A 56,819-nucleotide genomic window follows, 5' to 3' on the forward strand; every position below is an offset into this window, starting at 1 on the left:
CGAAGATTGAAACGAAGAGCACGGTCGGTTAACAAAAGGAAGTTGGAAATTGGAAAAGATGCGAGACGCCCAAGGTTACCCCAAGAGCCCATCCAGATGAAATAAAAATGCGCCCGCAAACCTCAGTTTTTCCCTCTCCCAATCCCTTACCTTTCCCAAACCGGAGAGAGATACCATATTGCTAGCACTGATTCCGCAAGGATTGATAAGTCGAAATGTAGAGAGATCATTCACCCCATTGAGAGCAAACCCAAAGCTTGTGAAATAAGACTTTGCGAACACACCGATCGAAACCATTTTCTTTTCCGGAGAATCTGCCAGATAAAGTCCGGGGGCATCTCTGTTTTCCACGAGCTCCAAGTTCCAAATCTCAAGCACTGCGTTTCGGATGGAATAAGTCATCTTTTGCAGATAATCCCCCAAACGGATTTCTCTTTTTTTCAAATCAATATGAGGATAACCTACGATTTGGCCAGGTTCATGTGCCGTAAAGTCCCCACCTCTTTGGATGCGAATGAGCTCCACACCCATCCCGGCCAAACTCTCTTCCGTAACCAGTAGATTTTCCGCTTTCGCGCTTACCCCTCCTGTCAAAGATGGACTGTGTTCCAGAAACAAGACGGATTCCTTTCTCTCGTTTCTAGCAACTTCTTGGTAACTTAGATACCGACGATAAGAAATGGGCTTGGATAAATAAAAGGACGGAAATTTGCTAGAATGGAGAAACTTTGTCATGCGATACTTTGGATCCTAGAAAAATCTCCGAACGGACGCAACCGTTTGGATTTGGCGAAACTTCTTTATTATTCCGATGGAGTTCATTTTCAAAAACATGCAACCATGATCACGACAGGGATCTATATCCATTTGGAAGATTCCCCTTACCCGGTCAAACTGAACGAAGCCCTTTTATTTCTTAAGGAAAAAGGCCATATTGACGCATCTCCCGTGATTTCCGCCAAAGGAATCCAGGGATTTTCCCTTCGTTTTTTGAAACCGATCGACGGTCTAATCTTAAGCAGAGAAGAAAAAAGGGTCATGATGAAGGTCGTGGAAGCATTTCGCGGCAAAGTCGTGGATGAAAGCCGTCATTATCCTAATTTATATGAAAATTACGTCGTCACACCATTATATGATTCCATCCCATTTGCAATAGAAAGGATCAATACCAAAATCCATGTGTTGGTTCAAAAAAGCCTTTTGCAGTTGTCGGGCAAAATGTTTAGGGTTTTATTTGAGAGGTCTCCGGAATGATGATCACAGTTTGCAAAGCAAAAATCCATAGGGCAATCGTCACTGAGGCGGAATTGCACTATGAGGGAAGCCTAACAGTAGACCAGGATTTGATGGATCTTGCCGGAATGCGCCCGTACGAGCAGGTTTCCGTTGTAAACGTGAACAACGGCGCCAGATTCGAAACCTACCTGATCGTCGGGGAAAGAGGGTCCGGGACGATTTGTTTGAACGGTGCTGCAGCCCGTTTGGGGATGAAAGGGGACAAAGTCATCATCATAACCTACGGTCAAATCGATGAAAAAGAGCTTTCCAAAGATTACAAACCGCAGATCGTTTTCGTAGATGAGAACAATCATCCGAAAAAAGCCTAATCTTTCCTAATCTTTTTAGCTTCTTTCTTCGATACTTAGTATATAATCCAATCGGTAGTCGGAACATGAAAAAACTTTTAATATTGATTTCCCTTTCTTTGGTCTTGGGCGCGATTTACGCTCAAGAAGCAGGCAATACTGGCAACCCAACCGGAACCGGTACACAAGTGGCCGGATCAAAAGACACTCCGGATCTTTACCCTCTATCCATTTATGACCCGCGTATCAGATTAAAAAACGTATCGTTTGTTAGACGACATGCCGATACGGGAAAGGGAGAATTTTTGGATGTGCAAGTTGATCTCGAATCCCGTGTGATGGAAGACCAAACTTACGCAATCTATGTTCTCGCGGCATACGAAGGACCTAAGGTAAATGAGTCGGAAAGAAAACTCATTCCTTATCCTAAGTGGAGAACGAACGACCCGCAAAAAGAAGACAAATTGCTCTATTTTACCAATGTAATGCCTACTCCCGTGACTGCGAAAGAAGTCTGGGGAGAGGAAGTTTATAATAAGAAAAAAGCCGACGTGGAAAGAATGCATTGGAAAGGTTTTGAAACAGAGATGCCGGAACCGACTTTCTCCGAAGTAGTGGACTATCTTTGCAAAAACAATTCAAAGGCTCTCCCCTTTACTCTGTTTGGTGAGACAGGACCTTCCACGGATAAAATCGTGATGTACAATTATATTGCACAAACTCCCGAAGAAAAAAAGAAACAAGTCCACGTAACACTTCCTAAACATACTTATACCATCTATAATAATAAGTATCAAGCTTCCATCTCAGCTCACCACTACACTCAATACAGACCGAATTTCCTATCTTTCAATAAGGTAGCGGTTTTGATTTTCGACACGAAAAAGCAGACAAATAGTCTTCTATTTCGTAAGTTTTACGATATTAGCGATCTAAAAATCACTTTCTAAAGATATTTCCGACTACGAATGGCAAAAACGAACCCAAAAAGGTTCGTTTTTTTTTGCTTTAACATCTCCGTCGTATTTCCATTCTAGCCCCGAGCTAATATGAAACCTTCCTATTCCGTAAGCGAACTCAAAAATCAAATTCCCGAATCAGCATTCCAACCTTCCCTGTTATTAAGTTTATTTTATTTCTTTTTCGATATAAGCGTTCTAGCTCTGCTTTATACGATAGCCTTCCACCTAAATAGTGTTTGGTTTCTCCCCTTCTTTTGGTTTGCTTCCGGTACGATGATGTGGGCCCTATTCGTAGTCGGACATGATTGCGGACACGGATCTTTCTCACATATCAGATGGTTGAATTTTTTAATCGGACATCTCGCGCATACGCCAATACTCGTTCCATTTCACGGATGGAAAGTAAGCCATCGCACTCATCATAACAATACGGGAAATATCGATAAAGACGAAAGCTGGCATCCCTTGACCGAAGATCAGTATAAAAAGGCAGATCCTCTTACCAGATTTGCCCGTTTCAAACTTTTTTTGTTTGTTTTCCCTCTTTATCTTTTTGTTCGTTCTACAGGAAGAGACGGATCTCATTTTCATCCGAATAGCCCTCTCTTTCCGAATGGAGAAAGAAAGAACGCTGCCATTAGTACTGCTTGGATTCTTCCTATGGTTTCCTTACTGGCTTGGGTCATTTGGCAGTACGGATTTTTATTTTTTATTACGTATTATTTCATTCCTTATACGATCTTTGTCGTTTGGCTTTCCCTAGTTACCTACCTCCACCATACAGATACTTCCCTTCCCTGGTACAGAGGAAACGATTGGAATTATGTGGATGGTGCCTTGTCTACCATGGACAGGTCCTACGGTATTTTCGAATCCATTCACCACAACATCGGCACACATGTAGTTCATCATCTGTTCCCCACCATCCCCCACTACCGCCTCAAGCTTGCCAAACAAGGTTTAAAGGCGTATTTGGGAGAGGACTACAGAGAAATCAAAGAATCCGTCTGGACCTCCCTATTCAGAAGCATGAAGGAATGTATCGTGGTTCCCGAGGAAGGGACCAAAGTGTTTTACAAAAGACCGGATTCTATTCAAAATTAATTTTTTCCAAGGGCAGGTTTACAATCTGCCCGGCCAACCGACAGTCCCTACGGTCTTCCGACAATTTTCCCTTTTCATAGAATGTGCATTTTGCGGACGATCCGTCCATGGCAGTGTCGTCGTATTGCCAGCCATCCAGAACGGATTCGTTTCCTATTAAAATCGTTTCCTCTTTCTTTAGAATTCCGCCGGCGTATCTGCTGAAAGAATAAGTCCTAAACCGTTTTTCTTTCTGATCTTCAATCTTTAAAAAGACCAAAACACTTTCCCATTTCCTTCTCATAATACTCCATTGCCAATGGCGGTCTACCGTATAACCAAGATTAGCGAATCTCATGGAAATGCGGGAAGGGTATTTATCAAACCAGTTGGTTTCCAAGTCCCAATCGGACGATCCGTTCGTTTTCATGGAAAATTGGATCAATTCTTTACGAAAATTCCATACACATTGTATATCTTTTCCTTTCTCCTTTACTTCATTCAGTAATTCGAATTGCGGATAACCCAAAAAAGTTTTTTGTTTCGATTTCATTACATCGCACATAACTCTAGTTATATCCAATAGTTTTAAACGATCGTCATCATTTATGTCACTAAATTTTGAAAGTTCTTTAGATAATTCCACTACTTCTTTTTGCAGTGCACCTAGGACAATAGGATGTGAATGTTGTTCTTTTATAACCGGAGAAACACATGAATGAAAAATTAAAACAAGTATCAGGAAATTTTTTTTCATAATTACATTTTGTACGATAAAAAATTTAGAATCAATCTATTGTTAAAAAATAAAAATTTTCTTCATTAGGAAATTTTTTTATTGTCAAAGTTTATTTTTGCAGTAATATCAATCTTCAAAATTCTAAGGAGAATTTGAATGAAAAAATATATTGCATTAACAGCAGTTTTCGCAGTGGCAATCGCTATCGCATGTTCAGGCGGTGGTTACAATGCTCCAAGTGGATCAATTCTACAAGACACAACACTTAACAAAGACATTTCTACTGCAGCAGCAGTTGGATCTAAGTCTGGTGAAGCTTGTACAGTTGGATACCTTGGAATCATTGCTTCTGGCGATGCTTCTGTAAAAGCAGCAGCTGCAGCTGGTGGAATCAATAAAGTAAATGCTGTTGACTACAAAAACGACAACTTACTTGGTTCTTTGATTGCAAAAACTTGCACAATCGCTCGCGGAGACTAATCAAAGCAGCAATTATGGCTCTGGAAACAGAGCCATAATCTTTTTCTTCTCTCATCTTTTTTATAATTCACATCTGAAAAAACAAAACTCCTAGCGAGCCCAAACTCATGTTTTATCGTTTTCTTTCTTTTTTTTTATTCCTACTTATGTCGTTTCCTTTTTCCCTTCCTGCCCAAAACAAAGAAGATTGGAAAATCAAAGCCGAATCCGGATTACTTCAATTACTTAAATCCGAAAAAGACAAGGATCTCTCTCCTGTCAGAATCCAATTATGGACTGTTTCTCCGGGAGTAACCGTCACTACTGCCTTTGGCCATGCTGCCCTTCGGATCTTTCAAGGAACCGAATTCGGAGATAAAGATTATTATCTGGACTTCGGCGTATATGACCCTTCTCCGGGATTCTTATGGCGTTTTCTCAAAGGAGATGCGGCATTTTTCGTAAATGTAATTCCAACGGGTTCCGCTTACGAAACCTGGGACCAATCGGGAAGAGGAATCACAGCAACAGAGCTGCAATTAAACAATGACCAAAAACACAAATTATTTGTAGAGATCCTCAAAACCTATGAGATCAACAGCAAAGGTTATACTTACGAAAATTTTACAAACAATTGTGTGACTTTTCTAAGAGAAATCATTTCGAACGGGCTCGGGACACCGCTTGAACTGAAAGAGATAGAAGAAGGAAAAGATACCTGGAGAGAACGAGTCTACCCTTATTCTAATACTCTAATTTGGTTGAACGTCAACGAGACTTTGTTATTTGACCATGATACGGATAAAAAAAGGGATCCCCATGAACTCATTTATCTTCCCGATGATCTTTTGAAATCCGTTCAGCAGACTTCCATACCGCAAGAAACAAAACAAATCCTAAAGGACAGATGGCAAAGAGAAGGAAAAAGTTCGGCCGTTTGGATGATATTTTATCTAAGTATTTTACTCTTTTCCTTTCCTGCAAAATTTTTACAGTTATTCGAAAGAATCTCTGAGATACTGTATGGGTTTGTGGCAGGATTTGGCGGCACTCTGGTCACTTTGGTGTATCTATTTACTTCCTTTAGTTTTATGAATGAAACGATTGCATGGCTTGCTATAAGCCCGATTGATTTTTTCGTTTGGAAAAAATACGAAAATTATAAAAACAAAAAACTGTATTTTTATCTTTTGGGTATCAGACTGCTGATGTTATTTGTTGCCTTGGTTCTTAAATTCACTTTTTACAAACAAACCCTGGGCAACCTTTTGTTTCTATCTTCCTTCTTTTACCTTTGCCTCCTCTACAAAAAACGCAATGAGTTCCAATCCCTATTTTTAAATCAAAAATGAAATATTTCAAAACAATATTAATCTTTTCCGCAGGTATATCCGTTTTCTTCTGTCATGTGGACCGCAAACTGGAACTACCTCCTGAAACAAACAAAGTAGTCCAATGTATAACAAATCTATACGGTATCAGCAACCTTTGCGATGATGAAAAAGAATATCTGGACTGGGCAAAAGCACAAAAACAATACAAGTCTCTAAAAGATCTTACCAAAGACGAGCTACAACGCCTAACAAGAGAGACACTGGACGTTGATAAAACTTCAGCGCTTTTCTATCTTAGATCTTTCGAAGAACCATTGAACAAAAAATTCATAGGTTATCTTGATAAAAAAGAAAAAGTAATAGAAAAGAAATTACCAAACTATACCAAAAAAAATATACTTTTGGCAATGGTTCCGGGGATGTTTTATAAAGACAATCCTACTGTCGGTGCCGATGGAAAAGCTCTCCGAGATATGGCGGCAGGTCTCGGACTCAAAGAAGATGTCATCCCGGTAGATCAAACCGGAACCGTAGATGAAAATGCAAAAGTTATTTGTGATTACGTTAAAAATAGAACCGATGTGAACGGTATTATATTTGCTTCCGTTTCCAAAGGAAGCGGCGATTTGAAAAAAGCGATCCAACTTTGCGGCGGGGAAGATTATTTCAAAAAAGCGAAAGGCTGGTACAATATCGGAGGCTTGAACAAGGGAACAATGTTAGTGGACGGCATTGAGGATAACTGGCGTTATAGATGGGAAGCCAGATCTTATTTTTTTTGGAAAGGATACAATTACGACGGGTTTCTTTCCATGGGCTCGGGAAAAGAAAGACCTCTTGACTTTGATTTAAAAGTTCCCAAACACCTTCTTCTCATCAATGTGATCGCAGTTCCCCAATTTCGACAAGTCACCAAACGCGCGAAACCTTTCTACGAATACCTGATCCAATACGGCCCCAATGACGGAATGACCTTACTCGCAGACAGTTATGTTGAAGGTGCCATCACATACCCATCCTTTAGAAACGACCATTATTTTCAATGGCCCATTTATGAGAACAGGCTAAGAGCTTTCTTTACTTATATCGTGGAGACACAGTTCCCTTAATGAATCTATCCAGAAAAGAATTATTTCTCAAAAGTTTAAAATACGGCGGAAGTGGTATCGGCTTATCCGTGCTTGGTGGACTGGGGTATTCGTTTTTTGCAAACGGAAAATACAAGATGGATTTTCCTGAAGTTCCCGGAAACAAAGTCAGTCTTTCTCCCAACGGAAAGACAGTTCTGATTTTGGGGGCTGGACTCGCAGGACTCCAAGCAGGTTGCGAATTGGCCGACCGGGGGTTCAAAGTCACGCTGCTTGAAAAGTCAGCATTCCCGGGTGGTAAGTTGAAATCTTGGAAAGACAAACATTTTGCAAAAAAAATATTTCAAAACCAGCCTTATACCCGCGAACACGGATTACATGGTATCTGGGGATTTTATAAAAACCTGAGAGAATTCATCGGTCGCCACGGTTTTCCCATCAACAAAATGCAAGACCATGATAGCTTTTATTACTTCGTATCTTCGCAAGGAACACAAAGCAAGATCCAAACTCCTACATGGCCGGTTCCCTTTGACAGACTTCAAATGCTTTCCAGCGGGATCTACATTCCATCCCTAGAAGACGTAAGAAAGCCGGCTCCTAACCAGATTTATGCGCTAAAAGCGGCATCCAAACTATGGGGATTCAATTATCTGAATCCGGATGAGAGAAACTATTTGGATAGTCTCAGTTTCTACGACTGGGCGAAAAAAGTCGGAGTGAACGAACAATATATAAAACATTATTTCGAAGGACTGGCCGAAATGGGTTTTTTTATGTCTACGAAAGAATGTTCGGCACTTGCCATTGCCAACTTTCTAAAGTTAGGTTGTTTACCGTCCGATTCGAGGGTGGATTATTACAAATGGCCGCCTGACGAAACTTTTATAAACCCGATGGTGGATTATATCCGAAGCAAAGGCGGAGAGGTTCATTTCGGAACGGAAGTTACCTCTGTCTTCGTCGAAAATAACCGGGTCACCAAAGTGGAAACAAACACTCAATATCCGAAAGGCAAAGTGAAACGATGCCGTGTATGCGGAAATATCATGGGCGCAGGCCATGTAGATCATTGTCCGTTCTGCGGAGCACACGCGTCCATGCTTGAAATTTTAACTCCAGTCAACTCCCCCATCAAATCCTATACTGCCGATCATATCATCACTGCGATGGATTTGCCCGGAGTCAAAAAATTTATTACGACGAATTCTCTCGACAAACATGCGTATTTCGGCAAAGTCAAAAAACTTTCCACTGCAACAATATTATGCGTCAATTTGATGTATGAAAATTCAGATGCCTGGGAAAAACGTTTTCCTGAGAAAAGTTTTTGGAATGCCCATGATTTTTTCCCAACCGGTTACAAGGTGCTTGGGTTTACATCCAATTGGTCTTCCCGCCAGATCCCCGAACTGAAAGAAAAACGTGTCGATCTGATTGAAGTACAGGTTGCAAAATGGCAACAGTTCAACGGAGTCTCTCACGCAGATATCGCAAAGAAAGTTCACGAAGAACTTAAACTCGTTGTGCCGGATCTTCCCGATTACTCCGAGTTCTATATCAACCGTTGGGATACGTACACAGGTTGCAGACCAGGTGATGAAAAAAATCGTCCTGAGATTCAATCTCCGGTAAACAATCTGTATTTTATAGGGGATTGGGTTTTTGTTCCTCACCATTGCGTGTTTATGGAAAAAACGAATGTAACTGCAAAGATGGTTACCAATTTGATTTTGGAAAAGGAAAAAATAACGGAAGGTCAGATTGAAATTTTAAAATCAGGAACACCTGATTGGCCGGTAGACGTTCTTTCCCTATTTACCACTGTAAAGGCATGATATGAACCTGATCACATTTCCCGCGTTAACCGACGCGGTCATTTACACCTACGGATTTTACATTTTTCTTTCCGTTTTTGTTTTTAAATTGGAATCCTCAGGGACATTCAACCTTCCTTATAGTAAATTTGCAAAGGGCCATGGAGTCTCGCCAAAGGTAGGCATGTTTATCATCTACTTTTTACCTATACTTGCCTACCTGTACACTTGGAATACATCCGACAATCCCAAACTTTTCTATCAATGGATCACTCTGATAGCATTTGTAATTCATTTCGGAAAAAGATGTTTGGAAGTATTATTTTTGCATAAATTTTCAGGCAAGATAGGAATGTTAGGAGTGTTTTTTATCACGATTGCATATAGCAATATCGGATTGATTACGGGATCTTTGCACAATCATACTTCCGAATCCCACGTGACTCAAATCCCTGTTTGGTGGACTGCTCTGGGAGCGACCTTTTTTTCAATCGGCCAGATAGGAAATCTTTATCATCATATTCTTCTAACCAAACTCAGATCGGGGAATGAAAAAGAATACAAAATCCCAAACCAAGGCCTATTTCAAAAACTTGTATGCCCTCATTATTTTTTTGAACTGGTTTCCTGGCTCGGATTTGCCATTCTATCTACTTATGCGGATAGTTTCTTTATACTGATGATTATGACGGCTTACCTTTCGGGAAGAAGCAACCGCACGCGGGAATGGTATATTGAAAAATTGCCCGGCTTTCCTTTGGAACGAAAAAGAATTCTACCGGGAATTTATTAAGGCAATTTTACTTCGGGTAGTCCGTATTTTTTCCATTTCCATGTGAAATAGAAAAATCCAATCGCACCGCTCGCAAGCACACCCAAAGAAATCACTTGTGCATATGTCAAATCCGCAAAAGCGATATTACGATCTCCCCGAAAAAATTCGATGATAAACCGATTGAATCCGTAATACATCCAAAACACAAAAAATAACTTACGTTTGGCGAACTCAACCGATTCCAATTTTACAATCAAAATATAACAAATAGCCATAAGAAACACTTCGTACAATTGCGCCGGATGCACGGGAGGAGCGATCACCGGAAAAGGGTACAATCCCTTGGCTGCGAGAACCGATTTATAATCTCCTGTAGCAACGGGAGGATAAAACGAAGAAAGCTGTGCCAGATTTACAAATCCTTCCGCACGAAGAGACTCCATGGACTTGGGAACGGGAATGTCGATCAGATTGACTTGTCCCAAAAACAGGTTTGAAATTACAGCAAGAGGGTTTTCCGAAGTAGCATATAATGCATGCAATCCATTCCATCTTTCCATCCAATCCACGCTATTTTCCGAAAAAACAACACCGAAGATCGAGTTTGTGGGATTTCCATAAGCATCGCCGTTCAAAAAACAGGAAAAACGACTGAGGCAAAGTCCGAGAGCGATCGGGGTCATAAGAGAATCACACCAATGCAGAAAGTTTTTTCCTGTTAGTTGGCAATACAACCATCCTCCGAATCCCGTTCCGATCGTTCCCCCGAGAATGGCAAACCCGCCCGAAGGCTGGAATAGAACCAAAGGATTGTTCAAAAATGCGGTGGTATCCCAGAAAAGATAATGAAAGAGGCGGGCAAAAACAAATCCCATCAGGATTGCCACGGAGTATGCATTTACAAACCACTCATTGGAGTAACCCGCTTGTAAAGATTTATAACGTTGATAAAAAAATCCCATAACAAGGATTCCCAAAACCCAATGGCCTTCGTAACCCCGAACCTGATAACCGAACAAATCAAAATTGATTGGAAACATCACTCACCTGAAACCTTTGTACAAACCATACCGAAATAATATATATATATAAAACTGTATTTTACAATCACACGATCAACTATTCCGAGTTTGGTGATCTGTCCTTTTTCGGCCGCTTTGTAAATGGACGAATTCCCGAATGCTGCAAGTCCCAAAAGATTATAAGAACAAGCTTCGCCTTTTTTATAATAAGTTTCTACATTCGGGGAAATGGATCCGACCGGTTCTATATAAGCAAACACTGCCGAAGTGGTTCCCAAAGAAGTTTGAGACCCGGTGGTGCCGCAGTTAAAAAGACAGAAAAAACTAAGAGCAAAAATCGGATACCGGAACATGATAAGTATCATTCCCCATAAACAATGGTACAAACTTGGCCGTAGACTAAAAATATATTGGTAACACTTCGATCGACGATTCCGACTTTGGAAATGCCGCCTTTGTGCATGGCATGAATCAATGAAGAATCTCCGCCCGCATAAAGTCCGAAAAGATTGATAGAACAGGCTTCGCCCTTTTTTGCAAAAGAAGGAGAAGGCCCCAAAGTCACCGGCTCTTGGTCCACTTTAAAAACCGCCGAACCCAATGGAGAGATAAATCCGGTTGTAACACATCCCGAGAATAATAGTCCGGACAGGAGGATTAAAAATTTCATAAGAATAGTGAGCTTAAAAGAGGTTCCCTGTAAAAAGAAATTAGGAAATTATTTTTTGGCACCTTCGGGAGATTGGGGAGGAAATTTCTCAGCGAGGCGGAATTTCCATTCGGATTCCGGGTGGTTCAGTTGAACCCAACCTTGCGCATGATCCCAGCGCCCGTCGAATTCCACGGATTCCCAAAAGTATGCTTGATTCATATATTTGTAGGTATCAAGAATATCTAATAAATCGCGTTCTTTGCGTGGAAATTCGTTCACTTTTTCTAGTCTGAGTAGGAAACTGGAACGGTCGATTTGTTTTTTTAAAGGAAAGGATCTTTTTTGAAAAAGAAAAGAGAACATCAACCGATTTACCGAGAATAAATAAGTAAGCCATGGCGATTACGAAAGAGAAAAAAGCAGATTTTAACGAGAAACTGGTAGATTTCAAAAACTATCTGGAAGAGCTCAAAAAAGAAGCGAATATGTACAAACTCCAGTCCAAAAAAAGCAAGGATATGGAACCTTATTTCAATATCGCACTGGCAACAAACTCACTTAAGTCAATTAACACCTGTCTTATGATCAACGAGCTATCGACGGCAATCCTTGAAATCAATAACAATAACTACCTGGAAACGGCCAGGAAAGAAATTTACAACTGTATCTCTTTTATTGAAAAAACAGTTAGCAATAACATAGACGGCTCCCTCACTGAGAACAAAGATTTGCTGGCTAAAATCGAAAGAATAACACCTACACAAAGATTGAACCTGATCAAAGGACTAAGAGAAGCGATAAAAAAAACAAATATCGCTTTCGGACCCAATTCGAAATGGAAATGGAGCTGGCCCGATATCCATTATCGATTGGCAGGCTGCGTGAAAAACCTGTTCGATTTTATCGCCTATGAAAAAGAACAAGATCTTGACAACCCTTATTATTATACGCGTAGGGAACATTTTAATTTAATTGTTGAACTCTCCAACTCCGCTGCCCAAGACTTTCGTTCCAAATTTGAAATGTCGACACAGGATTCCACGGATTTGAAACACTCTGTAGTCATGTTAGAGATGAATAGAAAGATATTTCAGATCACAGGAGAAACGGAAGACCTGGAAAAAACCAAAACTCTCATCGAATCCTTCCAACAAAAGATCGCCGACCTGGAATCCGATGACAAAAAGAAAAAAAAGAAACAATAATCGACGTTTTTCCCCCGTTCCCACAGTCTAGTACTTAGAACGGGCATTACCTTTCAAAGGAGAAACAGAAATATGGCATTAACAGAAGTCAATGACGCCAATTTCAAAGCAGAGACTGCAAGCGGCATGGTACTTGTAGATTGTTGGGCGGAATGGTGTGGTCCTTGTCGTATGGTTGCGCCGGTGTTAGATGAACTTTCCACTGAAATGTCTGAAATCAAAATCAAAAAGCTAAATGTTGATTTCAACCAAAAGACAGCACAAGAATTAGGAATTCAATCCATTCCAACTCTACTTCTTTACAAAGATGGGGTTTTAGTTGATAAAGCGATCGGAGCACTTCCGAAGCCGCAAATCAAAAAATTCATCGAAAACCACAAATAGGAAGTCGACGCTCCCCTCATGGTAAGTTCAGAACCAAACGGTTTCATAGCGCTCTCCAGAGGGGGGTACCTAGTAGATACTTCGGAAGGATACATCCAGTTCGGATCTCCTCCCGAAACAATCAAAGACACAATGGGTCTTGAAAAAAAGACTCCCCTCGTATTTGTATTACCCAATAAATTCTTTCATGTAGAAAAAGGAATCAGCGTAGCCGAACTCGAATTCCCTATCTATTTTAACTTTTTTTTCCGTGGAGGAAAAAAAACCTTTATCGTCTGCACCCAAGAACAGAAAGAACAGCTAACAATCGTTTTAGGCGAATCCCTGATGGGGCCTTCGGAGCTCAATCTTGCTTCAGAATTCATCGACGGTGAAGCCACATTCGGATTTCCGGATATCAAAGCGGAAATGGCATATTTCCGTAGTTATAAATCCATGGATGATGTTGTAGAATTTATATTATTTGATGAAAATCAAAGAGTTAAATTCGGCGGAATTACCATAGAGCACTTACCATCTAACGAATTTTTGGTGATAGACAAGGACAGGAAAACAAAAATCCCCGGAGAAGTGGATTTCCATGTTAAATTTGATATTGGAAAAAGATTACTGGAACCGTTTCAACCTCCACTGATCGGGATTACCTGCCTCGGCCCTTCCCACGGTTTCGATCCTGATGACAATACTTCGGGTTTTATCATTTGGTTGAACGGCCAAGGTATCATGGTGGATCCGCCTGTGAATTCCACAGAGTGGCTTCGCGAATCCAATGTTAATCCCAAACTCATCAACTCAATCATTCTGACCCATTGCCATGCAGACCATGATGCGGGAACATTTCAAAAAATCCTGGAAGAATCAAAAATCACTATTTATGCAACTGCAACGGTAATGGAATCTTTTCTCCGTAAATACTGTAGTTTGACAAAGATTCCCAGAAAAGAGATCACGGATCTATTCGATTTTATACCGGTAGTCATCGGTCGCCCCACCATTATCAACGGAGGGGAGTTTTACTTTCATTATGCGATCCATTCCATTCCATCCGTCGGCTTCGAATTTTTTTTCCAAGATCAATCTTTCTATTATACTTCAGATCACCTGAACGACCCCGAAGCATTCGAAGAAATGTATAAAAAGGGAGTTCTACCGGAAACCAGATTCCAATTTCTCAAGGACTTCCCTTGGGATCGCAAAATCATCTATCATGAAGCAGGAGTCCCTCCCCTTCATACAAGAATCAGTTACCTTGCAAAACTTCCCGAAGAAGTACAAAAAAGAATTACCGTTTATCATATCGCTTCCAAGGACATGCCTGCCGGCACACACCTAACCCTAGCTAAATTCGGGATTGAAAATACGCTTTATCCGGAAATCACTCCTCCGAAACATCAGGATGCATTCAAACTTTTGGAAATTTTATCCCAGATCGATATCTTCTCCGGTTTTCCCATCGAAAAAGCCAAAGAGTTTTTACAAATCGTAAAAGAAGAAAAATTCCGCCGCGGAGAACAGATCATTGTAAAAGGTATCAAAGGCGACCGTTTTTATATCATTGCCTCGGGGAATGTTCGGTTTGAAGGCTTATCCGGTGATCATTCCGCTGTAAAACGATATGGTACTTACGAATACTTCGGCGAAGCCTCGTTGATACTAGACACTGTCCGCCAAGCGGATGTTTATGCGGAAACGGATGTGGTTGCGTTAACGATTGATAAGACCAGATTCCACCAATTCATTCGTGGTTCAAAATTACACGAAAACCTGGTCAAATTGAACTCCATTCGGGAAACAAATACCTGGAAAACACTTACCGAATCGCAAACCTTCCGAGGACTTACCAGCTATCAGGTGACTCAGCTGGAACTGATTCTGAAATTTGAAACAATCAAATCGGAAGATCTTCTGATTGAAGAAGGACATTCCTTCGAAAAAGCATTTATTGTAAAATCAGGAACCGTTGTAGTTATGCAACACCACCGCACCATCCGTGAATTGGGACCTGGTGACTTTGTAGGTGAAATTTATCCACTTACCAAAAAACTACCTTCCAGTTATACATTCATTGCTTGGCCAGGCACAGAACTCTATGTTTTGGGACAAGAAGACGCGATCCAGTACATCAAGAAAAATCCCGGCGTCTATATGAAACTGAACACTGTTTATAATTGACCTATTTTCGCCATTCTTTTACCATAGGGATGCAAAGGAGTCAAACCGCATGGATCGAATCCTGCCTTTTACAGAAGAGCACCAACAATTCCGAGAAATGACTCGGAAATTTTTTGAAACAGAAGTCAAACCCCATCACGAAGAATGGGAAAAGAATCATATCGTCCCGAAAGAAGTTTGGAGAAAAGCAGGTGAATACGGTCTGCTTTGTCCCAATGTGGATCCTGCCTACGGTGGAGCAGGAGCTGATTTTCTTTATAATGTAATCATCATTGAAGAGTCCGCAAAAGTGGGAAACAGCGGCTTTTTTATATCTCTCCATAACGATGTAATTGCTCCTTATATTTCCACTTACGCAAACGATGAACAAAAGAAACGTTGGCTTCCCGGTTGTGTTTCCGGAGAAAGCATACTTGCCATCGCAATGACGGAACCCGGTGCGGGATCGGATCTGAAATCCCTCCGAACCAGTGCAGTCGATAAAGGGGATCATTACATTGTAAACGGTCAAAAAACTTTTATCTCCAACGGGCAATTGTCAGATCTCATTATAACGGCCGTTAAGCATGAAAACGGAACTATATCCCTCCTTATGGTTGAAGAAGGTATGGAAGGATTTGAAAGAGGAAGGAATCTGGACAAGATCGGTTTGAAAGCACAGGATACTTCCGAACTCTACTATAATGATGTAAAGGTGCCTAAAGCAAATTTAATAGGAAACCAAGGACAAGGGTTTCGTTATTTGATGCAAAAATTAGCACAGGAACGTTTGGTTCTGGCACTAGCTTCCGTAGAAGCAACAAGACTTGTACAAAAAATTACGTTACAATATATCAAAGAGCGCAAAGCCTTCGGTCAAAAAATCGGTTCTTTTCAAAACACAAAGTTCAAGATGGCTGAGATGGCAACCGAATTGGAAATGTCCCAAGTATTTTTAGACAAAGTGATCATTGAACACATGAAAGGTGAAAATACTACGGTAGAAGCATCCATGTGCAAATGGTATGCGACTGAAATGCAAAAAAGACATACCGACGAATGTTTGCAATTCTTCGGCGGTTACGGTTATATGATGGAGTATCCTATCGCACGCGCTTATTTGGATGCACGGATTCAAACTATCTATGCGGGAACGACGGAGATCATGAAAGAAATCATTGGGCGCGGACTAGGGTTATAAACAAGCGAACGAAAAAAGAAATATCGATTTTGCGAAAGGCCCCTCTCCCAAGGGCCTTTCTTTTTATTTAAGAAAAGTTTTTGATTGGCGATAGGACTCAAGACACTCGATCATTTTTTTTACCAATTCAGGAACGGGGACCAGTTTGGAAAATCTTTCCAAAACCCAATGATCAATTCCCTCTTTTTTTAAAAACTCCTTGTCTGAAAATAAAGGTGCACTGGAACTCATCATCAGTATGGGGAGATTCATACCCTCCGCCATGGCCGCCCATTCATGAACCAATTCTATCCCCCCGAGCACAGGCATTTCCACGTCCGTTAAAAGAAGATGAGGAGTAAATTGTTTCAAATGAGACAAAGCTTCCGAACCATTTGCAGATTCAATTACGAGCCAATTATACTTTCTAAATTCTTCTGCACATTCTTTCCGATACAGATCGGAATTTTCCACGATCAGTATGATCTTTTCCCCCACGGGAATTTGGATCAAAAATTCAGAACCTTGTTTACGGCCGGGAACGATCGATATACTTCCGTTATGTGCCTGTAAAATGGAACGGGATAAAGATAATCCGAAACCGGTTCCTACTTCTCCCAAAGTTCCCGCTTTCTTTTGCAAATCGGCACCTTCCGTATTAAAGATACGGATTTGATCTTCAGTCATTCCCATCCCGAAATCTATCACATAAAACTTATCTTTAAAATCCTCTCTCTTATGAATTAGATAAAGATCGGAATTTGCATTTGAAAACTTAATGGAATTGTTGATTAAATTGCAAATTACCTCACCTAGCAATGTCTTATCGGCAAAGATAAAACTTGGGTGATGATCTTCCAAAATGATGTTTATATTTTTGGAAGAAGAAGACAATGCCACTTCTTTGTTTACATATTCAAGTAAGTCATCCGAAGAAAAAAATTCATACCTAAGTCTGACCGAATCGGAATCAAAACGACTGATACTTAAGAGATGGCGAATCAGCTGTATTGAATTATCAACACCTCCAATCCCCATTTGAATCAGCTTATCTACGTCATCCTCCTTCTTCGGACTCACCTTGGACTGAATATTATGCAACAGAAATTTCAACCCGACCAAAGGTGATTGCAAGTCATGAGAAAGTAAAGAAATCAAATTTGTTTTCCAACGATTTGCATTTTCCAACTCACCTGTACGATCTTTTACCCTTAATTCCAGATCCTCCTTGGACTTAAGGAGTTCACGCATAGCGGACTCTTCCTTTCGGAAAGCATCCATTACCAAATAAAACATTAAAGATGTTAGTGGTAACAAAAAGAAACTAAGTCCCAAAAAGAACAGCCAATCCCTTTTATTGGCATAATTATAATAGAATAAAGATTCATGAACGATAATGATTCCTGCAAAAAAGAAACTGATCAGATAAATCCGAACTTCCGTATGTCCTTTAAATGCAAGAAACAACAAGTATAGAATACTACAAACGATCATGGAATTTGCACCTGTTTCAAAAGGTATAGAAACAAGAGTCAGATAATAATCGGGAAGAGCTAACATTAAAAATGCGTATATTCCCGTGATATAGGTAAAAACAATAAATGTTTTTTTGAAACGTTTATCTGCAACGACGGAGTAAAGCACAGTGCCGCCCAAATATAGATTCAACGGCAAACAAACAAATGACAGGCGAATGATAAGATAACAATATTCATCCGAGAACAGATTAAAAAGTATCCTGGTATCTCTCAACGTGACAATGGGAAGCATAACGGCAAAACAAAATAAGCCCAAATAAAGGGATCTTTTCAAATCTCTTCTCAAATAATAAAGGCATATGTTGAAAGCACCCAAAAATGCGAGCCAGGATACACCAAGCAAAGTCAATAATTCCTTTCTCTGATATTCCTTATTGATTTGCCGAAATGTTCCCAAATGAATAATCTCTTTCATTCCGCAAATCCTGTGGCTATAATTGGAAATATTCAGTTGTATTTGAAATCGGTTCGATTTGGGTTTGATACTGAGTATCTGAGTCTTATAAGAAGGTTTATGAATATTCGGATCGGGTGAAGCTTTTCCGTTTTCATGGACAAGTTCCCCATCAACGTACAACCGATAGGCGGTATGCAGCAAAGGAACTTGAAGAACCAAATCGTCGGCAGGACCGGAAAGTATTACGTTCAGCCGGTAGGTAGCAAAACCTTTACGGGAAAGCGGTTTTCCGTCCGCTTCCATTTGGTTCCAAGGACGGGGAAATACATACTTAAGATTGGAAGATTTTTGCGACGGATCTAAAAATTCATTCCAATAAAATTCCCATTCTCCGATCAAAGGCGTAGTTTTTGTATGAATATCGAAATCGGTTAGATCTAAAATCCCTTTTTTGGATTCGGATTGGTTGGCAGTCTCGGAGCAACCGAAAAAGAACAACAAAAGTAAAAAAGCAATTCCTGTTTTTATCTTCTGCATCGATGAAACAGGAAAAGATGTAATTTAGCGAATGTAAACCAGGATTTTCCTTTTCTCTATTTCCGACTAGCCTCTTCCTTACGTAATTCCTGAGTCAGATGCATGGAACAAAAATGAGGACCGCACATAGAACAAAAATGTGCCTTCTTCATTCCGTCTTGAGGTAAAGTTTCATCATGATAGGACTGGGCAAGTTCCGGATCGAGAGAAAGTGCAAATTGATCTTCCCAACGAAACTCAAATCTTGCTTTGGAAAGTAAATTGTCCCGCTCCTGTGCTCCTGGATGACCTTTTGCCAAATCAGCAGCATGTGCCGCAATTTTATAAGCAATCATTCCGTCTTTCACATCCTGTTTGTTCGGAAGTCCCAAATGTTCTTTCGGTGTCACATAACAAAGCATTGCTGTCCCGTGCCAGGCTATCATTGCTGCACCAATAGCGGACGTTATATGATCATAACCGGGCGCAATATCCGTCACCAAAGGCCCGAGAGTATAAAAAGGAGCTTCGTTACAAAGTTCGGACTGAAGGCGTACGTTTTCTTCAATCAAATGCAAAGGAACATGTCCCGGACCTTCCACCATCACCTGAACATCTTCTTCCCATGCTTTTTGGGTAAGTTCTCCAAGTGTCTTCAATTCGGCAAATTGCGCTTCATCGTTTGCATCTGCGATGCAACCCGGTCTGAGTCCGTCGCCCAAAGAATAGGAAACTCCGTATTTCTTCATAACCTCATTGATCCTGCCAAAATGTTCGTATAAAAAATTCTCTTTTTTATGATGCAAACACCAACGGGCCATAATGGAACCACCACGCGATACAATTCCTGTAACCCTTTTTTCAGTAAGGCGTACATAATCGCGCAAAACTCCCGCATGAATCGTAAAATAATCCACACCTTGTTCCGCCTGTTCGATGAGAGTTTCAAGATAAACATCTATGTTCAGATTTTCCGCCTTACCCTTTACCTTTTCCAAAGCTTGGTAAAGAGGAACCGTTCCAATAGGTGCCGGAGAATTTCGAATGATCCATTCCCTTGTTTCATGAATATTTTTACCTGTGGATAAATCCATAACGGTATCCGATCCCCAGCGGAGCGCCCAACGGAGTTTTTCCACTTCTTCTTCAATTGACGAAGAGATCGCGGAATTTCCTATGTTTGCGTTTACTTTAACAAGGAACTTTCTTCCGATAATCATCGGCTCCAGTTCCAAGTGGTTTTTGTTAGATGGTATAATGGCACGACCGATTTTAACTTCATTCATTACAAACTCAGGGCTAACATTTTCACGCAGTGCGACAAATCGCATCTCTTCCGTGATTTCTCCCCGTCTAGCGTAATACATCTGAGAAAAGTTTTTATCCCCTCTGGACTCTCTTTTTTCTATCCAAGGTTTTCTGATTTTTGCGATGCCTTGTTTGTAATCGAATTCCTCGTGATGCATACATAGACTTCCCTCTGTTCGATAGGAATGAAATGTTGTTCCATCTGTTAGGTGAATTTCGTTTTTTGGAATTATAAATTCCTCAGTTGTTTGTGAAGTTTGGTCCATATATTCTCCCAAACCGCTGGAACTGATTGAAAATGGGAAGGAGGGAAAACTATAAAAGCTGCATCAAACACACAAACGATATAGTTTTTTTCCGTTTCCCTTCGCTGGCATTATCCAGATCAGGTTCATGGGGACTCTCTCAGAGTTTCTTTACGAAACCCACCCCCAACGGTTATAAATCAGTTTGGGGTGGGCGACAGAATTTGACAACGATAAATTACGGGGTATTTTTGGTCCAGGTTTGTCAAAAAATGATTTGTTGGATTTATAGAAAAGTTGAGGCAATGAATACAATATAACTTTCGTTACTTGGCGACCCTCCCCTTTCTTTCCATTCTATGTATGTAGACTTGAAGATCCTGCTTTCCCTTGGGTCCTATTTCCGTAAACTGCACCCCGTAGATTCCCTCTTCCTTCGATTTTTTGCCGATCTGTTTGATCACTCCGCGCGCCAAAAAATCGGCAAGATCTCCGGGAAGTGCTACAAGGATTTCTATTTTTTCGTTTAGGTCCCATTCCTCAAAATGATTGGGCGCCAAAATTCCGATCCCTCCCAGACTTAAATCCCGAGCTTTCAAAACATCCAATAGGACGGTGCCCATAAGATGCACTTCCACAGGTTCGTTCTCTTCCGGGATCACACGGACAAATTTACGTTTATCTTGGCTTTGCGGCATTTAGGTAAATAAAGGCAATAAAATAGGAATGTAAACCAGGATTTATTATTTAATTCCTGTAATCCGAGCAGTTCAGACCAAATCAGGCGAACATTTGGCCTGAAAATTCCAGCAACGTTCAATGTTCCTCGCTCGTTTTCTCGGGACATCCTGTCCCGAAGAAAACACTCCGGCATCCCTAGCCATAGGGAGCACTGGGCGGTAAGCCGCATTCAGACACTCGTATCTTTTCTTTTTGTTTGAGGTAGTCTTTCCTTATAAGATGGGATTTTGGTATCCCACAAAAAAAAAGACCGAGCCTTTCAGCCCAGTCCTTTCTTTCCATACCGAATATGGTTCTAAAAATTAAGGAGCAATCGTCTTAACCAATGTTAAATCTTCTTTCTTGAAAATCTTAATCGTTGTTTTGTCCCCTTCTTTCGGCTTTCCTGTTACGTAAATTTTCTCACCGAAGAAAGTTAGTTCGGAGTTTTCTTCAATTGCTTCCGAAGAACGTGCTTCAAAAGTCAGATCCGATTTGAAGCGGGCTACATAGTATTTGTCTTGAAACTTTTCCACCACATAGACTTTGTCTTCTCTCGGAACAATAGGAGTTCTCCAAAAGATATCCGCATTTTCGCTGGATTTTTTAACACCTAGTTTGTCCGGATCTAGTAGAACCAATTTGTGTTTTCTTGTTTCGATTTTTTCTCCATCGTAACCCAAAACAAGAACTCCTTGGTTCGGAATCTCTTTAAATTCCTTAGAACAGATGTTATTGTAAGGACTTTTAAAAAGTGCATCGTCTTTCTTGGTATCAATCGCCCAAAGTTCGTTTGAATAATGACCATCCGCATCATACTTGATGAACTTCATGAAAAGGATCTTGTTATTGACGACGTTATCACTTTGTTCTTCTTTTTTCTTAAGCTCATCTTTGACTTGAGAAAGTTCTTTCTGAACTTCCTGCACTTTCTCTTCTGCTGCCTTCACGGCTTCAGTGGTTTTCGCAGGTTCCGTAGTTGCTGTTTCGGTTTTACCGTCTTCTTTTCTAGCTTCTTCCTTTGCGGCAACTTGCTCTTCTTTTTTAACAAGCTCTTCTTTCTTTTGTTCCAGAGCGGCTTCTTTGACTTCAGTCGCTTTTTGTTCTTGTTGGATTTGTTTTACTTCTTCGGTCTTTTTTTCGATCTCTGCTTTGTTTTTAACAGGATCTTTTTTCAATTCATTGAGGTTTGCAACGGTAGTAGCTTCTTTTTTTGCCAACTCTTCTTTTTTCTCGGCAACTTGTTTTTGTTCTTTGGCTACTTCCTGTTTTTTGTCTTGGACGATTTTCTTTTCTTCTTTGATTTTATCATCTTGAAGTTTGTCCATTTTTTTGGCTTCGTCCTGCATCTTTTGTTTTGTGGCAGGATCTTTCTCTTTGTCTTTTACGATTCGGTTAACGTCTTTTTCCAATTCATCTGCAGTAACATCCTTACCGCTGTCTTTCAGAATGTTTTTTTCAATCGGGATGATCAGTTGTGTTTTGCCGGACCAGTTTTTATAATTCGTATCAATCCCGATTTTGTCCGCTGTTACCGCTTTAACAACCTCTTCCGTATATTTGCCTGTAACAAATTTGAGGTCTTTTCTATGAGCAGCATTATAATATAACACATATTGTGCGAGGGTGTCGGCACCGCCTGCTTTGTATTGAAAGGAGCTTTCAAGATAAGCCGAGACAATTCGTACGATCGAATTTACGTGATCGAAAGATTGAGATTCGCTAATGGAAAAAATATCAGCACCCAGCTTTCCATCCCCGCCCGGTTGAATTCTTTGAACGGTAACTCCGCTTACGGAAGCACTGTCCGATTTGCTTAAGGAAGCAGCTAATTTTTTACCGGTTTCGGCATTTTCCAAAAGGATATCAGGGTTTGCTTTTTTTAAAGAGCGATTGATAAACTCAATCTTCTTTGCTCCTTTGATTTCCGATTCCCCAAGTGGTGCCTTGGATTGTGCGGAAACTCCTGTTACAACAACAAACAAAAAGATAGCGGTCGCGCGAAATAATCTCATTTCACCCTCTTAATTTTTTTTTAAAGAATAGCGCTATTTTAAAGGATCGAATGGAATCTGAAAAGCAAGTTTTCCCTCATTTAAAAAGATATTTACCCCTTATCTCATGGAACAAATCTGGAAGGGAATGGTAAAATTTACTTCAAGAATCCACAATTTCAACGCAGGGCCGGCCATGCTTCCGACGGAAGTAATGGAAAAAGCCCAAAGAGAATTCCTGAACTACCAAGGGACAGGAATGTCTGTAATGGAGATGAGTCACAGGGCAAAGCCCTTCCAAGACATTCTGGACCGATCGATTCACCATTTGCGTTCCCTTCTCTCCATTCCCGAACGTTACGGAGTCGTTTATTATCCTGGCGGAGCCACATTTCAATTCTCAGCGATTCCCCTCAATTATCTGAAAGAAGGAGAATCTGCCGACTTCGCACTTACCGGAGTCTGGGCTGTGAAAGCAAAAGAAGAAGCTAAAAAATTCTATCCGAATGTAAAAACCATCTTCGACGGAAAGGATTCCAAATATACGGAAATCCCAGAGCTTACCGATGATCTGGTTTCCGATGATGCAAAATATGTTTACATCACTTCCAATAATACGATTTACGGAACTCGTTACAAAACGTTACCTAAATTGAAAAAGGCTCCTCTCATTGCAGACATGACGAGTGAACTTTTAAGCCGCAAGTTGAATATAGAAGATTTCAGCGTTATATTTGCAGGTGCTCAGAAAAACATAGGCCCTTCCGGACTAACACTCGTTATTTACGACAAGGAAAAACTCCCGAAACAAAATCATCCGATTCCCAATCTCATGAATTTCGAGTTGATGGAAAAAAACGGATCCCTCTATAACACTCCACCGACTTACTCCATTTATATGGCCGGCCTAGTCTTCGAATGGCTGGTAGAAAAGGGCGGAGTGGAAGTGATGGAAAAAGAGAACGAAGCGAAAGCAAAACTTCTTTATGATACGATTGATTCCTCTTCACTTTATAACGCACCGGTTCCCGTAAACAACCGTTCCGTGATGAATGCGGTCTTCCGTTTGAAAGACGATTCTCTTGATGCTAAATTCTTAGAGGGTGCTGAGGCAGCAGGCCTTGCAGGACTCAAAGGATATAGAGACGTAGGCGGATTCAGAGCATCCATTTACAACGCAATGCCTAAGTCGGGTATAGAAACACTTGTCTCCTATATGAAAGAATTCGAAAGATCCAAAGGTTAATTTTTGAAAACCAGATCCTTATCCTTCTTATTTGTTTTATCCTTGGGTGCAAGCACCCTGGGTGCCGGTTCCATTTGGATTCCCGAGGAATTGGAACTGGGAAAAGAAGCAAAATCCTGTTACCAACCTATGAAAGATTGGGGAATAGGAATGCTCTCCAAAAACAGTTATGAATTGGAATCCAATACCTTTCAAAACTTTGCCAAAGAATCGGCAAACTTTCGTTTGTCGTCTTTGGCATGTTTGCGGGGTCTTATCAAAAAAGAATCGGACCGCAGTGCCATCCTATCCGGTTATGAAGCCGGTATCGCCCGGGAAGACCATCTCTTTCGTTTGGAGCTGAAAATCCTTACTTCTTCCGAAAGGGATTTTCCACTTACCCCGATTGAAATGAAATCCGTGAAAGATTGGACGGAAACGAGAGTCCAACTTGTAGAAGGAATCAGAAATCTTACGAAAGAAGGCCTCTTGTATTCCGACAAAGATTGGGAAAACAAAAAAGAAAACCTGGAAGAAGAAATCCGGGCTCGTTACGGGAGCCTCGTTCGGGAAAGAGAAAAATTCCTGTTTCGCCTTTCCATCGAATCCAGAGCATCTTATCTGAATTATTTAGCAAAATTTACGGAGAATTCATTATGAAACCCAAGTTAGGAATCGCATCCGACCATGGAGGATTTGCACTCAAAGAATTCCTTAGGAAAAGCCTGGAGGAAAGTTTTGAAGTGGTCGATTATGGTACAAAGAGCGAAGCTTCTGTTGATTACCCGACCATCATCGGGGATGCCTGCCGAAAAGTTTTGGCGGGGGAAGTACCTAGACTCATCGCCCTCTGCGGAACAGGAATCGGCGCCTCGATTGCGGCAAACCGAATTCCCGGGATCAGAGCGGCACTTTGCCATGACGAATTCACTGCTGAAATGTCCCGCAGACATAATAATGCAAATGTGATCGTTTTGGGAGGGAGAGTTCTGGGAACAGATCTGGCTCTTCGGATTGTACAAAAATGGATAGATACGGATTTCGAGGGTGGCCGTCACGAACGGAGATTGGGTTTGGTCGAAGAACAAAAACCCTAATCAGTTTATTATTTTTGACATTCCATTTGGATGCCAAGGAAATTGTCCACCTAACACAGACTCAATTATCAGACTGGAAACGAATTGATGCAATCATCGAAACAAAACCAGGCAAAAAAGAAATCATTCGTGCGGGAGAGAACACTCCCAAAAACAAAGAATTGTTTTTGGACTTTGAAGGAGAAGTAAGTTCTCCTGAACGGAAGGAAGAAGTATTTTCCAATTCCGGATTCAAATCTCCCAAATCGGTTTCAATCCTATCTTCTTCCTACATTATAGATGAAAAACATTCTTTCTTCGGAAAAAGATCCGCTTATTTTTCGGGAAAAAGAAATCAAATCCATGTTTCCGTATCCGGCTCACCTCTATTCGGCACCAACCCTGAATCTTTTTCCATCACTGTCCCTATTCTCATCAGCGAACAAGGCGCAAGCTCGGTCGTTCTGGACAGAACCGTTTTTATCAAAGGGAAAAAATACGGATTTAGTTTGGAAATAGAAGAAAACAAACCGGTGTTTTATGCGAACAATCTATTTCAAACCTCCAACGGATCCACCGGAAGCGCGGAAGTCAGATCCAATATCTCCATTCCCAGAAAAGAGTGGCATGTTATCTCCATTTACTTTGACGTAAATGAAATGAAGTTCGGTCTTTATCAGAACGGTTATGAAACTGCAAGTTTTGAAGGAAACACATCAAAAATAACAGGCATTAGCTTTCCGGAGCATGACTCCACAAATTTGGTCATCGGCAAATCTTTTTTCGGGAATATGGACGCAGTTCATATTCACAAAGGGGAACCGATGGGAAACAAAGACTATTCCCGATTTGCAAGAGTGAGCTATTCCGATGAAACCAAACTGGCAAGTCAAAATGGCAGTTGGATCATTTCACCGATTTATACTACGGAACATAGTTTTGCGAGCTTAATGCAATTTGAAGCTTCTTTCGAAAAACCGAAGGACACTCAAGTGGGTATATATTTTCGGGGAAGCAATCGCAAATTTTCCGAATCCCAAACCCACATCCCTTGGATTCGGATTGAAGATGGAAATAAAATTCCTTCTAGTTTGGAAAAATTCCGTTTCCACCAATGGAAAGTTTGGCTGCGATCCGATCCGGAAGGAATGGCTTCTCCTTCGTTCCATGCATTCCAGTACAAAGTGAAAGAAATCATTCCTCCGAATATTCCCACAGGATTCAGAATTGCCGAATTTTCACCTTTGGACAAAAATATCTGTTTTGCCTGGAACTCTAACCATGAAAGAGAAGTTCAAAACGGTGGAGGTTATATGATCCACTACGGAGTAGAACCGAATCGAATGATCGGAACTTTGTTTGTCAAAAACTCTCAAACGGAAGGTTTGAAATCCATTGATGGGAAAACTGAAAACAACGATTATAAAAATCTGAAATTCTGTGCGGATGAAAGCACTTTACTTGCCAATATTTATATCTCCGAATCGGATGCGCCGAATTTGAGTAAAACGTTGGAAGATTCTAAATTTACCGCCAACAGGGAAAGAAGAGGCGCTTTATTTCAATCGGGGATTTCTTATTATTTTAAAATATCAGCTTACAACCGTTATCACGACGAGTGGGAAGGGAGAGATCAGAAAAGCGATCTATCCGGTCCGATTTCAGTTCATTTTCCGAAAGAGGTTTCGCAAAGGTAGTTTGGATTCCGGGAAGAGATTTTCTTTCGCTGTCTCAAAATACAGAACCTCTTCCATTCCGGAAAGTAAAGCGGTAGAAGACTCGACGGAAAGCAAATGGAACAGTGAGGTTACATTTGCTGTATGCACATTCCCTGCCAAAATTTCCAAAGTTTCCTTATCGAAGGAAAGTATCTCTTCCACGATTTCGTTTACCAAATGGAGAAAACTTCTTTCCTTTTCTTTTTGATCTTTCGGAAATTCGGAAAATACATTTAACACGGAATATACGGAAGTATACAATTGATGGTGCTCGTGAATATAGGACTCGAGTATCGGCAGAATTTTCTTATTTTCCTCATTCCATAAAAGCGCTTTCCAAACGGATGAAGAGATGTAAATTTTCAATCCAATAACTCCGTAATCGTCCGAAGCGCTTTGATTCGGGTGAAGTCCGATTTTTGAGTGATTTCATTCCGAAGCGCAAGCCGAAGGAGTTCCCCTTGCGAAATTCCTCTTTTGTCCGCTTCATTTTTTAAAAGCAAAATCTCTTCTTCGGAAAAAAGAATTTGGAATCGTTTGTCGATCTTTGCCATTATTCCTCCTCCTCCAGTTCCTTTTCCGCCTTTTCGTATTTTCTCCAAAACAATTCGGCATCCTTCCATTGTCCGAGAGATTCATACAATGCCGCGATATTATAATAACATTCGGTGAGTCTGTAATCCAGCTTCACAGCTTTTTGAAACAATTTGATCGACTTCTCCTTGTTATCCGAAAACCATTCGCTGAAAGCCCAGAGATAATACCATCTGCCTAAATTGGGATCTCTAGGACGAACTTTTTCCAAATGCAATACATTCTCTTGAAATATCTTTGACGCCTTATTATAATTGCTTTGGATAGCTCTGGTTTTGTTGATTCTTGATTCTATATTTTCATCGTTTCCGGGAACTTCCAAGTCAGTTCGGTATAACAATGCTTTGGCATATACCAATTTAAAATACAATTCGTTCGGACTGATTGTCAGGTATTTTTCCAAATAAGGAATGGATTTTGTTTCCTCATCTGACCTATGATATTCGAATATTTGTTTTTTTAAAATGGTCGTTTCTTCCTTGCGTTTGGAAGGAGCGGCCAACGCAACCTCCGTAACGAAACAGAAACCTAAAAACAATTTAAAGATATAGGTAGTAATTTTCACCGTCATCTGGATATTTCATAAACTTACATTCGTAAGGAAACGGATACAAATGGAGTAATTTCTCCAAGGTATCTTTCATATTGGCTTCGCTGATGATCAAAAAAGAATTGGGGGAACTTTCGATGACTCGGTCATTGCTTTGCAAAACATCCGCAACTTTCGCCAAAAGCGAAGCTTTTTTGGTTTCATTCGAAACGGAGGGATGATAGTTTTCCCACATAACACGAGATACATGAGCAATTCTTTTTCCCCCCAAAGTTGCCTGTAGGAAAGAACGAACCATCCAAGACAAACTGTCTTCAAACAAATCGGGAGTCTTTTCTTCTTTTTCCAACAGAGTATTCAAAGCAGGGATCAGTTGTTTTAACTTTTCACCGATCATTCTTTTATGCGAATCCAAAAACTTTTCCTTTTCGGATTTATTCAAAAGAACGAGAAAAAGTCCGGGAAATCCGTAAGAATCCAACTTAAAGGAAACAATCGTTTCAATTTGAGCTAGTATTTCCCAGGAGAATTTTTTGGAGATGAACTTGTCCTGTCTTACCTTTTCATCAATGTCAACCCAGGAAAACCCTGTTTCATCATAATCGAAAAAGGAATCATTATGAAGAAATATCATATTGGATCTGGTATTGTAATCCAAACCGAAAGAAATCTGACTATGATAAGAACCGATGGTGTCGTTTAAAAACAAAAATGAAAATCGGGGGGATCCGAGTCTGCTTATAAAATTGCGGGTATATTCGACAATGCCGTCCAAAGAAATTCCGTCCCCACGATAGACCCGATCCAAAAGCGAATATTCGAATTTTTTTTCTTCCTGGATGGGCCAATTCAACGACTGTGCTTCGTTAGGTTGTTTGAAGACCTCTTCCGTGGTCTCTTGGGATATGACTTTCTTAACAAGATCCTTCAACTCGGGATTGAAAATGGATTCCCTTTTTTTCTGAATTTCCGGCGCGAAAGATTCCTTTCTATTTTTCCATAAAACCGGAGGAATGTATTGATGGATTTGTTTTTTCACAGTTTCTTTCCCAGGATAGAAAGAAGTCGGTAACTCTGCAATCGCTTCTTTTTTAGGGATCGTATTTTCCAAATTCGAAGCAACCGATTCCACTTTATTTTCCTTTCTTTCTTCTATTATAATATGATCTTTCGTCGGATCGATTTCCAAAGGAACAAATTCTTTCGATTCGTCAGTTTTCGTATTTAAACTTGCAGTCTGATAAACATTTTCATAATCCGCTTCTCCGACTTCAGGAAGAGAAAAGAGTTCTTCTTCCTCGGTCTCTTTTTTCGTAAACATTTGAAATTTAAAAAAACCGAAAACCAAAAGTAGCGGTATAAAAGTTATATAAGACCAAACGGTAACAAGAGATAAAACACCTTCCGTTTTAAATATAAAAAGCCCGTCCAAATGACCTTTGGTTTCGGCGGAAGCGGACACATAATAAGAACGAAATAAAACTTTTAAAATGGAAAAAGAACTGACTCCGGACTCAATATGTTTTGCACCTGAAACCAATTCCTCTTCCCAAAGTTTGGGATGAAGCAAAAATGATTCGTTGTTTCTGTCTTTTGAAATCCGCAAACTAACGTCAGGATAATAATATTCGTCTCTATCTTTTTCTTTTTTGGCGGAGAAGGAAATTCCGTTCAGAGCAAGCACGACCAAAACCGACTTTTTGTTTTCTTCATTGATAGGAATGATAAAAATATATTCCTTATCATTCTGCAATAAACGGGATGACTTTTCACGATAAACTTCCGTTAGATGACTAATAATCCCCAATCCGAACCGATCAGTAAGAAACCTCATATTTTCTCCGTCCGACCAGGTATAAACATCATTCACTACCGAATCATAATGAAAATTTCTGAAATCTTCCCGTTTGTTTTTACTCGAAGAGAATTGATCCAATACGTTTTTTTCAAGTATCGTCAGTTCGTTTTCCACCTGTTCCAAACGCATATTTGCCCAAGGAATATAATAACGAAAATCGGGAAAGATGGAAAAGGAAGTCTGGTAAAAAGTAATCAGCATCAGATATGATATGATTCCGATGAGTTTGGAGTTGGATAATTCCAAAGGTCTTCCTTTTAAAGACAGATAAATGATGCGTGCAATACAACAAAACGAAATACTTACGCTTACTATCAATAGAAATCGGGAGACAGTCCATTTTGAAAACAGATTTGCATCTTCGATAATATAGACCGAGTATTCTTTGAATTTATATTTATTAAGTAATCCTTCTTCACCGCCGATTTTCCAAGAAATCTTTTTTCCTTCTTTGCCTTGAAAGATACGGAGCAACTCTTCTTCCGTTCTGTCTCCGTTCAAAACGGAAACATCATTCGTATAGAAAATAGTTCCAACCACTTCGTCAAATACCCAAAAATTAAATCCGAACTCCAAATTGGGATTTGATAAATTCGGTTTTGCCATATATGGCAAAGGAAAGGTGATAAAAAATTTACCGTCTTTGGATCTGTAGGCGATCTCTCCGTTTGCCAGATTCCTAGCCATTCCCTTTTCCAGAGGATTCGAATCATGACGGAGTTCGTTTTGAAACACTTCTTTCGTTTCCTGATCGGAATAAACAAGTCTTAAGGACTGATCGTAGACTTTGATCGAACTTATATTCAATCTGTCTTTGATCTTCTTTCCCACCAAACTTCCGTAATATGGAAGTTCGCCTTCCCTCAGATTGAATTCCAGATGTTTTAAATATTCCTGTTTTGTGGCGGAATGATGGATGGCGAGTGCTTCTAAAAATTTTTCTTTTCGGGAGAATTCGTCGAAAAGACTCTCCCAAACCAAAAATACGAAACCTAAAAAAACGGAAAAAAATAGGATTCCCAAGAGAATAGAGGCTTGTCCGAATTTCCGAATCATCTTTACTATTATCGGTGGCATTTTTTGAAATTCGACTCTAGTCCAAGGTACAGATGATATTTTATACATTTTTAGATGGAATCGGCCTTGGGAAATACGATCCGGAGAGAAATCCGTTCTCTAAGTTCGCAGAAGGATTTCTATCTCCCCTCGGTGGCAAATCGCAGGCAGATGCCAAACTCCCCAAACTGGCAAATACTCTGCATTATGTAAAAACGGATGCGCATATGGGGGTTCCCGGACTCCCTCAATCCGCTACGGGGCAAACTGCGCTTTGGACCGGCGTGAACGGGCCGGGCACCCTCGGACGCCATGTCAGCGGGTTTCCTACGATTACTTTGCGGAAGATCATAGCAAAATATTCCATGATCAAGATTCTTTCGGAAAACAAGATCAAAGCGGATTTTTTAAATTGTTTCACGGATCATTACCTTAGGCATGTTCAGGAAAAACCGAAACTGGTTTCCGCTTCAACGCTCATCCAACTAGCAAGCGATAGACCGTTAAAAACGATGGATGATCTGCGAAACGGAAAAGGTCTGTATATGGATCTGACTCATGAAATTTTACGTGATTTTGCAGCTGACAGTCTGCCCAAGGATGATCCTCTTTTGCAGCTCAGAGATCCCAAAACTCTAGGCAACTCCGTATTTTCCATGTTTGGTGATTATGGGCTGACGATTTACGAATATTTTTTAACCGACAAAGTGGGACATGCCCAAGATTGGGAAAAAGCGGAAAAGATCATTCATACCCTGGAAGCGTTTTTTTACGGAGTATTGGAAACGATTGATCCTGAAAAAGATCTACTTATCGTTGTGAGTGATCATGGAAATATGGAAGACCTAGGTCAGAAAAACCACACTGAAAATTCGGTAGCGACTATCCTTTACGGAAAAGACGCGGAAGAATATTCCGAAAATATTCATTCCTTAAAAGATGTAGTACCTATCATTTACAAAAAATTCGGGTTGGATGAGGCTCTGGAAAATTTAGCTCATAATGAGTTTTTTCCGAATTAGACTCGGATTAAAAATCCAAGTCGTTTCCAAAACTATTTGAAGAGCCGGTTTCTTTTTTCTTTTCCATCAAAGGAGAAACGCTTCCTTTTCTTTCCTGATTCAAAGCATCAATGTCCAACCGGCCGGCTTTTTCTTCTTTGCCGGCATCATCCAAATCATCGTTGTCTTTGAACTGATCCAAAGATTCTTTTTTCCAGGCAAGTGCTTTGTCAGTGATGTGGTTCTTAGGATACTTGTCCACGATGGTTTGAAACACGGAAGCTGCCTCTTCAAACTTGCCTTGTCTGAAATAAATCGTTCCCTTTTTATACAAAGACGCCTGATCCAAAGAATAATTGCTATTATTCAAAGTTTTATTCAAATATTCCAAAGATTGGGTTTGTTTACCTAATGCATCATAGGCGGAAGCAATATAGTAGTAGGAATTTTCTTCCACTTGCGGACTGGGGTTCAGAGTTAATGCTTTTTGGAAAAGCTCAATGGATTTCCAATATGTTTTTTTCGTATAAAGGGATTTGGCTTCCGCAAATACGGAATCCTTGTATTCATCCACAACTTTTCCATTCGCACCACTGAGTTGGTTTTCGGTTTCGATGTATTCGTCAAACACATCGAAAGAAGCCCAGTCTTTTCCTTGTTTGCGGAGAGTTCTTCCCCAACCGATTCTTGCTTCCGTATTCGTATTGTCCTCTTGCAAAGCCAATACATAGTTTTTGCGTGCCGGTTCCAATTGTTTGTGGTTATAGCCATAATCAGCTAACGATTGTAAAACTTTTGATCTGAGCTTGGGATTGTTGGAAGAGCGAAGTACTGATTCCAAATGACCCTTTCCTTCCACTTCCTGATCCAATTTCAAAAGTAGATTTCCCAGAGAATAGGAAAGACTATCTCTTTCTTCCGATGTAAGGTTCGGTTTGTTTCTTAAACCTTTGTAAATATCCAAGGCAAGATAATGATCCCTGTTTTTTTCCAGGGCGCGTGCTTGGTTGTATTTGATTCTGAATTCGTAATTTTCCAGACCTTTTTTACCGGCAAGTTCAGAGAATATGGAAACAGCTTTCTCTTTGCTATTCTCGCTTGTCTGTTTTAAGTATTCTTCCCCTTCCGCAATTCTTTCCAAGACGACTTGATTTTGATCTTCTTTCGAGTAAATTGTAGTATGGTAAAATGCAGTGATGATTCCGGCACAAATAAATAAAAAGCCAGCCAATGCAACGATGGAACGATTCATGATTTACCTCTGCCCAGCTTTTCAAGAGTCTGGTTGGTCCAAAATTCTGTACGATCAGGAGAAAAGCTCTTAGCATCTCTCTTCATAAAATATCGGAGAGCTTTTTTATACTCCCCCGATTTTAGGTGACTAATCCCTAAATAAAAATACGCCTTACCCGCCAAATGTGTGTTTTTCTCCCGTTCCAGATATTTTTCCAAACGATCGATCGCCAGTTCAAATTTGCGTTTCATTACCGTCTCTTTCAAAATTCGATTGAGATCGGATTCGGAAAGGTCATAGTCCACTGTGGAAAGATTGTTTTCAAAGCCGGTATCATCTACGAGACCGTCATCTCTTCCTGAAAGAGGTTTGATCTCAGGAGGCACCACACTGTGCTGATTGACCGCAGTGTCAACCTTTGCGGGAGTCTGTTCCGACTGTACGGTCCCTTCGTTGGATGCGAGTTTTGTTTCTTCCGGCTTGTCCAGATCTTTGTTAAAATCATATCTGAAAAAAGAAACATTCTCTTTCAAACTGAAATCTTCGGAAATCACACCAGACTTGACAGTAACACCAAAATACAGCTCAGGAATCTCTTTCAATTCTTTGATATAGAAATTTGTTTTCGGATGATTTACCGATGCTACCTTCACCGCTACTCCCGCTCCGAAAGAAGTAAGCCCTTGATTGAACGGTTTAGTAGATGCATAAACGGAATAGACGGAAGAATCATCGACACCTTCGGGAGGAAGCCAACTCATCACAACGCCTTTCCCTACTCTTTCATAACCAACACCTCGAACATGCAAGGTGCCTTGCGGATCGGGAGGTGCAATGGATTGCGGTTTGCTTTTAGGAGATGCGGGAACGGAATCGTCGGCAATCACCTCTGCGGTATTTTTTCCATTATCCCTAACATAGAATATGCGAATGGAGGATTTTTTATCTTCCAACGGAAGACCTTCTTCCCCGCCCGGTTCTTTGACGGAAACTCCGTAATAGACTGTTTGGGATTTTTCCAAACCTTGGTCGAGAAAACTCACAGTCGGGTGACTTACCTCTGCCAGTTTTTGCGCTTTTTGCATCAACGGCAAACTGGTCATAGGATTGAAAGATCTGTATATGGTATAAATCGTTCTCCCCGATACGACTCCGGGAGGTGCTTGCCAATCAATTCGTACATTCTTCTTTTCTAATGCAGCATGGATATTGGAAACATGGCTTGGTAGTTTTCCGATTCCGGGATCATCGGGAAAACTCGGGAAACCCGGATTGGACACTGTTCCGTCGGGATCTTCGATAGTAACCGGAATAACGGTATAATTTTGATTCGGAAATAATTTAACTTCTCTTTTGCGAATGTCCCCTACCAATACGACTGCGTAATAATAAGTTCCAGGTTTTAAATTATAATCATAAAAAGTTTTGATGGAGTTCGAACCGCCGGTCTTATAACGGCCGAGAGAGTCAGCAACATACAGTTTGTCAGGCGAATCAATCACAACATTGGCACGGGCAACAATTACTTCTCCTTCTTCTCTAGGAGGTTCCCAGGCAAGAAAAGTTGATTTTTTATCAGAAAGAATATTGGCTCTAATTACTCGTGCCGACGATGGATAACGCCCCTCTTCAAAAATAGCCTGGGTTGCCAAAGGAAAAAAAGAGAGAAATAGCAAAGCTCCCGAAATCCATTTTTTAAATGAGACCACCATAGTTTCATTTTCGGTCTCCCGGCCGATGGAATTGAATTTTTCTATTGTACTCCCAAATAGATTCTTTGAAAATTGGAATTATGTCGGAAACGGAATACTACAGATCTTTGGAATATCATGAATATTTGCTTTCCAGCCATAGAAGAGAAGTATGCTCTCCGGATGACGTCTTTGCTTTTTTCAATTGGAAGGGTTTGCAAAATCTCGTGGATTTCGGTTCCGGGCTAGGATTTTACTTCAACGAATTTCGAAAATGGTTTCCCGATGTCTGGGTTTGGGCGGGGGAATGCCAGCAAGAGATCATCGATATGATTTTGCGAAGAAAGCTTCTGGAAGGGTTGGAAAAACTCACACCTTTCTACATAGACCAATCCGACCACCCTCTCTTACCCACTTGGATTCCCGTTCCTGAAATCATATTTGCTTCTCTTTCCCTCTCAACATTCCCGAATCCAGGTCTTGCAATGGATGGATTGATTCGTTCCATGAAACAAGGAGGAAGGTTGTTTATTGTGGATTGGGCAAAAACGGAATCCGGATTCGGTCCGAAAATCAACGAAAAGATATCTCTGGATAAAATGAAATTTCTCGCCGAAGAATACAAACTGGACGTTATCAAATCGGGAAGGATATCCGAATTTTTTTACGGAATGGAAGTGAAGGCAAGTCCTTCCTTTATTTACGGTTATTACGATTTGAAAGAGGAAGAGGACGATTCGGATATATTTAAGATGTAATTGTCGTAGTCTCCGCGATCTTTTTAATGATCTCCAAACAATGGTTCCAACTATCTTCGGAATGTTTCAGCTTTTCTTCCGAGGTAAATCCGGATTGAGTCAAACTAAGCGTAACTGTTTCACCTGCTGCCGTTAGTTTATTTTCTATGATTGCATAGTTTTCAGGTGAATAGGGAAGCCCGAAGAATGCAGTGAAATAAGTATATTTGAATAAGCTCGGTTTTTGAAATTCCAAAATCACACCTTTCTCTTCGTAAGCTTTTCCTTCCCACTCTCCTTTAAAAACAAGAGGACTTCCTTTTTTCCAATCAGAAATCGCATCCGTTCCGTAAAGATATTCCTTTATGTATTTTGGGCTCGTGAGAATTTCCCACACCGTCTCCCGGCTTGCTTTGATTTGTTTTTCCATACTAAGTTTTAAATTATGATTTAAGCTGTCGATTTGGTTCATGTTTGGCTCCAAGATAAAGATATACCAGTTTAACGGATTTGGATTGTAAAAACACGACAAAATGGAAAATTATCTATGTGGTGAAGAAAAAAGGAAAACCGACCAGAGGAGTATTGCGCCAAAACAAAGCGGAATTGAAGGCGGAACACGCCAGGTATTTTGCAAGTGAAGACTTGGATTTTTTTATAGAACACTATTGGACCGTTAGGTGGGACTTGAGAAACAAAGATCCGTATCTGGCGGAAACACTTCCCTACCCGAGCATTCATATCGTATTTGACAAAGGAGATTCCAAAATATACGGAATCACCAAGGGAAGGTTTTCTTATCTATTGGAAGGCAAAGGTTCAGTATTCGGAATTAAATTCCGTCCGGGAGCCTTTTATCCTTTTTTTAAAAAGCACGTATCCTTACTGACTGGTAAAACCCTGGGCATTGATCAGGTTTTCAATGTAAACGTATCCCAGTTGGAAATCGAAATTTTCGAAACGGAAGAAGACGATGATCGGATTCCGATTGTAGAGTCCTGGTTGAAAAATCATATCCCGGAAAAAGACCCTAACATACCTTATATCAATTCCATTATAGATAAAATAAAAGAAGATCGGGAAGTCCGGTCGGTAGACCAAATTGTAAAACTTTTCTCCATAGGAAAAAGAAGTTTGCAAAGATTATTCCAGGAATATGTGGGAGTCAGTCCCAAATGGGTAATTCAAAGATATAGACTACATGAGGTAGCGGAGAAAATAGAAAAATCGGAGAAAGTGAATTTTGCAGAACTCGCTTTGGATTTGGGTTATTATGATCAGGCCCATTTTATCAAAGACTTTAAAAATACGATTGGACTTGGTCCCTTGGAATATCTAAAAACTACAAAATGAGCATTCGATTTGTCTTTATTTTTCTAACATCCTGTCTTTGCCTTTACCCTTTTCCAAACTTAGTAAAAGAAATACCCGTTCCCGAAGGTTTTCAAAGAACCAATTTCCCTAAAAACTCGTTTTCCGGTTATTTGCAAAACCTTCCTTTAAAAAAAGAAACAACCGTCCTTTCCTATCAAAAAAAAAATCTGAACGATTGGTATGATATGATTGCCGTGATCGATAAACCGTTGTTATTTCAAGATGACTTGGAACAATGTGCGGATTTTTCCATGCGACTTTGGGCGGATTACCACAAAGAATCGGGAAAACTGGACAAATTGTATCTGTTCAGTTACCCGGGAAAAAAACAGTATTACAAAGATTCGAAAAAAGAATACAATCGTTTTTTAAGAAATGCATTCGCTTCTTCCAATTCCTATTCCTTAAAAAAGGGAGCAAATACGATTGCAAAAGAAAATCTGCAACCGGGCGATTTGTTCGTACAAAATGAAACAGGAGGGATCGGCCATGTTTCCATCATTCTGGACGAAGCAAAAAACAAAGATAAAAAACTCTATCTTATCGGTTTTAGCTTTATGCCCGCCCAGGAAATGCATATAGAAAAATCACCAGCTGACAAAGGTAAGGAGGGATGGTTCAGTTACGAAGGATTTGTGCAACACCTGCAAACTAAATATCCTTACGGAAATCCGGTGTTAAGAAGATTTTAGGCTTTTAAAGACAATCCAGAAAAGTATCTGTTTGTTCCTGATGCGTCGAATGTACGCGCACCGAAATGTTTGCATTCGAAGAAAAAGGAAGAGTCCGCATTCCATTCGAATCATGATATCAGCGCCCTGTCGCCTAAACTGAAATTCGTACTTCTCCCAAGGAAGGACAAAGATCTGGCGCCTCCACGATTTTGAGAACTTCCGGTCCCCGCTTCTACTAGTCACGATTTTTCTCGTGAATACGTGCGTTCTATCGTTTTGATCGGCAAGATCCAAAACAATTGCAGATAATCAAGTATCACAATTGTATATCCGTCGTTTGAACGAATCCGGTATCATATTGATAATCCGTAAAATTTAATAGGAAAATATCATTTTAGATTGTCTCTATTTCCGGAATCTATAGGGTTCATCGAAATGGATTTAAATTGGTTAGCCTTGTCGTATCATTCCGTTGGAGTTTTCGCCGCAAATTTAATCAGTGTGATACTCACTATTTTTCTATTGAGCAAAAAAAATAAAACACCTACAACCTGGTGGCTCGCAATGATGTTCTTAGGTTATAGCTTTATGTTGTTCGGTTATGTAATGGCATATTCCGTTAATGCAAGCTGGGGGGCATACCATCGTTTTTTTACGAGCTGTGCAATGTTTGGAAATGCAGGAATGATCGGATTTGCTTACACGTTTCCAAGACTTGATCAGCCGAAAGAGGCAAAAATTGCAATACCTCTATCATTCACCTTATTATTAGTTACATTCACCGATTTTGTATATACCGGCTCCCGATTAGAGATCATCTACAATTTTACAGCGCATTTTTATACTTTTGACTATGGTGCGCAGCATGCGATTGCTTTACTTTTAACTCAAATATTTCCCTTAACCATACTGATTCGCAAAACAATCCGGTATTCCGCTTACGATGGCTTTTTTTCAAAATGGATTTCCAAACCGGTGTCGCCTTCGGGGTACCCTATGTTTTTACTTTCCAGGTTTTGCGTTGGTTGGATCAAGTTCATCAATCCGAAAGGGGAAGATGCAAAGGCTTGCAAAAGTTTCGTAAAAGCGATCATCATCTTCCTCTTTATTGCGGCATTAAATGTATTAAATAAATCAGGAATTGTCACATATGATTTATATGCATTCGGATTTTCAAACGTAACATTAGTTATCTGCTTCTACTTTGTAATCACCTACTTGAATAATTCACCCGAACCTACTACATTTATGGTAAAATTGGTCGGCGTAAGTCTCGTGACCGTTCTTCTTGTGCTTGGATTTGTAGGCAATATAACACTTTCCTTGAGCGAAGAGGAATACGATAACCAAAAGAGAACGGAAATTTTAGGTTCCAAACCTTTCTTATTAAACAAACAATACGATCAAGTCGCCGAAGATATCGAATATATCATTCGAAAGCCGGTAGATTCGGATTCTTTTAGCAAAAATTTAAAAATTGAATACAATCGTCACCCGGATCAACTGAACATCGAAAGAGTATTATCGGAACAAAAGAAAGTACAGGATTTTGCTCTTAAAGAATTACTTACGGAGATACTGAAAAAGAACGGCCGCAGCTTAAAAACAAACACTCCAACGCAAGGAGAAGAAGACGAGGCGCTGTCTCGCTTCAGCAAAACGAAAGCTTACGGAAATCTGAACAGTTCTTCTCAGAATGATTTGAATCGTCTCTACAGAACAGCTGACAAACGTTACACGCATTTCGATTTTATAATGAAAAATGTAAAATATGAAGTAGGATTTTCATATGATGAATATCGAAAGCATACGCATAGAAATACGATCAAACTGATTTACATTATATTTTCAACATCACTTCTGATTCTGATTATTTTTCCGAGATTTTTCCATTCCAGTCTTGTCAAACCGCTCAACGATTTACTTTCCGGTGTCACTAAAGTGAACGAAGGTAACCTAGAGATCCAAGTTCCTATCAAAGTTCAGGATGAAATCGGTTATCTTGCCGGCTCATTCAATTCGATGGTTTATTCCATTAAAGAAGCGCGAAAGGAACTGGAAGACTACGCTGTTAATCTCGAAAAAAAAGTGAAAGAACGCACGCGAGAAGTTCAGGAGAAAATGGACGAAGTGCAAAAGTTGAAAATTCAACAAGACGGCGATTATTTTCTCACCTCCTTACTTGCCAAACCTCTATTCTTCAATGCCAATAAATCAAAGTTAGTTCCTACTGAATTTGTGATTCATCAAAAAAAGAAATTCGAATTCAAAAGCAAAACCGCCGATTTGGGCGGGGATATTTGCATCACAGGAACATTAAAATTCGGTAAACCGGAGGATTACAAAACCTACATTATGACCTTGAACGGGGATGCAATGGGCAAATCCATGCAAGGAGCGGGGGGAGCGCTGGTTATGGGTGTTGTAATCAATGCAATCATGTCCCGCTCTGCATCCAATAAAAAAGTTTTAGACATGAAGCCGGAAGAATGGCTCACGGATATTTATTATGAAGTAAATTCCGTATTCAAATCGTTTAACGGAACTATGGTGATTTCTGCTACCGTTTTACTCATCGAAGAAAAATCAGGGGAGATGTTTTATTTCAACGCAGAACATCCGGCTACCATTCTTTACCGGGACGGAAAGGCAAGCTTCATAGAACAAGAATTATTATTGAGAAAATTAGGTCAGGAGTCCGAGTTCGCTTTTCAAGTATATAAATACCAACTGGAGCCTGGAGATATAATTATTCTCGGTTCCGATGGACGTGATGATATAAATTTAACGCCAAATTCGAAAACGAGAACCATCAATGAAGATGAGTTTGCAATTCTCAGAACGATCGAAAAAACGAAGGGAAATATTTTCAAGATGGAAGAGGCTCTGAAAGAAATCGGAGAGATCACAGATGATTTGTCTTTCCTTCGAGTTGATTTTCATAGACAGGAAATCCGCGAAGAAATTCAAAACATTCAGGAAGAACCGATCTCTTCAAAATTCGAACACGAAGAACTTGAGATGCGTGATGATGAAGATTCACTTCTGGATATTACCGAAGTATATCGGCAAAGCAAACAACTGTACCAGGAAGGTCAGGTGAATGAAGCTCTCGCAGTTCTTACAAAAGCTCATTCCGTTGAACCGACCAATCAAAAGTTGAACAAATTATTCGGACTTATGAGCTTCAAAGGAAAGGATTATGCAACCGCTGTTGAAGTGATCAATCACTATTTGCAAATGGATCCTGATACCGAAGAGATGTGGTACTATTTATCATTGTCTCAAAAGAAAATGGGAAGGTATTTATCTTCTTTGGAAGCTTCCAAACGTGTTTATCAATTGCATCCTGACAATATAAATAATTTAGTCAACTTATCCGACCTTAACCGTCTAACAGGAAATTACGATGAAGCGAAGGTCCTTTCGGAAAAAGCCTTGGAACTCGATCCGGAGAATCAAAACGCCAGGAAAATACTCAAGTATTTAGAGAAAGCCTAGTCCGGTATTTTTCATATTAAGAATGGATAGAGAGCGGATTTCGGGAAAATTCACTCTCTATCGGGTTTTTTTAAACGATCTTGGGAAAACACGAAGAAATCATGCTTTCGTATCATACTTCGGTTTTCAATGTTCTCCGGTTAGTTTCAATCCCATAACACCGATTACGATTAAACTTGCGGACAATACCCTCCAAAGAGTGGAGGATTCACCGAATACAATGATGCCTAACAAAAATGCACCGGTCGCACCGATTCCTGTCCATACAGCATAGGCCGTTCCCATAGGAATTGTTTTTTGGGCATGCCAAAGCAGAAACACGCTGATGGTCATGGAAAGTATGGAAAATCCGATCCAAGGGATTTTGTATTCACTCGATTCCGAAAGTTTGATTCCCAAAGGCCAACCGATTTCAAAGACGCCCGCCAGAATTAACACGATCCAATTCATTATTTTTTCTCCAATGACCATTTTTTCAGGAGCCAATCCAAGGTCAAACCGACCTTTCTTTTCCATGTGGAACGAAGAACAGTTGGCAATCATTGAATCCAAAGCAAATAGAAAGCAGGTGATCGCTGCGGCAGGCTCAGGCAAGACATCCACAATGATCGGGCTTTTAGAAGAACAAGAAAGAAGAAAGACGATTCCGCCCGAAAGAACTTTGATCGTTACATTTACAAACAAAGCAACTGACGAATTCAGAGATCGCACAATCGCAAAACAATTGTCAAATGAATATAGGATTTCCACTTTTCACGCATTTTGTTTTCAGTCACTTCGAAAGCTTCATCCCCATTTCAAGGAAAGAGGAATCAGGATTTTAACCAATCCGGAGAAGGAAAAACTCTCCAGAGACATCCTCACCAAACATAGATTTCAGGTCGGGGGGATACCGTTTTCCATTTTATTCGGTCGAGGCGGAAAGTTATTCAAAAAGGAATTTCCGGAAGTCTATGATAACTATCAAAACGAATTACTGAAATACAAAAGGAAAGAACAAAAATTCGAATTTGACGATTTGATTTCCATGGTTCTGTCGGAATTGGAAGCGGGAGAAAGCTGGACCAAAGAATTAACAAATGAGTTCGATTCCGTAATCGTTGACGAGTTCCAAGACACGGATTGGTCTCAACTAGGAATATTAAAAAAAATGAATATAGAAAACATGACGATCGTAGGAGATGATTGGCAGGCAATTTACGGATTCAGAGGAGCAACACCGGAACCATTCCTGTCCTTTCCCAAGTATTTTCCCGATACGAAAGTATTTCAGTTATGCAAAAACTACCGTTCTTTAAAAGGAATCATCGACCTCTCTGTTTTACCTATCGGAAAAAATAAAAACAAAATCGAAAAAGAAGTAAAGGCACATAGACAAGGAGAGATGTTTTATTTATCTTTGGTGATGGAACATCCCAAAAGAGACAGACAAGTCATCAGGGAAAAATTAAGAACCTTTTTTGAAACCGATCCGGAAACGATTCTACTAGTCAGATCCAATTTCAGAAAAAGAGAATGGATCGAATCCGGAATTTCTCAAGACAAGGTAATGACAATCCATGCATCAAAAGGACTTGAATTCGGAACAGTCATCACCGACATCAGCTCCGGCTGGAACCTAACAGGAGAATCCGATGAAAACGATACCGAGGAGGAAAGAAGAATCCTATACGTCGCGCTTTCCCGTGCAAAAAACAAACTCATTCTCCTAGGCAAAGAAAAATCCAAATCCAAAAAAGGGTTGGAAGACGAATTATTCGGTTATTTTCCAAAAGCGGATACAAGAACAAAAGGCGCTTTACGCCTCCCTTTCCCATGGGGAAATGGTAAAACATTCGGGGGATTAGCTCAGCTGGTTAGAGCGCTACCTTGACATGGTAGAGGTCGCTGGTTCGATCCCAGTATCTCCCAAGATTGTATGAAGCCCCCTGCAGCTCATCCAGTTGTTTCCCCAACTGTAATTTTTTATCCTAATGCAAATTTAACAATCAGTAGTCGGCTGCAGCTTCCGACAACAAAATCTTGGTTCGGAGCCATGTTGGAACAAGTCGTCCTATACGCACAGCAAGAGCAGTGCTAAAAGGAAATCGATTTTCGTGAACTTCCCGACGTAGACCATTCAATATGTATTTCACTGCCTCTTTCTCGCTAATTTCATTCGGTGCCGGAATGCCGTCGTCTTTAACGGCTTCTGTGGCAACAAAGCCGGGATGGATTGTTTGGATGCGCACATGTTTGAAACCGAAATGTTTTAGTTCCATTCTCGCAGTATCCAAGAAAATTCTCCCCGCTGCTTTCGCCGCAGTATAATCACCTTGCATAGGTATTCCGAAGTAAGTCGCAAGAGAATTGAGATGAGCAATCATACAAGGTGTCGTTTGTGATTTCATTTGGGCTATTACCGGAACGAAAAAGTTTATCAGGGTATCGTAATTGGTTCGCATCTTACCAAGAATCACTTCTCTCGAATCTTTGATTGTGTTGGAGGCCGGGCCAACCCCCACGTTTAGAATTGCAATGTCGATCTTTCCGAATGTCTTAGTCGTTTCACGAACAACCAAATCCGCATGTTTGGGATCTGTGGCATCACCTGCAAAAAAAAGACATTTACTACCCTTGTCTTCGATTTCTCGTTTTAGGTCTTGGAGAAGATTCTCCCGTCTTGCGGTAACTACGATATTATTTCCAAAATCGGCGAGAACGATTGCAAGTTCTCTTCCGATGCCGGACGATGCGCCGGTTATTAAAATCGTTTTGTTTTTATAGTCCATATTCCCCCCAACCTTGTCCGAAATCAGTATGCTGTAAAACCTGTTGGAGCTTTACCAAGTGCGTATGCCGCTGCGGCCTTACGTTCATCTTTTATAAGTCGATTTTTTGCAATCCAACGGACGAACCATGGGATGCGGCGTATTTTGCCGCCGGTTGCGTGGGCCAAAAGATACGCTTTAGAGCATTTTTCAATCAATTCGCAATTGTATATGGCCTTCTCTCGGGTAACGCTTGTTATCACCACTCCGTTTGTATCGAGAAACGCGTTGGCACCATTGAGTAAGACCGAGTCGGCAATAGCTGAGCCATCCTCGGATTTATGAATGGGAACCACAGGTGCACCAAGTTGCCGGCACTGTTCATCAAAAACAAGAGGAAGCGGATCTTTTAATGTTTTTAATAGAGAGCCCCAAATAGGCTGGAAACAGGCAATGGCTCCAATGTCGGGTCTCGCTTTATACATGCTTGCGTGAAAGTGAATCACGGCTAATCTTTCCGAGTCAAGAATCGTCGTCTGACCGTGGATGTCGAATTGGTCTGTCTGCACTTTAGCACCTTTTCCTGAGCCTCTATTAATCAGCAGGAAAGCTTCTGGTTTCCTTCCGGGGAGCCGGAAGGAAAGGCTTGCTGCTTTTTTCTGTAAGAGACCTTTTGCCTCCAACCTTTCCCATAAATTCATCAAGTCTTTGAGATCGGTAGATCCATGTTCCTTTGTTGGTTTTTTTTTCGTTTTTACGTAGTTCATGTTATTCCCTGATTTTATATTATTAGGCAAGTCGAGGTTGCACTTTGCCTATAGGATCGAAAGTGCTTGTTGCATAACAAGAGGAGAAATTTCCGAGAAGTTCGGATTGTTTTTTATACGGGAACGAAGGAAGTATGCTGATTGTTCCTCAGCTAACAGAACATTTGCAATTGCCTCATCTATAGATTTAGCCCCACAAACTATTCCATGGTTTCGTAATAGGTATCCATTTGTGTCCTTTCGTAACTTCTTCTTAAAAGCGCTAACCAAGAATGATGTTCCGGATGGTGCATAGGAAACGATGCGTAAGGCTGACCCAAGACTTGCGCGGGACTCAGCACCTTCGACAGGCATGTCAATTCCGAGTAGAGTTACCGCACTCGCCAGGGGTTGGTGTGTATGTAAGCTGACTTGCAAATCAGGTCTACAAGTCAAAAAGGCTGCATGCATCCCGCTTTCGGTGGTAGGCTGCTTAGTGCCTTCTACTAGTTTCAAGTCCCTCATCCTGACAATACAGATATCCTCATTTTTCATGCTGTAATAGTCGGAAGCTGACGGCGTAACAGCCATAAGTTCTGTGTCTATCCGCACAGCCAAGTTTCCGCCGATGCCGGCAAAAAAACCAAGGTCAGCAAGCCTTACGGAAGCTGCTACTATAGATGCACGCACCGCTTCAAACCTTAAACCTGTCATATTATTAACTCCTCAGCAGACACAAAAACTCGGCAAACGCTGAGCCAAAAGTAGAGATAAATCGACTAATGTCGAGTAAATTTCTTTTTAAATTACTAAAAATGGACTTGAATCGTTTCTAAAGTCGATTTTTGTCGGTAATAGTGTCGAAATCGTCAAAACAAATATCCTCGAAATCACCAGCAAGTGGATTGAAATCCGAAGGTCCCTTGGGCGTCGGCAGAAGGGCCGTTTTGATTCAGGCATTGAGAGAATTATTGAGAGAGGAAGCTCCTGAGTCTCTCACGTTTGCAAAAATTTGTGAGCGTGCTGACATTCCCAGGGCGTCGGCCTATCATTTCTTTCCAAATATGGGAGCGCTTTATTTGGGCCTCCGACTCCTTCATGCTGAACTTGTAGCGGCGAGATTGTCCCGGGTGGATACCTCTCAATTCGAGAGCTGGCAAGACTATGTGTATTTCCTTGCCGGAGAAGCAATTGCCGTCCTCCGAGAGGATTCTGCGATGATGCGTGTCGTTTATGGAGTTCGCAATGAAGAGACAATGCTCATTGGTAAAGAACTCGATTCCAAAATTGCAAGCATCGCTCTCAAGCAGGTGATGGATCGTTTCGCACTTCCTTTCTGGCCAGACGCTCCGAGGAAAGTGGGTATTGCTGTTGCGCTCATTGACTCCGTCTTCCGCTTCTCCTTTCGCGAGCAAGGCACGATCACGGACGAAATCGTTCGGGAAGCGGGCCGAGCTGCCGTTGCGTATCTTCGCTGCTATTTGCCCGAGTACGTGGATAGCAAGCCTTAAGCCCAACCCCCAGGAATGCTACAAAAACTCAGCATTTGTCCACCGGTTTAGCGGAACACCAGAACTTCTCACCTAACCTTGACTACAACCTTTCCTTTTGCACGCCCGCTTTCCACATAACTCATAGCTTCATTCGTTGCTGCGAAAGGAAATACCTTATCTATAACCGGACGTATAATCCCGGAATCAATGAGAGAAGTGATCTCGCTCAATTGATTTCCGTCTGCCCTCATAAAAAGAAAGGAAAAGTCTACGTTGAATCTTTTTGCCTTTTTCCTCATACTAAAACTCAAGAGTCGCATAATCAATTTCACTAACCACGGCGCTTGGATTTCTTCCGCAAAATCGGGGTCAGGTGGCCCAGAGATAGAGATGAGTTTTCCTCCGGACTTCAGGACTCTTAGAGATTTTTCAAGAGCCTTTCCGTCTTGACTATTCAAAACGACATCATAATGACTCAGAACTTTTTCGAAATCCTCCTTCTTGTAGTCAATCACAACGTCCGCTCCGAGGCTCTTCACCAAATCCATATTGCCGGTACTTGTCGTTGTCGCTACCATTGCGCCCAAATGTTTCGCCAACTGAATCGCAAATGTTCCTACACCTCCGGAACCTGCCTGAATGAAAACTTTTTGTCCTTTCTGCAAATTTGCTTTTTCAACTAGCGCTTGCCAGGCGGTTAAGCCCACCAGAGGAATGGACGCTGCTTCTTCCATAGTAAGCTCTTTAGGTTTAATCGCGAGGTCCTGCTCCTTCACAGCAATTAGTTCCGCAAAAGCACCGATCCTATGATCAGCCGGCCGTGCATAAATTTCGTCTCCGACTTTAAACCGTGTTACACTGGATCCTACTTTAAGCACAACGCCCGCTACGTCATGACCTAATACAAACGGTGTTTTATAAGGCAAAATGAGTTTGAACTCTCCGTTTCGGATTTTGGAGTCCAAAAGATTGACTCCTGCGGCTGCAACCTGAACCAATACTTCGTCTTCTTGTATCTCCGGATCCGGCATTTCAATCGACTTTAATCGTGTCTTCTTCCCGTAATGACTGACAATCTGTGCTTTCATGTTGTTTTCCTTAATATTAAAATATGTATGCTGTTACTGATTTTTTTAGTTCGGATTCTTGGGACTAAATTTTGATTGTAAAATGCAAGCAATACTGCATTAATAGACTTGCAAAATGCAAGTAATAAAGAAGTTTTTTTATGACTACAATTAAAAAAAGGTCGGATTGCCCGATTAGTTGTTCCCTCGATACATGGGGAGACAAGTGGTCCCTACTCATCGTCAGAGACCTGATGTTTGCAAAAGAATGCACCTATGGCGATTTTCTAAAATCGCAGGAAGGAATAGCCACCAACATTTTAGCGTCAAGATTACTGACGTTGGAAGAAAATAAGATCATAGAAAAACATGATCACCCCGATAGCAAAGCGAAGGTGTTATATAAGCTAACCCGAAAAGGAATAGATTTGCTTCCTATACTGATTGAAATAAATTTATGGGCTGAAAAATATTCATCCATACCCGCAGATAGAAAGGCTATGTTGAAAGAGGTAAAAAAAGATAAGCTCGGGTTCATCAAAGCAATGACCAAAGAATTGGAGCGGACCTGACATTTAGGAAAATCATGCTATCTGCTCACTCACCAAACACCGAGGGGGTCGACTGATTAACGAGTAGATAGATCATCATAGTTTTATTTATGTTTGATTCACTCTCTTCAAAACTGCGCCTTCAAAAGTATTATAGGCATACTGCTGTAGCGCCAGAAAAATCGATGCACCTTTCCCTACAGGATAGCTGAATTTAGGAACTCTTTCGTCCACAATCTTCACTACCTTATCTACGACAGGTTCCGGCCCCGGCGCTTTATCAAATTCCTTTTTCATGTATGTTGAGATCTTGTGTCGGTATAAATCGTAATCATTTATATTCCCGGTAGCTCTAGTTGCATTTTCGCCGATATTGGTTTTGAAACCCATCGGTTCAACCATACACACCTTGATGTTGAATTGATTCAATTCAAACCGCAGTGTTTTAAAATATCCTTCCAAAGCATGTTTAGAAGCCGAGTAGAAAGCCACATTAGGAAGCCCGATCAAACCCAAGAAAGAACCTACTGTGATTATTTTTCCCTGTCTTTGTTTTCTAAAATGAGGCAACAACTCATTTGTGAATTTGACGGTTCCCCAAAAGTTTGTTTCGAATTGCTGTTTTCCCAATGCAACCGAGGTCTCTTCGGCAAGTCCCGTCACCAGATATCCTGCATTATTGATGAGCACATCCAATCTATCGATTTGGCTGAAGAGTTGCTTACCGAAAGATTCAATCGAGTTATCATCGGAAATATCCAATGACAATAATTTGAAAGGCAGCTGGGATTGGTATTTTTTCGGATCACGACTCGTGCCGATTACATGATGACCCTTTTTATGCAGTCTGTTTGCGATAAGGAGTCCGATGCCGGAAGAAGCTCCGGTTACTAAAATTGTTTGTTTCATTTTTCTGGTGTCCACAATATTACTTGTATTTCACAAGTATAGTCACGCAAATCCACTTGCATAATGCAATTCATTTTTTTGATTATTTTATCGTTTAAGTTCGAAATAGTTCGGATTATCAAATTTCTACAGCCCTAGATATGGGCTCGGGCATATAAAAAAATCCTTACTCCCATAAGGATAAAGATTGCATTCTAAAAATCATAAATTAGATTATAGCGGATCATATGAAGAACAGACTGCCGCAAGAAGAATCCTTACTGGTCCTATATTTTATTATTTATTCCATCATTGCAGGCTCAGTTCTGAGCTTCACAGACTTAAGCCCAGGTTGGAAGTTGTTCTCCCTCACTCTTTTCTTTCATATCAGTTTCCTTTCTTTGACAAAACCGTTACGTTGGCACATTCCTTTTCAAATTTGGAAGTTTCTATTGCCTCTTTCCATTCTGATGATTTTGCCAGACTGGTTCTTATCGGAAGTATTAGGCGTTTTGGTATTTCCTGAGGACGGGTTTTTCAAAATAGGAACTGTTGCAGGTTATATGGCAGGACTCTGGGAGATTCCTCTTTTCATACTGGTCTATATAGGGATCAAATTGGAAGAGAAGTCCGTTTCCATACTCGGTACCTGCTTATGGGTGGCTTTTTTATCTCTGGCTATTTTCGGAGCGGCGGAAGCAACAATGTGGATTCTTACTTCCTGGTATGCTCAAAATGTAAAAATGATTGGTCATGTAGCCTTGTATGTTCTTGTTCCCGAAATGATTCTAGGAGTGACAACTTATCTGGCATACCAGGGATTTTCCGGAGGACCGTATATCATTCAAATAGGAATGGCCGCTTTGATTATGATTCAGTATACCGGTAGTCTTGCTATTTCCTATTTGGTGATAGAAAAAATCTTTTGAAAAAGATATTTCTCAAAACAAGAACATTCTAAGCACGGGAAACAACTTTAGAAATGCTTGCTTCCAGAGCTTAAAATTGAACTCTAGAGGGATGAATTTGTTTTTTCGTCGTGCTGCGGCATTTTTTCTAGTTTCCGCCGCAAGCCTTCTCATTGTTGAATTTGCACTTCGATTTTTCAACCCCCCTGCCCTACAGTATTATAGAGATGTAAAATTATTACATGCCTACCATCCGGATTACGGAGTGAGTTTGCAGCCGAATGAAAGCAGATTTGTCCGACATTATTCCGGCGCCTGGGAAGGCAGGTTCACTACAAACTCTCTGGGACAAAGGGGAAAAAAAGAACCCGACCCCGATGTTTCGAAACTTCTTTGTTTGGGAGACAGCATGGTCATGGGATTCGGAGTCTCTGACGAAGATACATTTTGTTCCCAGTTGGACGGATTGGAACTCTCAGGAGAAAAATACCAAACGCTCAATATAGGTGTGGATGCTTACGGCTCGCTAGGAGCGGCAAAACGTTTGGAAGACATGACAAACCAATTAACAAAAGTTAAAGAAGTTTTGTTCTTTATTTCGCCGAACGATTTCACAATGCCGGAAGTATTACGCAACCAGGGAATCCTTCCCGATGATGAAACGGATGCACTTCATGAAAACGATTTGGTCTGGAAAAGAAACTTCCACATTCAATTTGAAGCTACTCGAATCTCATTTTTTCTCCAAGCATTGAAGTTGGGATACGAACAAACCAAAGTCCAGATCACTATCTCCCAAGCTTCCGCCCGAACGGAAATCCAATCCTTGTTTACAAATCCCCTCCGATACATAAAAGAATCCTTTTCCAGAACTCCCAAAAAACCGATTTGCAACCTGACAAAATCGGAAACCGAAAATCAAATCTGCCCGGAGCCGAGCCTTGCAAGTGAATTTCCATGCACGGACAAACCCTCTTCTCCTGAATCATTGCCCCCTCTACCGGATGTCACTATAGCAGCTTACGAAAGAATGATTGCACTCAGTAAAACAAAGAATTTTAAACTAACACCTGTTTTTTTACCAATGCAAATGGAAGAAATCTTTTGTTATGCCAAAGGCAAATATAGTCCCTTGGGAAATTATTCCATCCAAGCGGAATTCTTTTGGGAAAAAAAGAAAATCGATACGATCAAGCTCATACCTTATGTAAAAAAAATGTGCGGGGCACCGTTCCAAACGAAGACGGGAAAGATCAGAAAAGCGGGGATCAAAGATTATTTTATTCCGGGAGATGGTCACCTAACCAAGATTGGAAACCGATGGGTTTCAGATGCGCTTAAGCAAGAATTAAGAAAAGGTATTCGTTAATGTTATTCAATTCCGCACATTATTTTATTTTTGCACCGATTGTAATTTTACTCTATTTTATTTTTCCAAAAAAGTTTCAGATGCCATGGTTGTTCATAGTCAGTTTGTACTTTTATGCGATATTCAGGGTTCCTTTTTTGCTTCTGCTTATCTTTTCCTTCATTGTCACCAAACTGGCAGTAGATGCAATGGAACGAACGGATAAAAAAATAGCTAAAATATTCTGGTTGAATGTATCCATCTGGAGTAACCTGGGCTTACTTTTTGTTTTTAAATATCTGGATTTTACCATTTCCGCCTGGAATAGTTTGTTTGGATTGAAGCCTTGTGATCCTAGTTTTGTTTCTTCTTTGGGAATCATTCTTCCCATGGGAATCAGCTTTTTTACCCTTCAAGCGGTGTCTTACGCGGTTGATGTGTTCCGAGGAGTGGTTCAACCTGCAAAATCCATATTTCACTTCGGACTATTCATTTCCTTTTTTCCCCAACTGGTCGCAGGCCCGATCCTCAGAGCAAGCGACGTTTTGACTCAATTTCTGGAACCGAAAGAATTTCAAAAAGAAAATCTGACCAAAGGACTCAAACAACTGTTTTGGGGTGTTTTCAAAAAAACATTTATCGCAGACCCGGTATCTTATGTGATTGATCCCGTTTTCGGAGATCCGACTCAATATAGCGGAGTTGCGATCTGGGCTTCAGGTATTTTATTCGGAGTACAAGTGTATTGCGATTTTTCCGGTTATTCGGATATTGCAATCGGAACTGCCAGAATTTTAGGATTTCATATTCCCAAAAACTTTGACAGACCATTCCTTTCGGGAACCCTCGGCGAACTTTGGAGAAGATGGCATATTTCCTTTTCCACTTGGTTGCGGGAATATGTTTATATCTTCCTAGGCGGAAGCAAACGCGGAGAAGTCATCACTTATATCAATCTATTTATTACTACTTTTGTATCGGGGATATGGCATGGAGCCGATTGGACTTATATCATCTGGGGTGCAGCTCACGCAGGAGCAATGGTTATAGAAAGATTTGCGTTCAAGTTCAAAGCCGTAAAAAATGCCTGGGACTCAGTGCCTCGTGCAATCCAACCGATCTATCCGATTTTTGTTTTCGTAGTGGCGATATTTTTTTTCCGAGCAAGACCTACAGAAGCTTTTCCGAATGCATTGGATATCTCTTTTTTAATGTTAGGTCGTGCCTTCGGCTTCGCAGAAGGACAAATGTTCGATGTGCCCGTATCGCTTATTTCGGTAATTGCTTTTTTGCTTTTTGTTGATATAGTTCAAAATAACAAAGAAGATTATTTCGACTTTATCACGGATCGTCCCGTATTTTTATACACGATCTGTTCGGTCATGTATATCACTGCCTTTCTCATTTATAGTGTAACAGTATCCAGTCCGTTCCTATACTTTCAGTTTTAGGTTTTTCCTTTAATCGGAGAACGAAACCATCCCTAGTACATAAAAAAACCCGGGCGGAACCAAATCGGAACCCGGGTTTTCTTTTCGTTTAAATGAAATTAGAATTGAACTTTAGGTGCGTTTTCAACTGCTTTTACATCTTCAACCGTGAATGTAGGTTTGCCTTCATAGCCGAATGCTTTGGCAGTGAGAACAGCAGGGAACTGACGAATATAAATATTATACTCTTTCGTAGCTTTGATAAAGCGGTTACGAGCAACTGTTACACGGTTTTCCGTACCTTCCAATTGAGCCATCAAATCTCCGAATCTTTCGTTTGATTTCAATTCAGGATAATTTTCCTGAACAACTAACAGCCTGGAAATAGCAGAACCCAACTGGCCTTGTGCTTGGTTGAATTTTGCAAAAGCCTCCGGATCGTTAATCAATTCAGGAGTTGCTTGAATGGAACCTAATTTGGAACGAGCATCTGCAATCCCTTGTATAATTTCTTTTTCTTGTTTGGCGAAACCTTTTACAGCGGCTTCCAAATTGGGAATTAGATCGGAACGTCTTTTGTATTGGTTGAGAACTTCAGCCCAAGCCGCAGTCACTTCTTCATCCAATTCCTGGATTTTATTATAACCGCAGTTAGTAAGAAGGGATACAAAGAGAAGAACAATCGAAAATCGTCGAATCTGTTTAATCATAGAATGTGTTTACCTGATAGTTAGAGTAGGTGCAAGTGAAATTCGGGAAAAAAATTAATATCGGAATCGTTTCGTAGCCAAAAACCAGTTTTTTTCCTCATTTTCCAAATAGGAAACCAACTCCGAATCGGGAATTCCCCCATCCAAATATCGGAGCAGCATCCTATCCCCGACAAGGAGTTCAATCGCGGGCTTGTCGGAACGAAATTCATACACACCTCTCAAATATTGAAATTCATTCGGAAAAAGTTCTTTCAGATTCTTTAAAAAAAACAGAGTGAAATAGAGGGAATGAAATTTTTTAGGATTCTTTATCAGTAGCTGATAACCTTCACATATTTGGTCTTTGAATTTATGGAATGTTGGTAAAAATCTAAGAGGTCTCATTAGAATTGCATTCGTTTGGTGGGCTTTCAAACGTTTGTCCAATTCTTCTTTTGCTTTCCCTATCAAATAAGGCGCTCCGAAAATTTCAAACGGTTTGGTAGTTCCTCTCCCTTCGGAAAGATTGGTTCCTTCCAAAAGACATTGTCCCGAATACACATAACAAGTATTTTGTGTTGGTATATTTGGAGAAGGCGGCACCCACAACAAAGTCTGATATGATTTCGGATGATAAACTCCGATGGGAATCACTGCAATATCTACATTCAATTCAAATGTTTCGTTATAATAGTTCAGAAGTCCGGCAGGGCTTAACCCATGCCTGTGCAGGACGGAACGTACTCCCACAAATGATTCGAACTCCGCTGCAAGAGGGCTTCCTTCCACTTTGTCTCCGATCGGATTAGGAGAATCAACTACGATAAAAAGAGGTGCTTTTCCCGTTTCTTTTTTGAGTTTGGAAATCCCTTCTAAAATATAATATGCAGTCGTTAAAAAAGTATAATACCTTGAACCGACATCCCTGATATCAATGACGATGATATCCAATCTTTGCAATACATCGCGAGAAGGAACAAGGCTATCTTCCTTGTCACCGTAAAGATTCACTATATTACAATCACCGAACAAGTAACCAAGTTCAGAGCCGCTCACTTGATCCTGCAGTTCCGCAAAAAGACCGTGTTCAGGTAAAAACAAAGTATCGATTTTAATATCTTCACTGAAAGAAATAAAATGATAATTTTTATTCCAACCAAACGCACTTTGGTTTGTTAAGATACCCGCACTGCAACCGGTGAGTTTTTTAAGATTTTTTATAAACTTCATTTATGTTTTTGAATGATTTCCTTTGCAAAAAGGGATTTTTCCCAAACAGATCTGATCTTTTCCAAATCCGAATTACGGTTAGGATTAAAAATTTCAATTATCTCTTCCAAAGCTATTTTATAATCATTCAGTGAATTAAAAATATTAGATCTGTTTTCTTCAAAGATAGACAACCACATCTCAGGATTGGAACCGGCAATTCTCGACATATCGCGGAATCCACCACCTGTGATTGGTTTGGTGCTTTTTTCTATTTGTTTTTTTGTAACCGGATTGGCAATGGCCGTGTTCACGAGTAAAGTCGATAAGATATGAGGAAGATGAGATAGATACGATAATGTTTCGTCATGTTCCTTTTCGCCCATCTCCAAAGTCCAGGAGCCGATAGCTTCCCAAAAGCTTCGAACCAAATCCACAGTTTCCGGTTTTGCTTTTTCGGGCTTAGTTACGATACACAATTTATCCTGGTAGAGATCTTCTTTTGCCGCTTCCGGTCCGGAATGTTCCGAACCGCACATGGGATGCGAAGAAATATAATGATGAACCGTATCAAAATGGGAGTTCACTGCAGTAAGTATGGTTTCCTTGGTAGAACCCAAATCAGTATAAACGGTAGTTCCGCTTTTCGGAAGTTTCGGAATGGTTTCAATCACAGACCGAACGGGTGTTGAAAACACAACAAAGTCGAAATCGGAAAACGTTCGAGTTTGATAAAACTCAGATTCGGTTAAAACGTCATGAGAAATATTTTTTTTTTGAATCGTCTGTTTTGAACTTTCCGAGCGTACAACACCGGTAATACGGATATTCGGAAACTTTTTCTTAATAGCAAGAGAGAGAGAACCTCCCATCAAACCCATCCCGAAGATCAGGACGTTTTTCCAACCGTTCATAAATTCTGTTCCGCAAGCGGGTATGAGCCGAGAATTTTAAACGAAGAACATTCTTTTTCAGTCTCTTTTAACAATTCTTTGATTTTTGGATCGTCTTTATGACCGAGAAAGTCTATGAAAAAATTATACTCCCAAAGGTTGCGTTTCAACGGTCTTGATTCAATCTTCGACATGTTAACGGATAGTTCATGGAACTTCTGTAAGATGGTATACAAGGCTCCGGTTTTATTCGGAACGGAAAAAACGAGTGAAGTTTTATCTTTTCCGGTTCTAGGACATTCCGTTTTTCCGATCACAAGAAAACGAGTAGTATTTCCGGAAAAGTCTTCGATACCGTCATGTATCACCTGCAGACCGTAGATTTCCGCCGCAACATTCGATGCAATTGCCGCTCCGTCTTTTTTTTCAGATACCAGTTTTGCCGCCATCGCAGTGGAAGAAGTTTCTATGATTTCCGCATGAGATAAGTTTGCTGAGATCCAATTGCGGCATTGTTCGTTGCCAATTCGAATTCCGTAGATTTTTTTGATCTTTGTAAGATCGGTCTCAAAGCCCAAAAGAGAAAAGCGGATTCTTTGGTATAACTCGGAGTAGATGGTTACATCCGAATCCAAGAGCATATCCAAAGTGGAACTCACCTGCCCTTCCGTGGAATTTTCAACAGGCACGACTCCGTAATCTATTTTGCCGGAAGCTGTGGAACGAAATACATCGGGAATGGTGGGCATACCGACGCTAGTCAATGTGGTTCCGAATTTGGATCGTAATGCTTCGTGGGAAAAAGAACCTTCCGGGCCCAAATAACCAATTTCTAACGGATGTTCTAAGGCAATTGTCCCGGACATGATCTCACGGTATATTGCCCGAATTACGGATGCGGGAAGAGGTCCTTTGGATTTGCCTGAAACTTTTTCGTAAACTTCTCTTTCCCGATCGGGTCTGTAAATAGGATCGCTTGAATTTCTTTTGATACGTCCGATCTCGGAAGCAAACTCAGCCCGTTTTTGAATGAGATCAATGATATTTTCATCCAAAGAATCAATTTGAATTCTAAGTTTTTTTAAATTTTCTTCCGTGGAACTCATAATCATTTATCCTCTAAAACTTCGGAGGGGCCGGTAGTCGATTCCTTAGTCTCGGGTTCATCGTGAATCTGCAACTCCTCAGGCAATAGTTTCGTATCAAAATCAGGATTCAATTCGTCTCCGTCTTCCGTAATCGATATCGTCTCGGGATTGAAATCTTCGAATTTTAATTCTTTCACTTCCACAGGTGTCGGGAGATCTGCAAGTTTGCTAAGCCCGAAATGCAATAAAAAATCATTTGTAGTCCCGTACAAAGTAGGTCTACCGGGAACTTCTTTTTGCCCTACAGCTTTG

The 56,819-nt window shown here is 40.6% G+C and carries 56 protein-coding genes, 1 tRNA gene and 1 riboswitch (1 of these 58 running past the window's edge); of the genes, 29 read left to right on the plus strand and 28 right to left on the minus strand.

Annotated features, from left to right (window positions below; all coding sequences use genetic code 11):
• Positions 1-75 precede the first annotated feature (75 nt).
• Positions 76-735, minus strand: coding sequence for a lipoyl(octanoyl) transferase LipB (gene lipB, locus EHS11_RS09985; protein WP_135764273.1), 660 nt, complete (start codon positions 733-735; stop codon positions 76-78).
• Between lipB and EHS11_RS09990 the strand changes: the two genes are divergently transcribed.
• From EHS11_RS09990 to EHS11_RS10005, 4 genes are all read left to right on the plus strand, one after another.
• Complete coding sequence (locus tag EHS11_RS09990; RefSeq protein ID WP_135764274.1) at positions 718-1,254, plus strand: type II toxin-antitoxin system antitoxin SocA domain-containing protein; 537 nt, start codon at positions 718-720, stop codon at positions 1,252-1,254. The two genes, lipB and EHS11_RS09990, sit on opposite strands and share 18 nt — an antisense overlap.
• Positions 1,251-1,607, plus strand: coding sequence for an aspartate 1-decarboxylase (gene panD, locus EHS11_RS09995; RefSeq protein WP_109019179.1), 357 nt, complete (start codon positions 1,251-1,253; stop codon positions 1,605-1,607). The genes EHS11_RS09990 and panD overlap by 4 nt, the downstream gene beginning before the upstream one ends.
• A 65-nt stretch (positions 1,608-1,672) precedes the next feature.
• Positions 1,673-2,536 (plus strand): hypothetical protein, encoded by an 864-nt coding sequence (locus EHS11_RS10000; RefSeq protein WP_135764275.1) that lies wholly within the window; start codon positions 1,673-1,675, stop codon positions 2,534-2,536.
• A gap of 99 nt (positions 2,537-2,635) precedes the next feature.
• Positions 2,636-3,652 (plus strand): fatty acid desaturase, encoded by a 1,017-nt coding sequence (locus tag EHS11_RS10005; RefSeq protein WP_135764276.1) that lies wholly within the window; start codon positions 2,636-2,638, stop codon positions 3,650-3,652.
• Here EHS11_RS10005 and EHS11_RS10010 read toward each other — a convergent pair.
• The gene (locus EHS11_RS10010; protein ID WP_135764277.1) at positions 3,639-4,388 is read right to left on the minus strand and encodes a hypothetical protein; all 750 of its coding nucleotides are present in this window, start codon (positions 4,386-4,388) and stop codon (positions 3,639-3,641) included. The genes EHS11_RS10005 and EHS11_RS10010 overlap by 14 nt on opposite strands.
• Positions 4,389-4,526: 138 nt before the next feature.
• On the opposite strand from EHS11_RS10010, the gene EHS11_RS10015 reads away from it, so the two are divergent.
• The 5 genes from EHS11_RS10015 to EHS11_RS10035 all read left to right on the plus strand — a co-directional run bounded on the left by EHS11_RS10015 (position 4,527) and on the right by EHS11_RS10035 (position 9,861).
• The gene (locus EHS11_RS10015) at positions 4,527-4,850 is read left to right on the plus strand and encodes a TRL domain-containing protein (RefSeq protein ID WP_135764278.1); all 324 of its coding nucleotides are present in this window, start codon (positions 4,527-4,529) and stop codon (positions 4,848-4,850) included.
• Positions 4,851-4,957: 107 nt separating this feature from the next.
• On the plus strand, positions 4,958-6,181 hold the full coding sequence (locus EHS11_RS10020; RefSeq protein WP_135764279.1) for a lipoprotein N-acyltransferase Lnb domain-containing protein: 1,224 nt from the start codon (positions 4,958-4,960) through the stop codon (positions 6,179-6,181).
• Positions 6,178-7,272, plus strand: a complete 1,095-nt coding sequence (locus EHS11_RS10025; RefSeq protein WP_135764280.1) for a hypothetical protein — start codon at positions 6,178-6,180, stop codon at positions 7,270-7,272. Before EHS11_RS10020 ends, EHS11_RS10025 begins: the two co-directional genes overlap by 4 nt.
• Positions 7,272-9,089, plus strand: a complete 1,818-nt coding sequence (locus EHS11_RS10030; RefSeq protein WP_135764281.1) for an FAD-dependent oxidoreductase — start codon at positions 7,272-7,274, stop codon at positions 9,087-9,089. Before EHS11_RS10025 ends, EHS11_RS10030 begins: the two co-directional genes overlap by 1 nt.
• 1 nt (position 9,090) lies before the next feature.
• Entirely contained in the window at positions 9,091-9,861 is a 771-nt protein-coding gene (locus EHS11_RS10035) for a DUF1295 domain-containing protein (RefSeq protein ID WP_135764282.1), read from the plus strand.
• Here the strand turns inward: EHS11_RS10035 and EHS11_RS10040 are convergent.
• Genes EHS11_RS10040 through EHS11_RS10055 form a run of 4 tightly spaced genes read right to left on the minus strand, consistent with a single transcriptional unit; the run spans position 9,858 to position 11,880 of the window.
• Positions 9,858-10,883 carry a prolipoprotein diacylglyceryl transferase gene (locus EHS11_RS10040; RefSeq protein WP_135764283.1) on the minus strand — a complete coding sequence of 342 codons (1,026 nt, stop codon included), beginning with the start codon at positions 10,881-10,883 and terminating at the stop codon, positions 9,858-9,860. The genes EHS11_RS10035 and EHS11_RS10040 overlap by 4 nt on opposite strands.
• Positions 10,883-11,218, minus strand: coding sequence for a TRL domain-containing protein (locus tag EHS11_RS10045; protein ID WP_167884408.1), 336 nt, complete (start codon positions 11,216-11,218; stop codon positions 10,883-10,885). Before EHS11_RS10045 ends, EHS11_RS10040 begins: the two co-directional genes overlap by 1 nt.
• Before the next feature lie 8 nt (positions 11,219-11,226).
• Positions 11,227-11,535 (minus strand): TRL-like family protein, encoded by a 309-nt coding sequence (locus EHS11_RS10050; protein WP_135764285.1) that lies wholly within the window; start codon positions 11,533-11,535, stop codon positions 11,227-11,229.
• Positions 11,536-11,583: 48 nt separating this feature from the next.
• Positions 11,584-11,880: a hypothetical protein gene (locus EHS11_RS10055; RefSeq protein WP_246047756.1), complete on the minus strand. Its 297-nt coding sequence runs from the start codon at positions 11,878-11,880 to the stop codon at positions 11,584-11,586.
• A 32-nt stretch (positions 11,881-11,912) separates the two neighbouring features.
• On the opposite strand from EHS11_RS10055, the gene EHS11_RS10060 reads away from it, so the two are divergent.
• Genes EHS11_RS10060 through EHS11_RS10075 form a run of 4 tightly spaced genes read left to right on the plus strand, consistent with a single transcriptional unit; the run spans position 11,913 to position 16,458 of the window.
• Complete coding sequence (locus EHS11_RS10060) at positions 11,913-12,722, plus strand: hypothetical protein (protein WP_135764286.1); 810 nt, start codon at positions 11,913-11,915, stop codon at positions 12,720-12,722.
• Positions 12,723-12,767: 45 nt separating this feature from the next.
• A complete protein-coding gene (gene trxA, locus EHS11_RS10065) occupies positions 12,768-13,106 on the plus strand; it encodes a thioredoxin (protein WP_278321686.1) in 339 nt (112 codons plus the stop codon).
• A gap of 18 nt (positions 13,107-13,124) precedes the next feature.
• Entirely contained in the window at positions 13,125-15,278 is a 2,154-nt protein-coding gene (locus tag EHS11_RS10070; RefSeq protein WP_135764287.1) for a cAMP/cGMP-dependent 3',5'-cyclic-AMP/GMP phosphodiesterase, read from the plus strand.
• A gap of 49 nt (positions 15,279-15,327) precedes the next feature.
• Positions 15,328-16,458, plus strand: coding sequence for an acyl-CoA dehydrogenase family protein (locus EHS11_RS10075; protein ID WP_135764288.1), 1,131 nt, complete (start codon positions 15,328-15,330; stop codon positions 16,456-16,458).
• A 63-nt stretch (positions 16,459-16,521) separates the two neighbouring features.
• On the opposite strand, the gene EHS11_RS10080 is transcribed toward EHS11_RS10075, so the two are convergent.
• The 4 genes from EHS11_RS10080 to EHS11_RS10095 all read right to left on the minus strand — a co-directional run bounded on the left by EHS11_RS10080 (position 16,522) and on the right by EHS11_RS10095 (position 23,176).
• On the minus strand, positions 16,522-18,909 hold the full coding sequence (locus EHS11_RS10080) for a hybrid sensor histidine kinase/response regulator (protein ID WP_135764289.1): 2,388 nt from the start codon (positions 18,907-18,909) through the stop codon (positions 16,522-16,524).
• 56 nt (positions 18,910-18,965) lie between these two features.
• Positions 18,966-20,462, minus strand: coding sequence for a phosphomethylpyrimidine synthase ThiC (gene thiC, locus EHS11_RS10085; RefSeq protein ID WP_135764290.1), 1,497 nt, complete (start codon positions 20,460-20,462; stop codon positions 18,966-18,968).
• A gap of 79 nt (positions 20,463-20,541) precedes the next feature.
• A riboswitch (TPP riboswitch) is annotated at positions 20,542-20,639 on the minus strand.
• A 128-nt stretch (positions 20,640-20,767) separates the two neighbouring features.
• Complete coding sequence (locus tag EHS11_RS10090; RefSeq protein WP_135764291.1) at positions 20,768-21,139, minus strand: PilZ domain-containing protein; 372 nt, start codon at positions 21,137-21,139, stop codon at positions 20,768-20,770.
• Between the two features lie 345 nt (positions 21,140-21,484).
• Complete coding sequence (locus EHS11_RS10095) at positions 21,485-23,176, minus strand: P83/100 family protein (protein ID WP_135764292.1); 1,692 nt, start codon at positions 23,174-23,176, stop codon at positions 21,485-21,487.
• A gap of 127 nt (positions 23,177-23,303) precedes the next feature.
• Here EHS11_RS10095 and serC point away from each other — a divergent pair, with 127 nt between their 5' ends.
• Genes serC through EHS11_RS10115 form a run of 4 tightly spaced genes read left to right on the plus strand, consistent with a single transcriptional unit; the run spans position 23,304 to position 27,153 of the window.
• Positions 23,304-24,401, plus strand: coding sequence for a 3-phosphoserine/phosphohydroxythreonine transaminase (gene serC, locus EHS11_RS10100; protein WP_135764293.1), 1,098 nt, complete (start codon positions 23,304-23,306; stop codon positions 24,399-24,401).
• A 3-nt stretch (positions 24,402-24,404) separates the two neighbouring features.
• Positions 24,405-25,040 (plus strand): hypothetical protein, encoded by a 636-nt coding sequence (locus EHS11_RS10105; protein ID WP_135764294.1) that lies wholly within the window; start codon positions 24,405-24,407, stop codon positions 25,038-25,040.
• Positions 25,037-25,477 carry a ribose 5-phosphate isomerase B gene (gene rpiB, locus EHS11_RS10110; protein WP_135764295.1) on the plus strand — a complete coding sequence of 147 codons (441 nt, stop codon included), beginning with the start codon at positions 25,037-25,039 and terminating at the stop codon, positions 25,475-25,477. The genes EHS11_RS10105 and rpiB overlap by 4 nt, the downstream gene beginning before the upstream one ends.
• Before the next feature lie 14 nt (positions 25,478-25,491).
• The gene (locus EHS11_RS10115; protein ID WP_246047758.1) at positions 25,492-27,153 is read left to right on the plus strand and encodes a LamG-like jellyroll fold domain-containing protein; all 1,662 of its coding nucleotides are present in this window, start codon (positions 25,492-25,494) and stop codon (positions 27,151-27,153) included.
• Here the strand turns inward: EHS11_RS10115 and EHS11_RS10120 are convergent.
• The 4 genes from EHS11_RS10120 to EHS11_RS10135 are packed head-to-tail and all read right to left on the minus strand — an operon-like array spanning position 27,118 to position 31,253.
• Positions 27,118-27,540 (minus strand): hypothetical protein, encoded by a 423-nt coding sequence (locus EHS11_RS10120; RefSeq protein ID WP_135764297.1) that lies wholly within the window; start codon positions 27,538-27,540, stop codon positions 27,118-27,120. The genes EHS11_RS10115 and EHS11_RS10120 overlap by 36 nt on opposite strands.
• On the minus strand, positions 27,537-27,728 hold the full coding sequence (locus EHS11_RS10125) for a ribbon-helix-helix protein, CopG family (RefSeq protein WP_135764298.1): 192 nt from the start codon (positions 27,726-27,728) through the stop codon (positions 27,537-27,539). Before EHS11_RS10125 ends, EHS11_RS10120 begins: the two co-directional genes overlap by 4 nt.
• A complete protein-coding gene (locus EHS11_RS10130) occupies positions 27,728-28,339 on the minus strand; it encodes a tetratricopeptide repeat protein (RefSeq protein WP_246047759.1) in 612 nt (203 codons plus the stop codon). The genes EHS11_RS10125 and EHS11_RS10130 overlap by 1 nt, the downstream gene beginning before the upstream one ends.
• The gene (locus tag EHS11_RS10135; protein WP_135764299.1) at positions 28,308-31,253 is read right to left on the minus strand and encodes a hypothetical protein; all 2,946 of its coding nucleotides are present in this window, start codon (positions 31,251-31,253) and stop codon (positions 28,308-28,310) included. Before EHS11_RS10135 ends, EHS11_RS10130 begins: the two co-directional genes overlap by 32 nt.
• Before the next feature lie 32 nt (positions 31,254-31,285).
• On the opposite strand from EHS11_RS10135, the gene EHS11_RS10140 reads away from it, so the two are divergent.
• Positions 31,286-32,254: a metalloenzyme gene (locus EHS11_RS10140; protein ID WP_135764300.1), complete on the plus strand. Its 969-nt coding sequence runs from the start codon at positions 31,286-31,288 to the stop codon at positions 32,252-32,254.
• A gap of 7 nt (positions 32,255-32,261) precedes the next feature.
• On the opposite strand, the gene EHS11_RS10145 is transcribed toward EHS11_RS10140, so the two are convergent.
• Positions 32,262-33,485 carry a tetratricopeptide repeat protein gene (locus EHS11_RS10145; protein ID WP_135764301.1) on the minus strand — a complete coding sequence of 408 codons (1,224 nt, stop codon included), beginning with the start codon at positions 33,483-33,485 and terminating at the stop codon, positions 32,262-32,264.
• Positions 33,482-35,179: a tetratricopeptide repeat protein gene (locus EHS11_RS10150; RefSeq protein WP_135764302.1), complete on the minus strand. Its 1,698-nt coding sequence runs from the start codon at positions 35,177-35,179 to the stop codon at positions 33,482-33,484. The genes EHS11_RS10145 and EHS11_RS10150 overlap by 4 nt, the downstream gene beginning before the upstream one ends.
• 80 nt (positions 35,180-35,259) lie before the next feature.
• Between EHS11_RS10150 and EHS11_RS10155 the strand changes: the two genes are divergently transcribed.
• On the plus strand, positions 35,260-35,916 hold the full coding sequence (locus tag EHS11_RS10155) for a class I SAM-dependent methyltransferase (RefSeq protein ID WP_135764303.1): 657 nt from the start codon (positions 35,260-35,262) through the stop codon (positions 35,914-35,916).
• On the opposite strand, the gene EHS11_RS10160 is transcribed toward EHS11_RS10155, so the two are convergent.
• A complete protein-coding gene (locus tag EHS11_RS10160) occupies positions 35,906-36,367 on the minus strand; it encodes an SRPBCC family protein (RefSeq protein ID WP_135764304.1) in 462 nt (153 codons plus the stop codon). The two genes, EHS11_RS10155 and EHS11_RS10160, sit on opposite strands and share 11 nt — an antisense overlap.
• Positions 36,368-36,444: 77 nt before the next feature.
• Between EHS11_RS10160 and EHS11_RS10165 the strand changes: the two genes are divergently transcribed.
• From EHS11_RS10165 to EHS11_RS10175, 3 genes are all read left to right on the plus strand, one after another.
• A complete protein-coding gene (locus EHS11_RS10165; RefSeq protein WP_135764305.1) occupies positions 36,445-37,248 on the plus strand; it encodes a helix-turn-helix domain-containing protein in 804 nt (267 codons plus the stop codon).
• On the plus strand, positions 37,245-37,961 hold the full coding sequence (locus EHS11_RS10170; protein ID WP_135764306.1) for a DUF4846 domain-containing protein: 717 nt from the start codon (positions 37,245-37,247) through the stop codon (positions 37,959-37,961). Before EHS11_RS10165 ends, EHS11_RS10170 begins: the two co-directional genes overlap by 4 nt.
• Before the next feature lie 417 nt (positions 37,962-38,378).
• Complete coding sequence (locus EHS11_RS10175) at positions 38,379-41,444, plus strand: SpoIIE family protein phosphatase (RefSeq protein WP_135764307.1); 3,066 nt, start codon at positions 38,379-38,381, stop codon at positions 41,442-41,444.
• A gap of 126 nt (positions 41,445-41,570) precedes the next feature.
• Here the strand turns inward: EHS11_RS10175 and EHS11_RS10180 are convergent, their stop codons facing one another.
• Positions 41,571-41,894 carry a DMT family transporter gene (locus EHS11_RS10180; RefSeq protein WP_135764308.1) on the minus strand — a complete coding sequence of 108 codons (324 nt, stop codon included), beginning with the start codon at positions 41,892-41,894 and terminating at the stop codon, positions 41,571-41,573.
• Positions 41,895-41,907: 13 nt separating this feature from the next.
• Between EHS11_RS10180 and EHS11_RS10185 the strand changes: the two genes are divergently transcribed.
• Together EHS11_RS10185 and EHS11_RS10190 are read left to right on the plus strand one after the other, a co-directional pair.
• Positions 41,908-43,317 carry a UvrD-helicase domain-containing protein gene (locus tag EHS11_RS10185; protein ID WP_246047761.1) on the plus strand — a complete coding sequence of 470 codons (1,410 nt, stop codon included), beginning with the start codon at positions 41,908-41,910 and terminating at the stop codon, positions 43,315-43,317.
• Positions 43,282-43,355: transfer RNA gene (locus EHS11_RS10190), tRNA-Val, on the plus strand. The genes EHS11_RS10185 and EHS11_RS10190 overlap by 36 nt, the downstream gene beginning before the upstream one ends.
• Positions 43,356-43,432: 77 nt before the next feature.
• Here EHS11_RS10190 and EHS11_RS10195 read toward each other — a convergent pair.
• The 3 genes from EHS11_RS10195 to EHS11_RS10205 are packed head-to-tail and all read right to left on the minus strand — an operon-like array spanning position 43,433 to position 45,654.
• Positions 43,433-44,215, minus strand: a complete 783-nt coding sequence (locus EHS11_RS10195) for an SDR family NAD(P)-dependent oxidoreductase (protein ID WP_135764309.1) — start codon at positions 44,213-44,215, stop codon at positions 43,433-43,435.
• A 23-nt stretch (positions 44,216-44,238) separates the two neighbouring features.
• The gene (locus tag EHS11_RS10200; RefSeq protein WP_135764310.1) at positions 44,239-44,961 is read right to left on the minus strand and encodes a class II aldolase/adducin family protein; all 723 of its coding nucleotides are present in this window, start codon (positions 44,959-44,961) and stop codon (positions 44,239-44,241) included.
• A gap of 48 nt (positions 44,962-45,009) precedes the next feature.
• Complete coding sequence (locus EHS11_RS10205) at positions 45,010-45,654, minus strand: class II aldolase/adducin family protein (protein ID WP_135764311.1); 645 nt, start codon at positions 45,652-45,654, stop codon at positions 45,010-45,012.
• 191 nt (positions 45,655-45,845) lie between these two features.
• On the opposite strand from EHS11_RS10205, the gene EHS11_RS10210 reads away from it, so the two are divergent.
• A complete protein-coding gene (locus EHS11_RS10210) occupies positions 45,846-46,451 on the plus strand; it encodes a TetR/AcrR family transcriptional regulator (protein WP_246047762.1) in 606 nt (201 codons plus the stop codon).
• 68 nt (positions 46,452-46,519) lie between these two features.
• On the opposite strand, the gene EHS11_RS10215 is transcribed toward EHS11_RS10210, so the two are convergent.
• Entirely contained in the window at positions 46,520-47,521 is a 1,002-nt protein-coding gene (locus tag EHS11_RS10215) for an NADP-dependent oxidoreductase (protein ID WP_135764312.1), read from the minus strand.
• A 140-nt stretch (positions 47,522-47,661) separates the two neighbouring features.
• Here EHS11_RS10215 and EHS11_RS10220 point away from each other — a divergent pair, with 140 nt between their 5' ends.
• A complete protein-coding gene (locus EHS11_RS10220) occupies positions 47,662-48,072 on the plus strand; it encodes a winged helix-turn-helix transcriptional regulator (protein WP_135764313.1) in 411 nt (136 codons plus the stop codon).
• An 87-nt stretch (positions 48,073-48,159) separates the two neighbouring features.
• On the opposite strand, the gene EHS11_RS10225 is transcribed toward EHS11_RS10220, so the two are convergent.
• Positions 48,160-48,960: an SDR family NAD(P)-dependent oxidoreductase gene (locus EHS11_RS10225; protein ID WP_135764314.1), complete on the minus strand. Its 801-nt coding sequence runs from the start codon at positions 48,958-48,960 to the stop codon at positions 48,160-48,162.
• A gap of 227 nt (positions 48,961-49,187) precedes the next feature.
• Between EHS11_RS10225 and EHS11_RS10230 the strand changes: the two genes are divergently transcribed.
• The 3 genes from EHS11_RS10230 (at position 49,188) to EHS11_RS10240 (ending at position 52,646) form a co-directional block, all read left to right on the plus strand.
• On the plus strand, positions 49,188-49,868 hold the full coding sequence (locus EHS11_RS10230; RefSeq protein WP_135764315.1) for a DUF6989 domain-containing protein: 681 nt from the start codon (positions 49,188-49,190) through the stop codon (positions 49,866-49,868).
• Positions 49,869-50,019: 151 nt separating this feature from the next.
• Entirely contained in the window at positions 50,020-51,216 is a 1,197-nt protein-coding gene (locus EHS11_RS10235; RefSeq protein WP_425460574.1) for an LA_2490 family SGNH/GDSL-type esterase, read from the plus strand.
• The gene (locus EHS11_RS10240; RefSeq protein ID WP_135764316.1) at positions 51,216-52,646 is read left to right on the plus strand and encodes an MBOAT family O-acyltransferase; all 1,431 of its coding nucleotides are present in this window, start codon (positions 51,216-51,218) and stop codon (positions 52,644-52,646) included. The genes EHS11_RS10235 and EHS11_RS10240 overlap by 1 nt, the downstream gene beginning before the upstream one ends.
• 98 nt (positions 52,647-52,744) lie before the next feature.
• Here EHS11_RS10240 and EHS11_RS10245 read toward each other — a convergent pair whose 3' ends face one another.
• The 5 genes in view from EHS11_RS10245 to scpB are tightly spaced (at most 54 nt apart) and all read right to left on the minus strand, a layout consistent with a single transcriptional unit that may run on beyond the window.
• Entirely contained in the window at positions 52,745-53,335 is a 591-nt protein-coding gene (locus tag EHS11_RS10245) for a LemA family protein (RefSeq protein WP_135764317.1), read from the minus strand.
• 54 nt (positions 53,336-53,389) lie between these two features.
• Complete coding sequence (locus tag EHS11_RS10250; protein WP_135764318.1) at positions 53,390-54,547, minus strand: DUF1343 domain-containing protein; 1,158 nt, start codon at positions 54,545-54,547, stop codon at positions 53,390-53,392.
• Positions 54,544-55,440: a prephenate dehydrogenase gene (locus EHS11_RS10255; protein ID WP_135764319.1), complete on the minus strand. Its 897-nt coding sequence runs from the start codon at positions 55,438-55,440 to the stop codon at positions 54,544-54,546. Before EHS11_RS10255 ends, EHS11_RS10250 begins: the two co-directional genes overlap by 4 nt.
• Entirely contained in the window at positions 55,437-56,525 is a 1,089-nt protein-coding gene (gene pheA, locus EHS11_RS10260; protein WP_135764320.1) for a prephenate dehydratase, read from the minus strand. The genes EHS11_RS10255 and pheA overlap by 4 nt, the downstream gene beginning before the upstream one ends.
• Positions 56,526-56,527: 2 nt before the next feature.
• A protein-coding gene (gene scpB / locus EHS11_RS10265; protein WP_210413669.1) for an SMC-Scp complex subunit ScpB crosses the window boundary here: on the minus strand, positions 56,528-56,819 show its final stretch. The gene runs 368 nt beyond the window's last position; the window shows 292 of its 660 coding nt (coding positions 369-660); its start codon lies beyond the right edge, outside the window — the gene reads right to left on this strand; its stop codon occupies positions 56,528-56,530.

The sequence above is a fragment of the Leptospira ilyithenensis genome (genome assembly GCF_004771005.1).
Classification (GTDB): Bacteria; Spirochaetota; Leptospiria; order Leptospirales; family Leptospiraceae; genus Leptospira_A; species Leptospira_A ilyithenensis.

What these genes read in the sequence shown, in the direction of transcription:
- EHS11_RS10050 (WP_135764285.1), bottom strand. Translation starts at nt 11,535, where the DNA reads ATGAAATTTTTAATCCTCCTGTCCGGACTATTATTCTCGGGATGTGTT.
- EHS11_RS10005 (WP_135764276.1), top strand. Translation starts at nt 2,636, where the DNA reads ATGAAACCTTCCTATTCCGTAAGCGAACTCAAAAATCAAATTCCCGAA.
- EHS11_RS10125 (WP_135764298.1), bottom strand. Translation starts at nt 27,728, where the DNA reads ATGGCAAAGATCGACAAACGATTCCAAATTCTTTTTTCCGAAGAAGAG.
- thiC (WP_135764290.1), bottom strand. Translation starts at nt 20,462, where the DNA reads ATGGACCAAACTTCACAAACAACTGAGGAATTTATAATTCCAAAAAAC.
- EHS11_RS10090 (WP_135764291.1), bottom strand. Translation starts at nt 21,139, where the DNA reads ATGCCGCAAAGCCAAGATAAACGTAAATTTGTCCGTGTGATCCCGGAA.
- EHS11_RS10055 (WP_246047756.1), bottom strand. Translation starts at nt 11,880, where the DNA reads ATGTTCTCTTTTCTTTTTCAAAAAAGATCCTTTCCTTTAAAAAAACAA.
- EHS11_RS10170 (WP_135764306.1), top strand. Translation starts at nt 37,245, where the DNA reads ATGAGCATTCGATTTGTCTTTATTTTTCTAACATCCTGTCTTTGCCTT.
- EHS11_RS10225 (WP_135764314.1), bottom strand. Translation starts at nt 48,960, where the DNA reads ATGAAACAAACAATTTTAGTAACCGGAGCTTCTTCCGGCATCGGACTC.
- EHS11_RS10245 (WP_135764317.1), bottom strand. Translation starts at nt 53,335, where the DNA reads ATGATTAAACAGATTCGACGATTTTCGATTGTTCTTCTCTTTGTATCC.
- EHS11_RS10240 (WP_135764316.1), top strand. Translation starts at nt 51,216, where the DNA reads ATGTTATTCAATTCCGCACATTATTTTATTTTTGCACCGATTGTAATT.
- lipB (WP_135764273.1), bottom strand. Translation starts at nt 735, where the DNA reads ATGACAAAGTTTCTCCATTCTAGCAAATTTCCGTCCTTTTATTTATCC.
- EHS11_RS10080 (WP_135764289.1), bottom strand. Translation starts at nt 18,909, where the DNA reads ATGCAGAAGATAAAAACAGGAATTGCTTTTTTACTTTTGTTGTTCTTT.
- EHS11_RS10205 (WP_135764311.1), bottom strand. Translation starts at nt 45,654, where the DNA reads ATGACAGGTTTAAGGTTTGAAGCGGTGCGTGCATCTATAGTAGCAGCT.
- EHS11_RS10145 (WP_135764301.1), bottom strand. Translation starts at nt 33,485, where the DNA reads ATGAATCGTTCCATCGTTGCATTGGCTGGCTTTTTATTTATTTGTGCC.
- EHS11_RS10130 (WP_246047759.1), bottom strand. Translation starts at nt 28,339, where the DNA reads ATGACGGTGAAAATTACTACCTATATCTTTAAATTGTTTTTAGGTTTC.
- EHS11_RS10220 (WP_135764313.1), top strand. Translation starts at nt 47,662, where the DNA reads ATGACTACAATTAAAAAAAGGTCGGATTGCCCGATTAGTTGTTCCCTC.
- EHS11_RS10155 (WP_135764303.1), top strand. Translation starts at nt 35,260, where the DNA reads ATGTCGGAAACGGAATACTACAGATCTTTGGAATATCATGAATATTTG.
- EHS11_RS10030 (WP_135764281.1), top strand. Translation starts at nt 7,272, where the DNA reads ATGAATCTATCCAGAAAAGAATTATTTCTCAAAAGTTTAAAATACGGC.
- EHS11_RS10200 (WP_135764310.1), bottom strand. Translation starts at nt 44,961, where the DNA reads ATGAACTACGTAAAAACGAAAAAAAAACCAACAAAGGAACATGGATCT.
- EHS11_RS10010 (WP_135764277.1), bottom strand. Translation starts at nt 4,388, where the DNA reads ATGAAAAAAAATTTCCTGATACTTGTTTTAATTTTTCATTCATGTGTT.
- EHS11_RS10180 (WP_135764308.1), bottom strand. Translation starts at nt 41,894, where the DNA reads ATGAATTGGATCGTGTTAATTCTGGCGGGCGTCTTTGAAATCGGTTGG.
- EHS11_RS10040 (WP_135764283.1), bottom strand. Translation starts at nt 10,883, where the DNA reads ATGTTTCCAATCAATTTTGATTTGTTCGGTTATCAGGTTCGGGGTTAC.
- EHS11_RS10000 (WP_135764275.1), top strand. Translation starts at nt 1,673, where the DNA reads ATGAAAAAACTTTTAATATTGATTTCCCTTTCTTTGGTCTTGGGCGCG.
- EHS11_RS10060 (WP_135764286.1), top strand. Translation starts at nt 11,913, where the DNA reads ATGGCGATTACGAAAGAGAAAAAAGCAGATTTTAACGAGAAACTGGTA.
- EHS11_RS10035 (WP_135764282.1), top strand. Translation starts at nt 9,091, where the DNA reads ATGAACCTGATCACATTTCCCGCGTTAACCGACGCGGTCATTTACACC.
- EHS11_RS10075 (WP_135764288.1), top strand. Translation starts at nt 15,328, where the DNA reads ATGGATCGAATCCTGCCTTTTACAGAAGAGCACCAACAATTCCGAGAA.
- EHS11_RS10070 (WP_135764287.1), top strand. Translation starts at nt 13,125, where the DNA reads ATGGTAAGTTCAGAACCAAACGGTTTCATAGCGCTCTCCAGAGGGGGG.
- EHS11_RS10250 (WP_135764318.1), bottom strand. Translation starts at nt 54,547, where the DNA reads ATGAAGTTTATAAAAAATCTTAAAAAACTCACCGGTTGCAGTGCGGGT.
- EHS11_RS10140 (WP_135764300.1), top strand. Translation starts at nt 31,286, where the DNA reads ATGATATTTTATACATTTTTAGATGGAATCGGCCTTGGGAAATACGAT.
- rpiB (WP_135764295.1), top strand. Translation starts at nt 25,037, where the DNA reads ATGAAACCCAAGTTAGGAATCGCATCCGACCATGGAGGATTTGCACTC.
- EHS11_RS10135 (WP_135764299.1), bottom strand. Translation starts at nt 31,253, where the DNA reads ATGCCACCGATAATAGTAAAGATGATTCGGAAATTCGGACAAGCCTCT.
- EHS11_RS10175 (WP_135764307.1), top strand. Translation starts at nt 38,379, where the DNA reads ATGGATTTAAATTGGTTAGCCTTGTCGTATCATTCCGTTGGAGTTTTC.
- EHS11_RS10095 (WP_135764292.1), bottom strand. Translation starts at nt 23,176, where the DNA reads ATGAGATTATTTCGCGCGACCGCTATCTTTTTGTTTGTTGTTGTAACA.
- serC (WP_135764293.1), top strand. Translation starts at nt 23,304, where the DNA reads ATGGTAAAATTTACTTCAAGAATCCACAATTTCAACGCAGGGCCGGCC.
- EHS11_RS10195 (WP_135764309.1), bottom strand. Translation starts at nt 44,215, where the DNA reads ATGGACTATAAAAACAAAACGATTTTAATAACCGGCGCATCGTCCGGC.
- EHS11_RS09990 (WP_135764274.1), top strand. Translation starts at nt 718, where the DNA reads ATGGAGAAACTTTGTCATGCGATACTTTGGATCCTAGAAAAATCTCCG.
- panD (WP_109019179.1), top strand. Translation starts at nt 1,251, where the DNA reads ATGATGATCACAGTTTGCAAAGCAAAAATCCATAGGGCAATCGTCACT.
- EHS11_RS10215 (WP_135764312.1), bottom strand. Translation starts at nt 47,521, where the DNA reads ATGAAAGCACAGATTGTCAGTCATTACGGGAAGAAGACACGATTAAAG.
- EHS11_RS10150 (WP_135764302.1), bottom strand. Translation starts at nt 35,179, where the DNA reads ATGGTGGTCTCATTTAAAAAATGGATTTCGGGAGCTTTGCTATTTCTC.
- pheA (WP_135764320.1), bottom strand. Translation starts at nt 56,525, where the DNA reads ATGAGTTCCACGGAAGAAAATTTAAAAAAACTTAGAATTCAAATTGAT.
- EHS11_RS10025 (WP_135764280.1), top strand. Translation starts at nt 6,178, where the DNA reads ATGAAATATTTCAAAACAATATTAATCTTTTCCGCAGGTATATCCGTT.
- EHS11_RS10045 (WP_167884408.1), bottom strand. Translation starts at nt 11,218, where the DNA reads ATGTTCCGGTATCCGATTTTTGCTCTTAGTTTTTTCTGTCTTTTTAAC.
- EHS11_RS10230 (WP_135764315.1), top strand. Translation starts at nt 49,188, where the DNA reads ATGAAGAACAGACTGCCGCAAGAAGAATCCTTACTGGTCCTATATTTT.
- EHS11_RS10185 (WP_246047761.1), top strand. Translation starts at nt 41,908, where the DNA reads ATGACCATTTTTTCAGGAGCCAATCCAAGGTCAAACCGACCTTTCTTT.
- EHS11_RS10160 (WP_135764304.1), bottom strand. Translation starts at nt 36,367, where the DNA reads ATGAACCAAATCGACAGCTTAAATCATAATTTAAAACTTAGTATGGAA.
- EHS11_RS10255 (WP_135764319.1), bottom strand. Translation starts at nt 55,440, where the DNA reads ATGAACGGTTGGAAAAACGTCCTGATCTTCGGGATGGGTTTGATGGGA.
- EHS11_RS10020 (WP_135764279.1), top strand. Translation starts at nt 4,958, where the DNA reads ATGTTTTATCGTTTTCTTTCTTTTTTTTTATTCCTACTTATGTCGTTT.
- EHS11_RS10015 (WP_135764278.1), top strand. Translation starts at nt 4,527, where the DNA reads ATGAAAAAATATATTGCATTAACAGCAGTTTTCGCAGTGGCAATCGCT.